Raw genomic sequence first — 54,841 nt, forward strand, 5'->3', positions numbered from 1 at the left:
CAGCAGGTCATCCAGTTGCTCCACGGTTACCAGGGCAAGGAGCCGGCCGCCGCGGGCGGTCCCCAGGAGTCGGCGCCGTCCACGTCCCTGGTGCTCGACCAGTTCGGCCGTAACCTGACCCAGGCGGCCCGCGAGGGCAAGCTCGACCCGGTCATCGGCCGTGAGAAGGAGATCGAGCGGGTCATGCAGGTCCTCTCCCGGAGGACCAAGAACAACCCGGTGCTGATCGGCGAGCCCGGCGTCGGCAAGACCGCCGTCGTCGAGGGCCTGTCGCAGAAGATCGTCAGGGGCGAGGTGCCCGAGACGCTGAAGGACAAGCAGCTCTACACGCTTGACCTCGGCGCCCTGGTCGCCGGCTCCCGCTACCGCGGTGACTTCGAGGAGCGCCTGAAGAAGGTGCTCAAGGAGATCCGCACGCGCGGCGACATCATCCTGTTCATCGACGAGCTGCACACGCTCGTCGGCGCGGGCGCCGCCGAGGGCGCGATCGACGCCGCCAGCATCCTCAAGCCGATGCTGGCCCGTGGCGAGCTGCAGACGATCGGCGCCACCACCCTCGACGAGTACCGCAAGTACCTGGAGAAGGACGCCGCGCTGGAGCGCCGCTTCCAGCCGATCCAGGTGGCCGAGCCCTCTCTCAGCCACACGATCGAGATCCTCAAGGGCCTGCGCGACCGCTACGAGGCCCACCACCGCGTGTCCATCACCGACGACGCCCTGGTGGCCGCCGCGCAGCTGGCCGACCGCTACATCAGCGACCGCTACCTGCCCGACAAGGCGATCGACCTCATCGACGAGGCCGGTTCCCGGATGCGCATCCGCCGGATGACCGCTCCGCCGGACCTGCGCGAGTACGACGAGAAGATCGCCAACGTCCGTCGCGACAAGGAGTCCGCGATCGACGCGCAGGACTTCGAGAAGGCCGCTGCGCTCCGCGACCAGGAGAAGCAGCTCCAGCTCAAGCGCGAGCGCCGGGAGAAGGAGTGGAAGGCCGGCGACATGGACGTCGTGGCCGAGGTCACCCAGGAGCTCATCGCCGAGGTCCTGGCCACCGCCACCGGCATCCCGGTCTTCAAGCTGACCGAGGAGGAGTCCCAGCGCCTGCTGCGCATGGAGGACGAGCTCCACAAGCGGATCATCGGCCAGGACGACGCCATCAAGGGTCTGTCGCGGTCCATCCGGCGTACCCGCGCCGGTCTGAAGGACCCGCGCCGTCCCGGTGGCTCGTTCATCTTCGCGGGCCCGTCCGGTGTCGGTAAGACCGAGCTGTCCAAGGCTCTGGCGGAGTTCCTCTTCGGTGACGAAGACGCTCTGATCAGCCTGGACATGTCGGAGTTCATGGAGAAGCACACCGTCTCCAGGCTGTTCGGCTCGCCTCCCGGCTACGTCGGCTACGAGGAGGGCGGCCAGCTCACCGAGAAGGTGCGGCGCAAGCCGTTCTCCGTGGTCCTGTTCGACGAGATCGAGAAGGCCCACCCCGACATCTTCAACTCGCTGCTGCAGATCCTGGAAGACGGTCGCCTGACCGACGCCCAGGGCCGCGTGGTCGACTTCAAGAACACGGTCATCATCATGACCACCAACCTCGGCACCCGTGACATCTCCAAGGGCATCGGGGTCGGGTTCGCGAAGTCCAACGACACCGAGTCCAACTACGAGCGGATGAAGGCGAAGGTCCAGGAGGAGCTCAAGCAGCACTTCCGGCCCGAGTTCCTCAACCGTGTCGACGACATCGTGGTCTTCCACCAGCTGACGCCGAACGAGATCATCAAGATCGTCGATCTGATGCTCGCCCAGGTGGACTCCAGGCTGAAGGACCGCGACATGGGGCTCGACGTCTCGCCCGAGGCCAAGCAGCTGCTGGCCGACCGCGGTTACGACCCGGTCATGGGCGCGCGGCCGCTGCGCCGTACGATCCAGCGCGAGCTGGAGGACTCCCTGTCCGAGAAGATCCTCTACGGCGAGCTCCGTCCGGGGCAGGTCGTGAAGGTGACGATCGAGGGCGAGGGCGACAACGCCACGTTCGTCTTCAAGGGCGAGTCCGTCACGGCGGTCCCGGACTCGGCGGCGGCGATCGCCGCGCCGATCCAGCACTGATCGATCCACCACCGAAAACCCCCGCCCCGGCGGGGGTTTTCGCATGTCCAGGCCCCGCGCCGTACCTCTCAGGCGCTCATTCCGCACGGCGGGGCCGGATGAACCAGACGCCGTACCCGGCTGAGGGCTTCCAGGGAGACGGGATCCGAGCCCGCACATGGCCGGCCACCGTCACGCCGCACGTATCCCGGCTTCGTGGCCCCCCTGACCGCCGCTGAGGGCCGCCGAGCCCCCGTCCCGCGCGCGGCTCGGCGGCCGTTGGGACGCCGGGACCTGCCGTCCTGGGTGGGGATGGGGGTTGTTGCGTAATTGTTGGATGGTTGGGTACGCCGCCACCGGGAGTAGTACTACACTGCGTAGAGCATCGCCAAGTCTCATCCAAGTGATCCGCAAGAGCCTGTTCCTAGAGTCAGGGCTGCTCCCTGGGGAGTAGCAAGGAATCAACTCAGGGCGGACGCGTGCGTCACCCGGAAGCAGGCATGCTCACACAGGGTTCGCGCGTCTGAGGCGGGCGACGGGAACACTCAAGCAAGCCGTGGAGGAACCGATGCGCCTGCGTCACAACGACGGAACGCTCGTTCACCTCGCCTACAACGCAGGCATCCATCCTGCCGAGGACCTGGAGAACCTGATCGCCCACCTGACCCGCTACGCGGTGCCGGTGCGCAAGAGGCTGGGCGTGGAGCGGATGGGCATCGGGCTGTGGCTGTCGCCCGGCGTCGCCGATCACCTCACGGCCGACCGCATCGAGCTCGTACGGCTGCGCCGCTCCCTGGAGGAGCGCGGCCTGGAGGTCGTCAGCCTGAACGGCACCGGCGGCCGCAACCAGGAGGTCCCCGGCCCCGACTGGGCCAAGCCCGAGCGCTACCGCTACACCATGGCGCTGGCCAAGATCCTGGCGTTCCTGCTGCCCGACGACGTACGGTTCGGCAGCATCTCGACGATCCCGATCGGCTGGCGCCGAGACTGGCCCGCCGACCTGCACGCCATCGCCACGCGCCGCCTGGAGCGGCTGGCTCGCGAGCTGCGCGGCATCTACAGCGTGACCGGCAAGACCATCAGGGTCGGGTTCGAGCCGTGGCCGGGGTGCGTCCTGGAGACGACCGAGCAGGCGCTGGAGCGGGTGGGCGGCATCGACTCCGAGCACCTGGGCGTGTGCCTGGACGCCTGTCACCTCGCCTGCGGGGCCGAGGAGCCCGGCGCGGCGCTGAAGGGCCTGGCGAAGGCCGGCGCGCCCGTCGTCAAGCTGGGCCACGTGCACAACCACACGGGCGAGACGCCGAGCACCGGCGCGGTGCTGCACGACACGCTGACGGCGATGTTGTCGGGCGCGGTCAGCGGGAGCGCGCACATCGAGGTCGAGACGCACAACCTGTTCGTGCCGGGGCGCGCGAAGGGGCCGGGCGCGCTGGTGTCGCTGCTGGCCGAGGAGCTGGCCTGGGCCCGTACGAACCTCACCAGCCTCGGCCTGCAACTGGCCGCCTGACCCCCGCCGCCCGACCCTCTCAGAGGCCGGCGAACCAGCCTGGCGTGTCCAGGCGCCACACGTTCGCCGGCGTCATCCTGCGCAGGTCCGACTCCAGGGCCCGCAGGCGGTCCTCGCCCAGCTCGGCGGCCCATCGGGCGCGCAGGTCGTCGAAGATCCGGGCTGAGCGGTCGAGCGCGTCCATGCCGTGGGGCGTGAGGCGCACGATCTTGCGCCGGGTGTCGAAGTCGTCCCTGGTGCGCTCGACGTAGCCGACGCGTTCCAGGGTCTCGATCGTCTTGCCCGCGGCCTGCTTGGAGACGCCCAGCGTACGGCCCAGTTCGACGGCGGTCGTGCCGCGAGGGCCGATCGCCTGCATGACGAACCCATGGGTCGGGCGGATGTCCGGATGGCCCTGGCGGGCCAGCTCGGCGTGCAGCTCGTCGATGAGCGTACGGAAGGCGAGCAGAAGTCGTAGAGGCAGTTCGAAGCCTGGGGTGTCGCTTGACACGATAGACAACCTGGTTAACTATATAGACAACGTAGTTACCTATCTTAAGGGGTTCGAACGTGTCTGTCATTCGTGACGCGGATTCCCGGCGCTCCGAGACGCCGGGCGGGGTCATGACCACCTTCGCCTCGCCGACGCAGGGCGGGGCCTCGCGCTCGCTCTGGCGGGTCGACGCGAAGCCGGGCGCCCAAGGGCCCCTGCACGACTTCGACAGCGAGCAGGTGTGGAGCTGGCTCTCCGGCGGGGCCACCGTCGAGCTGGGCGACGAGCGGTTCACGGTGGGCGCGGGCGACACCGTCGTCATGCCCCCCAATGTCGCGCGCAGGGTGCTGGCCGACGCGGACGCCGGTTACACGGCCGTAGTCACCGCCGCCGCCGGCGCCAGGGCCTTCGCCGGCGGCACCGACGTCGGCACCCCGCCGTGGATCGCGTGACCACCACCAGAACGGGCGCGGAGCCGTGCCCGGCCGAGAACAAGGAGTTCGTGTGATGCCTGTTGTGATGTCCGCCGACGCCCGTGAAGTCCGTACGCCCAACGGCCTGATGACCACGCTCGCCTCGCCCACCCAGGGCCGGGCCGGGCAGGCCATGTGGCGGGTGGACGCCGACCCCGGCATGGAGGGCCCGGTGCACGCCGCCGACGGCGAGCTGGTGTGGACCTGGCTGGAGGGCGGCGCGGTCGTCGAGCTGGGCGGCGAGCGGTTCGAGGTGGGGCCGGGCGACACCATGGTCCTGCCGGCCGACGTGAGCCGGCAGATGTTCGCCGACCCCGAGCGCGGGTTCGTCTCGATCGTGGTCGCGCCCGCGGGGGTCGAGGTCTACAACCCCAGCGGCGAGTCCGCGCCCGACGCCTGTGACCTGGCCCCCAAGGGCACGGACCGCACCGTGCCCCCGTGGATGGCCTAGCGGGCGCTCAGCCGTGCGGCAGGCGGTACGTGCCGTCGTCGAGCACCTCGGCCAGGCCGTCGCTCACCAGGCCGTCCAGGGCGCGTTCGCGCTGGGCCGCGTCGTCCCACACCACGTCGAGTGCCGCCTTCGGCACCGGGCCGTGGGCCTCGCGGAGCACCGCGAGCAGGCGGCCCCGGCACTGGCGGTCGGTGCCGGCGTACGTCTGGCCCTTGCGGGCGGGGCCGGTGTGGGGTGGTCTGCCCGCCAGCCGCCACGCGCACAGGTCGGCGATCGGGCAGTCGGCGCAGCGCGGCGCGCGGGCCGTGCAGACCAGCGCGCCCAGCTCCATCACGGCCACACCCCAGCGGGCCGCGCCCAGCTCGGGCAGCAGCGACTCGGCCAGCCGCCGCTCGGCCGCGGAGGTGGCCGTGGGAGGGTACTCCTCGGCGCGTACGGCCCGCGCGAACACCCGGCGCACGTTGGTGTCCAGGACGGCGTGCCGGCCGCCGTACGCGAAGCTGGCGACCGCGGCGGCGGTGTACTCCCCGATGCCCGGCAGGGCCAGCAGGGTCGCGTGGTCGTCGGGCACCTCCCCGCCGTGCTCGTCGGCGATGGCACGGGCGCAGGCGTGCAGGCGCAGCGCCCGGCGCGGATAACCGAGCCTGCCCCAATGCCGTACGGCCTCGCCCGGCGGCTCGGCGGCCAGCGACTTGGGCGTGGGCCAGCGGGCCATCCACTCCAGCCACACCGGCAGGACGCGGACGACGGGGGTCTGCTGGAGCATGATCTCGCTGACCAGCACCCCCCACGGGGTCGCGTCGTCGGCGCGCCAGGGGAGGTCTCGGGCGTTGTCCTCGTACCACTCCAGAACGGGGGCGTGCAGGAGGTTCGGCTCAACCACGCGGTCAAGCGTATTCGTAGAACGGCTCGTTCGGCGTGTCGTCACTGTTGGTAGCCGATCAATTACCATGCTGTGCCTATGGATCCGGATTCGATGGGTGGCGACGGCGGTGACGTCTACTGGCGACGTCGCATGAGCGTGCTGGTGGCCGTGCTCGTCGTGGTGGCCGTGGTGGCGTGGGCGTGCTCCAGCGGGGGCTCCGGGCCGGAACGATCGTCCAGCGCGCAGAGCTCACCGAGCGCCACGCCCGCCACCGATCCGCTGCTCGCGGGCCTGCGTACGCTCGCCATGGGGACGGCCAGCCCCTCGCCCACCCCGGCGCCCAAGGAGAGCCCGGCCGCCAAGCCCAGGCGCCCGGGGGAGCCGTGCCCGCAGGACAGCCTGGTGCTGAGCCTCCAGGGCGGCAAGGAGCCGATCTACACGGGCGCGTCGCGGCCGAGCTTCATCGTCACGCTGGTCAACACCGGGCCGGTGATGTGCACGGCCGACGTCGGGCCGCGGGCCATGGAGATCCGCATCACCTCGGGCGCCGACCGCATCTGGTCCACCGCCGACTGCGTCAGCGGGCTGGGCACCGAGGTCAGGGAGCTGCAGCGCGGGGTTCCTTACGTGCAGACCCTGGAGTGGGACCGGCGCCGGTCGAGCGCCGACTGCCGCTCGACCCCGGCCTCCGCCCTGCCCGGCACGTACGTGGCCACCGCCCGCATGGGCGCGCTCCGCAGTGGCAAGGGCGTCTTCCACCTGCGGTGACGGACGCGCCCGGCTCAGACGTAGCGTTCGAGGATCGAGGACTCCGCGAGGCGCGACAGGCCCTCGCGGACGCTGCGGGCGCGCGACTCGCCGACGCCGCCCACCTCCTGCAGGTCGTCGATGCTGGCCGCCAGCAGCTTCTGCAGGCCGCCGAAGTGGTTGACCAGGCGGTCGACCACCGTGGCGGGCAGCCGGGGCACCTTGGCCAGCAGACGGAAGCCGCGCGGGCTCACCGGGCTGTCGAGCCGCTCGGCCCCGCCGTGGCCCAGCACGTGCGCCACGGCCGAGAGGTCGAGCAGCTCGCCGCCCGACAGGTGGTCGAGGTCGTGGAGGGCCTCGACCAGGCGCTTCTGGCGGCGGCCCGCGGGGGCCGGCAGGTAGTCGCGCACGACCAGCTCACGCTCGGAGTCGACGCCCGCCACCAGCTCGTCGAGCTGCAACGACAGCAGCCGCCCGTCGGTGCCGAGCTCGACCACGTAGCCCTTGATCTCGTCGGAGATGCGCCGGACCATCTCCAGGCGCTGGGCCACCGCCGACACGTCGCGCACGGTGACGAGGTCTTCGATCTCCAGCGCCGAGAGGGTGCCGGAGACCTCGTCGAGCCGGTGCTTGTAGCGCTCAAGGGTGGCCAGGGCCTGGTTGGCCTTGGACAGGATGGCCGCCGACTCCTCCAGCACGTAGCGGATGCCGTCGAGGTAGAGGGCGATGATCCGCATGGACTTGCTGATCGCGATGATGGGCAGGCCCGTCTGCCTGGCCACGCGCTGGGCGGTGCGGTGGCGGGTGCCCGACTCGTCGGTGGGGATCGCGGGGTCGGGGACGAGGTGCACGGCCGCGCGCACGATCTTCTGGTCGTTGCTGACCACGATCGCGCCGTCCATCTTGGCCAGCTCGCGCAGGCGGGTGGCCGAGAACTCGACGTCGAGCTCGAAGCCGCCGCTGCAGACCTCTTCGACGGTCCGGTTGTGGCCGAGCACGATCAGCCCGCCGGTCTGCCCGCGCAGGATGCGCTCCAGGCCGTCGCGCAGCGGAGTGCCCGGCGCCACAGCGGCCAAAGCGTCGCGACGGCGGTCGTCAAGACTCCTGTCCACCTGACCCCCGTGTCGATTGGTCACGCCCAGCTTAGCCGTGCTATGTGACGTGCGTGAGTGCGTCCCAGACGTTCTCGGCCTGGACGACCTCGAACCCGGGGGCGAACGCGACGGGCCCCACGGGCACCAGGGCCCGCTGTCCGTTGCGTTTCCCGGCGCCCGTTTCGAGAGATCCGGCGGGCACCAGCGCCCGCTTGAACCCCAGCCTGGACGCCTCCGTCAGCCGCCTGCGCACGTCTTTGACCGGCCGCAGCTCGCCCGCCAGGCCCACCTCGCCGAGCGCCACCAGGCCGGCCGGCAGCGGCTTGTCGCCCGCGGCGCTCGCGACGGCGAGCATCACCGCCAGGTCGACGGCGGGATCGGCCAGCTTGATGCCGCCCACGGTGGCGGTGAACACGTCGCAGCCGCCGAGCCGGGCGTTGAGCCGGCGCTCCAGCACGGCGAGGATCATCTGGACCCGGTAGGTGTCGAGCCCGGAGGACGTGCGCCGCGGCTGCTGGGCCTCGGTGCGGGCCACGAGCGCCTGCACCTCGGCGGGCAGCGGGCGGGTGCCCTCGACGGTGACGGTGACGCAGGTGCCGGCGACCGGCTCGCTGCGCCGCGAGACGAACAGCCCGCTAGGGTCGGTGATGCCCTCGATGCCGCGCTCGTGCAGGTCGAAGCAGCCGATCTCGTCGGTGGGGCCGAACCTGTTCTTGATCGCGCGGACCATGCGCAGCCTGGAGTGGCGGTCGCCCTCGAAGTTGAGCACGACGTCGACCAGGTGCTCAAGGGTGCGGGGGCCGGCGATCGAGCCGTCTTTGGTGACGTGGCCGACGAGGACCGTGGCGAGGTTGCGCTCCTTGGCCATGCGCACCAGGTTGGCGGCCACCTCGCGCACCTGGGTCACGCCGCCCGGCACGCCCGTGGCCTGGGCCGAGCCGACCGTCTGGACCGAGTCGACCACCAGCAGCCCGGGCTCGACCTTGTCGACGTGGGTGATCAGCGCCGACAGCTCGGTCTCGGCGGCGAGGTAGAGATTGTCCTGGATGGCACCGATACGGTCGGCCCGCAGGCGCACCTGGGCCGCCGACTCCTCGCCCGTCACGTAGAGCACGGTGGTGCGCTCGGCGATGCGGGCCGCGGCCTCCAGCAGCAGCGTGGACTTGCCGATGCCGGGCTCGCCGGCCAGCAGCACCACCGCGCCGGGCACCAGGCCGCCGCCGAGCACCCGGTCGAGCTCGCTCACCCCGGTCGTGCGGGCCGCGGCCACCTCGGCCTTGACCTGGCCGATGGGCAGCGCGGGCCCGGTGGTCGCGCCGCCCTGGACGACGCTGACCCCGGCGCGCGCGCCCTCCTCGTCGACAGTGCCCCAGGCCTGGCACTCGCCGCACCTGCCGACCCACTTGCCCGTGCGCCAGCCGCACTCGGCACAGCGGTAACCGGGCTTCTGCGCTGTCTTGGCCATGTCGAGCAGGCTAGCGGCCCGCGCCGACAATCCTCGACTACCGCGTGAGGCCCAGTTCCTGGACCAGCAGGCGCTTGGGCCGCGCGCCGACGATCTGCCTGACCGGCTCGCCGTTCTCGAACAGCAGCAGCGTGGGCAGGCCCATCACGCCGTAGCGGGACATGATCTCGGGGTGCTCGTCGGTGTTGAGCTTGCCGATGGCCAGGCCGTGCTCGGCCTCGATCTCGTCCAGGACGGGGGCCACCATGCGGCACGGCGGGCACCACTCGGCCCAGAAGTCGACCAGCACCGGCTTGTCGCTCCTGAGCACCTGCTCCTCGAAGTTGTCGGTGGTCAACGTGATCATTGGTCTCCCCTAACGAAACAGCCTGGACACGACTGGGCGAGCTGGGCGGCGACCTCGGCGCGGCGGCCGAGCAGCACGCGGATCTCCTCGTCGATCTGCATGATCTTGCGCTGGTAGACCTCGACGGAATCCCGGCACGAACCGCCCGAGCTGTGGCCCGAGCGCAGGCAGTCGACGAACGGCCGGGTGTCCTCCAAGGTGAAGCCGACCGAGAGCAGCGACCGGATCTCGGACACCAGCTTGATGTCCTCCTCGGCGTACTCGCGGTAGCCGTTGGGGCCGCGTCTGGCCGAGAGCAGGCCGTGCTGCTCGTAGTAGCGGAGTGAGCGGGTGCTCACTCCGGTGCGTTCCGCCAGCTCCCCGATGCGCATGCCTCCACGGTAAACGTTGACACCGACGTCAATGTCAAGCCTGCGAGGGAGTGCCGTCGCCTGGAGGAGCGACCAGAGCGGGGGAAGGCGGCGGCGTATGGCGACCGAGCCGCCGAACGGAGTGAGGCCATGAACTCAGAAGTAGCGCCAGCGCAGCACGTTCGGGTAGAAGATCTCCAGGCCGGGGGTCTCGGCGATGGCCTGTTCGGCCACGTCGGGGGCGAACTCGATGCGCAGCACGGCCTCCAGGTCGGCCCGGCGCCCGAAGGACATCGTGAGGTCGAGCGTCCGCCGCTGCCAGCCCTGGCGGTCCCAGAACGCCTCCACCTCGCGCGCCGAGTACGCCGGCACCGTACGGGAGAACCAGCGGCCGAACGAGCCGCGGGTGGCGTCGAGGTCGATGACGAAGGCCGCGCCGCCGCGGCGTACGACGCGGGACAGCTCGCGCAGGCCGGGCTCGCAGCCGGGGCCGAAGAAGTAGGCCCAGCGGGCCATGGCCACGTCGACGCTCGCGTCGGGGAGCGGGAGGTCCTGGGCGGTGGCGGCGTACACCGAGACGTCGGGCAGGTTCGCGCAGCGGCGGCGGGCCAGCCCGGCCAGGTCACCGTGGGGCTCGACGCCGATCACGGCGGCCGCGTCGGCGGCCAGGACGGGCAGGTGGAAGCCGGTGCCGCAGCCGATGTCGAGCACGGTCGCGCCGGCCCAGGGGCGCAGCTCGCGCATCGCGGCGTCGGCCGCGCCCTGGGGGTCCACGGCGCGGTTCTCCAGCTCGTAGACCTGGGGGGCGTTCCAGATGTTCGGGCTCGGGATCGCGCCTCTGGCTATCCGTGGCATGGCCCCAACCGTAGTGGGGTGCGGGGGAGCGCCTTTGGGGTGGGATGGGGGGTTGGGTAGGGCTATCTGGTGGGGCTCACGCGCCAGAGGCGCTTCTCCGGCTTAGGCTGGCAACGTGGCTGATGTCATCCGCGTGCCCAATGCGAAGATCGCATTGTCCACCGCTTCGGTATATCCAGAACGCACTCCCGACGCGTTCGAACTGGCCGCGCGCCTGGGCTACGACGGTGTCGAGATCATGGTCGGCGCCGATCCGGTGAGCCAGGACATCGACGTGATCGAGCGGCTGTCGGAGCACTACCAGGTGCCCGTCCTGGCGATCCACGCGCCCTGCCTGCTCGTGACGCAGCGGGTGTGGGGCAGAGATCCCTGGGCCAAGCTGGTCCGGGCGCAGAAGGCCGCGGAGCGCCTCGGCGCCTCGACCGTCGTGGTGCACCCGCCGTTCCGCTGGCAGCGCGAGTACGCCCGCGACTTCGAGAACGGCCTGGCCCGCATGCGTGACGAGACCGACGTCGCGTTCGCGGTCGAGAACATGTTCCCGCTGCGCGCCAGGGGCAACGACGTGGTGCCGTACTCGCCCGACTGGAACCCGATCGACTACGACTTCCCGCAGGTCACCCTCGACCTGTCGCACACCGCCGTGTCCGGCTCCGACGCCATGGAGATGGCCACCAAGCTCGGCGACCGGCTCGCCCACCTCCACCTGGCCGACGGCATGGGCGTGACGAACAAGGACGAGCACCTGGTCCCCGGCAGGGGCAACCAGCCGTGCGCCCAGATGCTGGAACGCCTGGCGACCTCCGGCTACGGCGGCCTGGTCGTCCTGGAGATCAACACCCGCAAGGCGGCCAGCCGCACCGAGCGCGTCGACGACCTGGCCGAGGCGCTGGCCTTCGCCCGGCTGCACCTGGCGGCGTCCCGATGAACGTGGGGCCGACCAGGAACGTGGGGCCGACCAGAGATCTCGCCCGGGTCTTCGACAGCGTGGCCGACGCCTACGACGCGGGCCGCCCGACCTATCCCGACGAGATGTACCGCGCGCTCACCGAGGTGACCGGGGTCGAGCTCGACGGCGCCACCACGGTCGACGTGGGCGCGGGCACGGGCATTCTGACGCACGCGCTGCGGGCCCGCGGCTCCCAGGTGATCGCGGTCGATCCGGGCGCGGAGATGCTGGCCCGGCTGGTCTCGCGGATCGACGGCGAGCCGCCGGCCGTCGCCGCGGTGATCGCCGACGGCAACGCGCTGCCGCTGGCCGACGGGGTGGCCGACCTGGTGACGTACGCCCAGTCGTGGCACTGGCTCGACCCCGTCGTCTCGATCGCCGAGGCCAGGCGGGTGCTGCGGCCCGGCGGCGCGATCGTGGGCTGCTGGAACCTCCACCACGCGGCGCAGGCCGAGTGGCTGGCCGCCTACGAGGCGCGGCTGGCCGAGGCGGTGCCCACGTACTGGGGGCCGGCGGTCGAGGAGTGGTCGGTGCCGCCCATCGCCGCGGCCTTCGAGGTGGTCGAGGAGCGCTGGATCCCGTGGACGAGGCTGATCGGCATCGAGGACTTCCTGCTCGACCTGCGGTCCCACTCGTACATGGCGGCGCTTTCGCCGGAGGCGGCCGACGAGCTGGTCGCGCGGCAGCGCGGGGAGCTCAAGAAGGACTTCCCCGAGGGCGTGCTGTCGGTGCCGATGCGGGTGTACCTGGCGGTGGGCCGGTGAGCGGCGGGGCGCGGCCATGAGCAACGTACGACGGCGGCCCGGACGCAGGCCCGGGTCCGCCGACACGCGCGGCGAGATCCTGACGGCGGCGCGGCGGGTGTTCGCCGAGAAGGGCTTCGACAAGGCCACGGTCCGAGGGATCGCGCGGGAGGCCAAGGTCGACCCGGCTCTGGTGCATCACTACTTCGAGACCAAGGAGGGCATGTTCGCGGCGGCCATGCAGCTGCCGATCACCCCCGACGAGGTCATCCCGATGCTGCTGGACGGCCCGCGCGAGGAGATCGGCGAGCGGCTGGTGCGGATGATCCTCGGCGTGACCGCCGAGCCGGAGACCCGCGAGCCGATGATCGCCCTGATGCGCTCGGCGCTGACGAACGAGCAGGCGGCGGCGATGTTCCGCGAGTTCATCACGAACGCGCTGCTCTTCCAGGTGGCCGACCGCCTTGGTGTCCCGCACCTACGGATCGAGGCGGCTTTTGGCCAGATGTACGGCGTGATCATGGGCCGCTACGTGATCAAATTGGAGCCGCTGGCCAGCGCGGACCCGGAAGAGCTGGTCGAGCTGATCGCGCCGACCGTCCAGAGGTACTTCACGGCGTAGAGCATTGTTCTGTACAGGGCACTGACCATAGGGTATAGGTGTCGTCCCAGGAAGTTACTGGCCGGTAAGATTCCTGGAAACACGTGTCCGTATGCTGGCAGCCATCGTCGTCTGTGGGAGGACCCCGTGCTCTGGGTAGCGATCATCGGGCTGGTCATGACCGTCCTGGCGGTGGCCGTCGCCGGCCGCAGGGTGTTGTTCCTGTTCAAGCTGGCGACCTCCGGCCCACCGGCGCCCGAACGCGTCGAGTATGCCAAGGAACACGCCGCCGACGAGCTCAAGGCCCAGCTCGTCGAGGTCTTCGGCCAGAAGAAGCTGCTGAAGTGGACGCCTTCGGGCGTCGCCCACTTCTTCGTCATGTGGGCGTTCTTCATCCTGCTGACCGTCTACATCGAGGCGTACGGCGCGATCATCCAGGGCGCGATCACCGGTGAGCCCGACTTCCACATCCCACTCATCGGGACCTGGGGCGTGCTCGGCTTCCTCCAGGACTTCATCGCGGTCGCGTGTCTGCTGGGCCTGGTCGCCTTCGCGATCATCCGGGTCAAGAACTCGCCCAAGACGCTGGGCCGCAAGTCGCGCTTCTCCGGCTCGCACCTCGGCGGCGCGTGGCTCGTCCTGTTCATGATCTTCAACATCATCTGGACGCTGTTCCTGGCCCGCGGCGCCTCGGCGGCCAACGGCAACTTCCCCTACTCCTCCGGCGCGTTCGTCTCCCTGGCGCTCGGCGACGTGCTGCCGGCCGGCCCGCTGCTGGAGGAGATCGCGCTGCTCCTGCACATCGGCTTCATGCTGGTGTTCCTGGTCATCGTGGTGAACTCCAAGCACCTGCACATCTTCACCGCGCCGCTCAACGTGCTCTTCTCCCGGCGTCCCGACGGCCTCGGCGCCGCGTCCGAGCTGCGGGTCGACGGCAAGCTCGTCGACTTCGAGGACGAGGAGCTCGACGCCGAGCGCCTGGGCCGCGGCAAGATCGGCGACACCACCTGGAAGGGCTTCCTCGACTTCTACTCCTGCACCGAGTGCGGCCGCTGCCAGTCGCAGTGTCCGGCCTGGAACACCGACAAGCCGCTCTCGCCGAAGATGCTCATCCTCGACCAGCGCGACCACGCCTTCAAGGTGGCCCCGTACCTGATGGCGGCGAGCAACGAGCACGCCGACACCGACGTGCTCGCGCTGCTGGAGAAGCCGCTCGTCGGCGAGGACGGCGTCATCCACCCCGACGTGCTGTGGTCGTGCACCAACTGCGGCGCCTGCGTCGAGCAGTGCCCGGTGGACATCGAGCACATCGACCACATCCTCGACATGCGCCGCTACCAGGTCATGGTGGAGTCGTCGTTCCCGTCCGAGGCGGGGGTGATGGTGAAGAACCTGGAGAACAAGGGCAACCCGTGGGGCATGTCCGAGATGAAGCGGGCCGACTGGATCGAGGAGCTCGACTTCGAGGTCGAGCTGGTCGACGACAAGATGCCCGAGGACGCCGAGTACCTGTTCTGGGTGGGCTGCGCGGGCGCCCTTGAGGACCGCGCCAAGAAGACCACCAAGGCGGTCGCCGAGCTGCTGCACATCGCGGGCGTGAAGTTCGCGGTGCTCGGCCCGATGGAGGCGTGCACCGGCGACCCGGCCCGCCGCCTGGGCATGGAGTACCTGTTCAACATGCTCGCCCAGCAGAACATCGAGACGCTCAACGAGGCCGGCGTCAAGAAGATCGTCGCGACCTGCCCCCACTGCTTCAACACGCTGGCCAACGAGTACCCGCAGCTCGGCGGCACCTACGAGGTCGTGCACCACACGCAGCTGCTGTCGAAGCTGGTGGACGAGGGCCTGCTCACCCCGGTCACGCCCATCGAGGAGAAGATCACCTACCACGACCCGTGCTTCCTCGGCCGCCACAACAAGGTCTACTCCCAGCCCCGCGACATCATGTCGAAGGTGCCCGGTGTGCAGACCCAGGAGATGCACCGCCACAAGGACCGCGGCTTCTGCTGCGGCGCGGGTGGCGCGCGCATGTGGATGGAGGAGCGCATCGGCAAGCGCATCAACACCGAGCGGGTCGACGAGGCGCTGACCACGAATCCCGACACCGTCTCGACCGCGTGCCCGTTCTGCATGGTGATGCTCGGTGACGCGATCAACGAGAAGAAGAACAACGGCGAGGCCAAGGAATCGCTGGAAGTCGTGGACGTCGCGCAGCTCTTGATCAAATCTGTCAAGGGCGCTTCCTGACCACGAAAAGTCGGACTCCTCTACAGGCTCTGTAGAGGAGTTCCGCACGTCACGGGGCCACGCGCAGGAAATCTCCCATCCACATAACGGGAAAATCACGGTAACCTCAACGTCGCATGGCCTTATTCGACGGGGAGGGGGCTGGTGATGCGCGTCGTGGTCACGGATGCCGAAGTCACCCTGGCCGACGTGCTCTCCCTGCGACTCGCCATCGAGGAGCCCCTGGGTGACGGCACCGAGCTCGTCCTGCGCCATCGCGCCACGGGGGTGGAGCGCGACGTGCGCCTGGGCCGGACGGGAAGCCGCACGCGGGAGGCCACGCTGGCCGTCTCGCTCGCGCCGCTGGAGCTGACCGCCGGCCGCTGGGACGCCTACCTGCGGCACGAGGGCAGCCGCAGCAGGCTGCGCAGCGTCGATCCCGGGTTCTCCCTCGACCACCTCGACGCGTACGCGCTGTGCCGCCGCACGCTGGCCTACCGGTCGTACCGGACGCGGAACGGGTTTCTGGCCCTGAAGATAGCCGACGCCGCGCCGGCGGCCGAGGTGCGGGCGATCTGGTTCAGGGAGGGCCGGTTCGAGGTGACGGGGCTGCTGGCGTACACCGGGCTGGAGGACGACGACGCGCGCCGCGAGGCCACGCTGACCCTCGACCGCAGGACGACCAGGGAACGGGTGTCGTCCAACGCCACCGTCCAGGGCGTGCGCTTCCACGCGGCGGTGTCGCTGGTGAACGTGGTCGAGGCCGATCCCGACACGGCCGGCACGTGGGAGCCCGCGCTGGAGGTCGAGGGCGTGCCCACGCCGCTGCGGCTGGGCGCCTGGCTCGACGACGTCGACGGCAAACGCAGACGGCTGCACTATCCGTCGGCCGAGATCGACGGCGTGCCCGTACGGCCCTCGTACACCGCCGACGACGAGCTGCGCATCGAGGTGGGCGGATGAAGGTCAGCCTGGTCCTCGCCTCGGCGTACGGGATGCGCGGCGACGTGCGCGCGATGCTCAACCTCGCCACCGCCCTGTCCGAGCGGCACGAGGTCGAGGTCATCAGCGTCAGGCGGCAGAAGGAGAAGCCGTTCTTCCCCATCGGCGCCAAGGTGGCCATGCGCAGCGTGATCGACGCCCGTCCCGGGGTGCGCCACCTGCTGCCGCGTGGTCAGATGCGCACCGAGATGGCGCTGTGGCGGCTGCTGCGCGGGCTCAGGTCCGACGTGCTGATCACGACCAGGCCGGGCATCGGCGTCCAGGTGGCGCGGCATGCTCCACGTGAAACCCTCAAGATCGCCAGGGAGTGGGGGCGGCCCGCCGTCCCCGGGCCGGTGCAGCGGCTCTACCCGCGCCTCGACGCGGTCGTGACGGCCACGGACTCGGCCCAGGAGGAGTGGATCAGGCTGCTCGGCGGCGGGCCGGCCGTCCACTCCGTGCCGGACGCGCTGCCGGGTGGCCCGTGGCCGCGCTCGCGGATGGACAACCGGATCGTGGCGGCCGGGGGCAGGTGGGTGTCGGTCAAGGCGTACGACCGGCTGATCAGGGCGTTCGCGATCGTGGCGGACAAGCGTCCCGACTGGCGGCTGCGGCTCTACGGCGGCGGCCCCGAGGAGCGGCGGCTGCGGTCGCTGGTGAGCGAGCTCAACCTGCACAACCATGTCTACTTCATGGGCGTCACGCCCGACCTGGCGGGGGAGTTCGCCAAGGCGTCGATCGTGGCCAACCCCTCCCGCAGCGAAGACCTGGGCATGACCGTGCTGGAGGCCATGGGGTGCGGGGTGCCGGTGGTGGCCTTCGAGGGCGCGAGGGGGCCCAGGGAGTTCGTGGCGACCGGCTACAACGGCGTCCTGGTGCCCGAGAGCGAGAGCGAGGCGCAGCACTTCGCGGGCGCGCTGCTCGCGCTCATCGACGACGAACGCCGCCGGCGCTCGCTCGCGGCGGGCGCCCTGGACACCGCCGTACGTCATTCGGCCGGGGAAGTCGCCGAACAGTGGGAGAAGCTGCTCGCAGATCTCCGCTAGCTCATACGGGTTACGGGTACCGTAGAAGCATGCATGGGTACAGCGGAGACAAGCAGGCATATCTGACGCGCCTCCGGCGAATCGAGGGCCAGATCAGGGGCCTGCAGCGCATGGTCGACGACGATGCCTACTGCATCGACGTGCTCACCCAGGTCTCCGCGGCCACGCGGGCCCTTCAGGCCGTGGCGCTCGGGCTGCTGGAGGAGCACATCTCCCATTGCGTCGCCGACGCGATCAACACCGGCGGCCCGGAGGCCGAGGCGAAGGTGAAGGAGGCGTCGGCCGCCATCGCCCGCCTGGTCAAGTCGTAGGGCTGTCCTCCTCCATACGTAGGAGAGAGACACCCTCGATTGACTAGTTACCTGGAATCCCCGGGAACGACTGTCCCGGACCCCATGGGAGCCCGGGACAGGTAATTTTCGATGGTCTTCAGCGACTCGCCGAAGTCCGCAATCCGAGCGCGTCGTCGAGTTCGTCCAAGGTCAGCCGCCGCTCGCTGACAGCCACGGCAGTGAGCACCTCGGCGTAGAGCGCAATCTCGTCCAACGCGACACGGTCGTGGACCCGAGAGTCCAGGTCGTCGTGCCCCACCGCGTCGTCCTTCCTTCCGCAGCCCACACCCTCTACGAGGTTACGGCGAGGGCCCTTCCTGCGACATGGCCCATCGGAGTCATTCCTTTCGGCGTCACGGGGCCCCCACAGGGATCATTTCCCGAGGTCGAGATCACAATTCAGCGAATTGCCCGGTGGCTCAAGTGATAGAGGGATATAGGCGGAGTAAGAGTGAAATAACGGTAATAGTGCGTTACCGGGGACCGATGTGGTGGTCGTCGCGTTCCTGGATCAGCTCGCGGACCAGCGCGCTCTGGCCGGCGAGGCCGTGCTGCGGCACCTTGGCCCCGGTCAGCCGGCCCCACGCCAGGCACGTGGCGTACGCGGCGCCCAGCACGGCCGCCTTGCTCTCCCGGTCCGGCGGCGTCACCACCGCCGCCTGCGGCACGGGCTCCCCGCCCGTACGTACGGCGAACCCCTCCGGCTCTGTGTGCTCGGCCGCCGAGGTGCCCGTCAGCCCGGCACGCTCCAATTCCCCGTACGCCCGCCGCAGCCGGTGGTTCAGCCGCTCGGGCAACATCCGCCTGGAGTCGGACAGGTCGGCCAGGTACGCCGCCGCCGCCCCGGACGCGTCGCCCACGAAGTTCAGCGCCTCGACCAGGTCGTACACCGCGTGGGCGAAGCAGGCGTCGGGATCGGTCTCCGGCAGCAGGGCCAGGGCCAGCCGCGGCGGGCAGCGGTCCAGCCAGGCCCGGCGTACGGCGTCGTCGCCGCGCGCGGCCGTGGCGTCGTCGCGGCCGGGCCGGCGCAGCATCGGCTCCACCATCGTCAGCAGCGCCAGCGCCCGCGGCCTGAACCGGATGTCGGACAGCAGCACCTGGGCCGTGTCGGCGATCAGCGCGGCCAGCCGGAGCGCGGCCCGCGGGCGGCCGGCACGGGTGCGCTCGGACACCAGCGTGACGAGGTCGAGCAGCGGCGGCGCGGGCAGCCAGCGCACCCACTCGTCGCCGGGCAGCGAGCGTCGCAGGTACTCGCCGAAGAGCGTGATCAGGCGCTCGTTGCCGTCGAAGGCCGGCGCGTACGCGCACCACATGACCGACCCCCAGACGGCGGCGACCGTGCTCGGCACGTCGGCGGCGAAGATCTCCCCGAAGGCGGTCAGCGGGTAGTCCAGCTCCGACTTGCGCCCGGCGCCGCGGACCATCTCCGCGATCTGCCCGGTCACCACCGGTGGCACGTCGGGGCCGATGAACGCCTGGGTCGAGCCGGGCTCGGCGGCGAAGTCGGGCCCGGTGGGCACCACCTGCTCCGGCAGCGCCGCTGTGACGTGCCCCACCTTGCGCGCCCGTTCGCCCCTGGGGGGCGGCGCGGGATGCCAGCGGCCGTCGCCGGGGTCGTGCAGGTGCCAGCGCGCGTACGCGCCGTAGAGCCAGCGGTCGCCGTCGGGCGTCACCAGGACCCGGGCGGCCAGGACGTGCGCGCGGTCGGGCACGGACAGGCCCTGCCAGCGCGGGTCCACGACCATCGCGCGGATCTCCGCCTCTGCCGAGGTGAAGGCATCCCAGGGGCGCACGGCCGTCATCGTACTGGCCTGCCGGAGTCAACCCGTCGGCATTTCACGGCAGAATGTCCGCTATGAGGTCAAAGGTGGCAGGGATGTTGGCAGTGGCTGGCGTGGTGAGCGGCTGCGGGAGCGCGGCCGAGGCCCCGCCCACTCCGACCGGCCCCGGGGTGCTGACCGTCCAGAACGCGCAGGCGCCCACGCCCGGCGGCGAGGTCGGATCGGCCTCCGGCGAGTTCGCCGACGCCGCGGAGCTGGCCGTGTGGAGCAAGCTGAGCGACACCGAGAAGGACGTCGACAGGATCGCCGAGCTCGACGTGAACAAGACCGCCAAGGGCGCCCTCTACCTGGAGCCGAAGACCTCCACCTGGTACGACGGCTTCCGCGGCCCCTTCGTCTACCAGGAGCTGGCCGGGGACATCGTCATGCACGCCCGGGTCAAGGTCACCGGCAAGAAGGGCGGCAGGCCGGCGCGCAAGTTCTCGCTCGGCGGGCTCATGGCGCGCCAGCCCGGCACGTACGACAAGCCCAACTGGATGTCCGTCACCACCGGCACCGCCGACGCGGCCGGGCAGGTCGAGGCCAAGTTCACCCTGGACGGCAGCTCCAAGCCGCTGGAGGTGGCGGTCAAGAGCGGCTGGGTGGACCTCGTCCTGGCCAGGCTGGGCCGGGTCGCCGTCGCGCTCTACAAGGAGGACGGCGGCGCCTGGAAGGTGGCCAGACGCTGGCCCTCGAACCTCCCCGAGGTGCTGCAATGGGGTGTCACCGCCTACACCGACTGGGACAGCTACGGCGCGCTCAAGAAGGACGCCGCCAAGGCCAACGCCAAGCAGATCAAGGGCACCCCCGACCTCAAGCTGACCGTCGACTTCGTCCGCTTCCTCCGCCCCGAGCTGCCGGAGTACGCCGACCCGCTCAACACCGCCTCGGTGTCGGACCAGGTCCTGATCAAACTGCTGACGCCTGCCGGTGCCTGATCGCCTTGGCCATGTAGGTGTCCGGCGTGCGGGCGAAGGAGGCCCGGTCGTCGTCGGTGAGCTCGCGCACGATCCTGCCGGGCACGCCGGCGACCAGCACCCCGGACGGGATCTTCTTGCCCGGCCCGACCAGCGCTCCGGCCGCGACCAGTGTGCCGGCGCCCACGCGGGCGCCGCCGAGCACGATCGCGCCGATGCCGACCAGCGCGCCGGTCTCGACGTGGGCGCCGTGGACCATGGCCTTGTGGCCCAGGCTGACCCGGTCCTCAAGGACCGCGGGCTGGCCCGCGTCGGCGTGCAGGCAGCACAGATCCTGTACGTTGCACTCCTCGCCGATCTCGATCCGCTCGTCGTCCCCTCGGAGAACGGAGCCGTACCAGATGCTGGACGCCCGGCCCACCCGCACACTTCCGACCACGACGGCGCCGGGCGCGATGTACGCCTCCGGGTGGATGTCCGGCACTGCCCCGTCGTCCAACGCTGCTATGTACATTCGTCCAATCGTAATTCCCGCCTCAGGTGTGGCGTTCCGGTTGCGGACGTGGGCAGATGGCAGGAAAGTCGTTTCCTGACGTCTCGTCGTCAGACCCTCACAACTCGCAGTTTTCCCCCGCCTCACGCAAACCCTTAGGTAACCCCCATGACAAACCAGCACGAGAGCATTCCCGATCTGATGCAAGAGGACACCTTCGAAGTCGTGATGCGCGGCTACAACCGCCGTCAGGTGCACGACTACATGATCCGTACCCGGAACCAGATCCGGGATCTGGAAGAGCGGCTGGCGCGGGCGATCGACCAGGCGGAGCAGGGCCGGGTCGAGCTGGCGGAGGCCAGGCGGCGGATGGTCGAGGCGCCCCAGAGCTACGAGGACCTCAGCCCGAGGCTCGCGCAGATCCTCAAGCTGGGCGAGGAGGAGGCCGCGTCCAAGCGCGCGGAGGCGGAGGCCGAGGCGACCGCCGTGCGGGAGAGCGCGCGGGCGGAGGCCGAGCGGCTGGTGACGACCTCGCGCGAGACGTCCGACAAGATGCTGACCTCGGCGCAGGCGGAGGCCGAGCGGCGGGTGGCCGAGGCCACGCAGGCGGCCGAGCGCATGCTGGCCCAGGCGGGCGCGGACGCGGAGGAGCAGCTGGGGTCGGCCCGCGCCGAGGCCGAGGGCCTGCTGCGCGACGCGCACGCCGAGGCCGAGCGCATGCTCGGCGCGGCGCAGGCCGAGGCGGAGCGCGTCATGGCGACCGCCAACGCGCAGGCCGAGCAGTTGCTGTCGGGGGCGCACGCGGAGGCCGAGTCGATGCTGGCGGCGGCGCGTCAGCGCACGGCCACGCTGGACGAGCACGCCGGGCGCCGGGTGGAGTACCTGACCAACACCCACACCGAGGTCGTGCGGCGGCTGACCGAGATCGGCTCGGTGCTCGGCGACCTCATGCGCACCGAGGCGGGGGCCGGACAGCTCGTGCCGGAGTCGGCGCTCCCGCCCGCGCCGGCCGCCCAGCAGCCCGCGGCCGTCCCGGCGCGCACGCCGGAGCCCGCCATCGAGGCCGCGCCGCAGCCGGTCCCGCAGTTCTCCGTCCAGGACGACGTGCGGGTCATCGTCGAGGAGGAGAAGCCGAACGAGGGCGTCTCCGACGACACCGACGTGCACATCCTGCGGCTGGGCGAGTACCACTCGTAGAGGGTGAAGGGGCGGGGAGCGGAAGCCCCCGCCCCCGATAGGGTCGGAGACTTCCGCGTTCGTGGCCCCGTGTGGAGGCCCGGTGCCGGAGCCGCCGAGACGCTGAACCCGGCACCGGGCTGCTCGTGTGCGGACCGGGGAACGCTCCACGGCCCGCGTCAGGGAGGGGCGGGGCCGGCCCACCACCGTGGCTGCCGGCCGGTCCGTTCCTCCTGGTCCCGGAGCTGGTCACGCAGACCGTCCGGGTCGTCAGCGTCGATGGTCATCGCGCATCCGGCGTCGCGCTGCGCCGCGTCGAGCGGATGGTGCCGCGTGGCCCACCAGCGACCCGCGTCACTCCGCCAGATGGTCCATTTGGGGTACTCCCGGGCAATCTCGGCAAGATGCCGGTCAACGGACATCTGTGCACCTCTCCCGGGCCCCAGGCGAAGGTTCCATCTCCTGAACGGTTCCATCTCCTTCGAAGATGAGGGACCTCTCTAGAGAATTCAATGATCGTGGTGGACAGGTCCACCTATCGCTTGACAGATCGGGTTGAACTAGGCGTCGAAGTCGTACTGGAGTACGTATGCCGCCGAGTCCAGGACCATCTCGTTGAGCTCGACGGGCAGGCCGCCCGCCGTGTACGCGGTACGGGCGATGACGATGACGGGGGTGCCGCCGGGCAGGTCGAGCAGCCCGGTCTCGCGGGGGCCGGGCATGCGGGCGCGTACCTCCTCGGTGAAGTGGGCCGGGGGCAGGCCCAGGTCGCCGAGCCTGGCGTAGACGCCTCCCGGTCCGCTGTCGGGCAGCGTGATGGCGCTGCCCTGGACCAGCCGGGCGGGGAAGGAGGAGGTCGCCAGTTGCACGGGCCGGCCGTCCACCGAGTAGCGGCGCCGACGCACCCATACCTCGCCGCTCTCCAGGACGCCCGCCACCTCTTCCGGGGCGCGCTCCAGCACCACCTCCACCAGGTCCACGGTGAACGGACGGCCCCGGGTGTCGGCGTCCCAGATGGCACGCCCCTGGCCCCACTGCTCTCGTGACAGGCGGCGCGAGCCGTGCCTGCGGATCGGTTTGAACAGGCGCACGTAGACCCCCGAACCTCGTTTGGGCACCGCCAGCCCTTCGTTGATCAGTACGGCAAGCGCCTGCCTGGCGGTGGCTCGTGCGATTGCGTAGTCGGCCATGAGCGCGTTCTCGCCCGGTAGTCGGTCCCCGTCGCGCAGTTCGCCGGACAGGATCCGGGCGCGGAGGCCGTCGGCGATGCGGCGATAAATAGGGGGCTCGTGGGGTACCGGGGATTCAGACACGTTTCGATCACCCTCTGTCACCAACCAGGTTGTGGCGTCTCCAGAGAACTTGCCCCGTCTTGTCCACGATCGCACAGATACAGGGGTTGGTCCCGAGCTTCTTTTGAGCGCATCGTGCCCGTGTGATGAATTCGGGGACGTTTATGCAGACCGTTATCGTGGAACGGTCCCGGCCGCTATTCGGGTGGCCCACCAGCGGCGAGTAACCGACGCGGCGAGCACCGCGCCCGCGGTGTTCATGATCACGTCGTCCACGGAGGAGAACCGGCCCAGTCTCAGGGCGTACTGGAGGAACTCGACCGTGACCGAAAAGGCCGCCGCCATGGCCGCGACCCGGCCGTAGGAGGCCATCGCGGCGGTCCGTACGGGCAGCAGCGCCCCCAACGCGGCGAACACCAGCAGATTGCCCCCGACCTGCACCAACACCGTCTGCCACGGCGCCCCCACGAGATCAGCGAGATCCGTGAACGGGACCAGGCCGACCCCCGTCCCACCGCTGGACGGCGTGAGGATCATCCAGATCCACGGCGCGGTCCCGACGGCGATGCCGACGTCGGCGAGCGAGGTGCGCAGCGGCGCCGGATGCCCGGCGCGGGCGCGGTGGCGGGCGAGCGCCACGACGGCCGGCCAGGCCACCGGAAGCGCTAAAACACCAGCAATAACGATATTTCCCCACAATTCCCATGTGCGCGCCATTCGGTCATCATCTCGGGCGATCAAGGGGTACCGGAAGATGTCTGTATGGACAGGTCCTCGCGGGGGCCGGCTGAGGGGTGGCTCAGTGTCACCGGCGCCACCGAGCCATGACGGCCCCGCGCGGTTCCCGCTCCCGCCGGACTGTTGTCTCACCGTCGCCCGACGATCTATACCGGGAGTGAGGCTAGAGGAGGCTGCTGTGCTGACCCATTTCATCGGCGGGCTGCCGGTGGCGGCGGGCAATGCGTTCCCGGTCCACGACCCGGTGACGGGCGGGGTGATCAGGCAGGTGCACGAGGCCGACCCGGAGGTGGTCGACCGGGCGGTGCGCGCGGCCAGGGAGGCGGCGCGCGACTGGGCGGGGCTGCCGGTGGCCGAGCGGGCCGGATGGCTGCGCCGCCTCGCCGAGGGCATCGAGGTCCGCTTCGACGACCTGGTCACGGCCGAGATCGCCGACACCGGCAAGCCGCTCGGCCAGACCCGCACGCTCGACGTCCCGCGTGGCATCGCGAACTTCCGCGCCTTCGCCGAGATCGCCTCCCAGCGCCCCGACGACGCCTTCCACCTGGCCGGCGTGCTGAGCTACACCGTGCGCAGGCCGCTGGGCGTGGTCGCCGTGATCGTGCCGTGGAACCTGCCGTTCCTGCTCATGACGTGGAAGCTCGCGCCCGCCCTGGTCGCCGGTAACACCGTGGTGGTCAAGCCGTCGGAGCACACGCCCGGCTCGGCCGCGGTCTTCGCCGAGATCTGCGCCGACGCCGGCCTGCCCCCGGGCGTAGTCAACATCATCTTCGGACACGGCCCGGCGGGCCAGCTCCTCGTCGAGCACCCAGGCGTGGACGGCGTGACGTTCACCGGCTCGACCGCGACCGGGACGCAGATCATGAAGACGGCCGCCGACCGGGTCAAGCCGATCTCGTTCGAGCTGGGCGGCAAGAACGCCGGCCTGGTCTTCGAGGACTGCGACCTCGGCCGGGCCGTCGAGGGGACCGTGAAGTCGGTCTTCACCAACGGCGGCCAGGTGTGCCTGTGCACCGAGCGGCTCTACGTCGAGCGGACGATCTTCGAGGACTTCTGCGGCCGGCTCGCCTCGCGCGCCCAGGAGGTCGAGCCGCAGCCGATGATCTCGGCCGCACATCGGGAGAAGGTGCTGTCCTACTACGCCCTGGCCCGCTCGGAGGGAGCCAAGGTGCTCACAGGAGGAGGCGTCCCCACGTTCGGCGATCACCGCGATTCCGGATATTTCGTGGAACCGACGGTAATGACAGGGTTATCGGAGTGGTCCCGTTTCAATCGAGAGGAGATCTTCGGCCCCGTGTGCCACGTGGCTCCTTTCGACAGCGAGGCCGAGGCCGTCGACCTGGCCAACGGCAGCGAGTACGGCCTGGCCGCCACCGTCTGGACCACCAACCTCGACCGCGCCCATCGTGTGGCCCAGCGCCTGGAGGCGGGGCTGGTCTGGGTCAACACCTGGTACCTGCGCGACCTGCGCACCCCGTTCGGCGGCGTGAAGCTGTCGGGCATCGGCAGGGAGGGCGGCACGCAGTCGCTCGACTTCTACTCCGAGCCCACCACCATCACCATCAAACTGGAGCAACCCGATGCATGACGAATGGTCCCTGGCCGTCGACACCCGAGGTCAGGCCGCCGAGCGGCTCGCCGAGGCCGCGCGTACCGGCAAGCCCTGCGCACCGATCAGGGACCTCATCACCACGGTGGCCGACGCCTACGCGGTGCAGGAGATCAACACCCGTCGGGCGCTGGAGGAGGGCCGGCGGCCGGTCGGCAGGAAGATCGGTGCCACCAACCCGCTGCTGCAGCAGAAGTTCGGCATCGACCAGCCCGACCACGGCATGCTCTTCGCCGACATGGCCGAGCTCGACGGCCGGCCCGTACGGGTGGAGCGGTTCCTGCAGCCGCGCGCCGAGGCCGAGGTCGCGCTCGTGTTCGGCCGGGACCTGACCGAGGGGCCGTTCACGCTGGTGGACGTGATCAGGGCGGTGGAGTTCGCGCTGCCCGCCATCGAGATCGCCGACTCGCGCATCGCCGACTGGGACATCACGATCGCCGACACGGTCGCCGACAACGCCTCCGGCGGCGCGTACGTGCTGGGCGGCACCCCGAAGCCGCTGACGGCGCTCGACCTCGGCGCGGCGGCGATGACGATGACCCGCAACGGCGAGGAGGTCTCCTCGGGGTCCGGCGCCGCGTGCCTGGGCAACCCGCTGAACGCCGCCCTCTGGCTGGCCGGCGCGCTGGCCGCCACCGGCCGACCGCTGCGCGCCGGGGACGTCGTCCTGACCGGCGCGCTCGGCCCGGTCGTGCCGGTCGAGGCCGGGGACGTGTTCGAGGCCCGCATCGAGGGGCTCGGATCGGTGCGGGCGGTGTTCGGCACGTGAGCGGCGAGGCCATCACCGTCCCGGGCAAGGCCGTGCCCCGGGGACGGTTCCCGCACGTCAGACGCGCGGGCGACTTCCTGTACATCTCCGGCACCAGCTCCCGCAGGCCCGACGGCACCTTCGCGGGTGCGGGGGCCGACCGGTACGGCGTCACCGACCTGGACATCCGCGTCCAGACGCGGGCGGTCATCGAGAACGTCGGCGACCTGCTCAAGGCCGCCGGAGGCTCGCTGGCCGATCTCGTACAGATCACCACATACCTGGTAAACATGAACGACTTCAAGGGCTACAACGAGGTGTACGCCGAGTTCTTCGACGAGGAGGGTCCGACCAGGACCACGGTCGCGGTGCACCAGCTCCCGCACCCGCACCTGCTCATCGAGATGCAGGCCGTCGCCTACCATCCACAGGAGCGATCATGATTCCCCCCATTGACTTCACCAAGTGGATCGACGAGCACGCCCACCTGCTCAAGCCGCCGGTCGGCAACAAGGTGGTCTTCGAGGAGGCCGGCGACTTCATCGTGATGGTGGTCGGCGGGCCCAACTCCAGGACCGACTTCCACGTCGACCCGTACGAGGAGCTGTTCTACCAGCTGCGCGGCAACATGCACGTCAACGTGGTGACCGAGAACGGCCCCGAGATCGTGCACGTCCGCGAGGGCCAGATGTGGCTGCTGCCGGCGCGCATGCCGCACTCGCCGCAGCGCCCCGAGGCCGGGTCCGTCGGGCTGGTGGTGGAGCGGATCCGGCCCGAGGGCGAGCTGGAGAAGTTCCAGTGGTACTGCATGGAGTGCGGCGCCAAGGTCCACGAGGTCGAGCTCCAGGTGCGCGACATCGTCAAGGACCTGCCGCCGGTCTTCGCGGCGTTCTACGCCGACGAGAAGGCCCGTACGTGTGACCGGTGCGGCGCTCTGCACCCCGGCAAGGGCTAGAACCTGGGCTGAAGGGGGTCCCATGCGCGTCGCCGTGCTGGGACTGGTCGCGCTGATGGTCGCGGGATGCGGCGGCTCGGTGCCCCTCGCCGCCGAGGACGAGCCCGTACGGGGCGGCGCGATCATCTCGCGGCGGGGCGCGAGGCTCCTGTACGCCTTCTACGCGGGTGGGGAGGGCATGGTCAGCGTCGGGCTCTGGTCGCCCGCGCTGGAGAACCCGGACAACGCCGCCTCGGCACACAACCCGGTGCAGAACTGGTACGTCAGCGAGTACCAGAATGGTGTAAACCGGATAATTGCCACCATCCCACCCCCATAAGGAGCACAACCGGTGCTGGACCGTGACGCCTGCCTCGCCCTCGACGCCGACGATCCGCTGCGGCCGTTCAAGGACGAGTTCGTCCTGCCCGAGGGGGTCGTCTACCTCGTGGGCAACTCGCTCGGCGCGCTGCCCCGCCGCGCCGCGGAACGGGTGCGCCGCACGGTCGAGGAGGAGTGGGGCGGCCGGCTCGTCGGCGGCTGGAACGCGGCCGGCTGGTACGACCAGCCCCTGACCGCGGGCGACCGGCTCGCGCCGCTGATCGGGGCCGGCCCCGGCCAGGTCGTCGTGGGCAACACCACCACGATCGCCGCCTACCAGGCGCTGGCCGCCGCGGTACGGCTGCGCCCCGGCCGCAAGGTGATCGTCTCCGACCCCCGGAACTTCCCCACCGACCACTACATCGCCCAGGGCCTGGCCCGGCTGCTCGGCGACTACGAGGTGCGCGACTACGCGCAGGGCCGGTTCGACGACGCGGCCGTGGTGCTGCTGTCGGAGGTGGACTACCGTACGGGCGCCAGGCGGGACGTGCCCTCGGTGACCGCCCGGGTCCAGGCGGCCGGGGCGCTCATGGTCTGGGACGTGTGCCACAGCGTCGGCGCCATGGAGGTGGACGTGTCGCAGGCCGACTTCGCGGTCGGGTGCACGTACAAGTACCTCAACGCGGGACCGGGCGCGCCCGCCTTCCTCTACGTCAACCCGCGTCACCACGCCACCGCCGAGAACGTGCTGTCCGGCTGGCACGGCCACGCCGAGCCGTTCGCCTTCGAGACCGGCTACCGCCCGGCCGAGGGCATCCGGCGGTTCGCGGTCAGCACGCCGCACGTGGTGTCGTTCGCGGCGCTGGAGGCGGCGCTGGAGATGTGGGAGCGGGTGCCGATGGCACAGGTGCGGGCCAAGAGCATCGCCCTGACCTCGCTCTTCGCCGACCTGGTCGGCGACGCGCTCAAGCTGGTCTCGCCCGCCGAGCCGGAGGCGCGCGGCAGCCAGGTCTGCTTCCACCACCCCGACGGCTACCCGGTCATGCGGGCCCTCATCGACCGGGGCGTGCACGGCGACTTCCGCGCGCCGGACGTCCTGCGGTTCGGTTTCGCGCCGCTCTACATCGGCTACACGGACGTCTACGACGCGGCCGCCACGCTGCTGGAGGTGCTGGACAAGGAGCTGTGGCGGGACGAGAAGTACGCCCGGCGGCTCGCGGTCACCTGATCGGGCGAGCCCCCTCCCTCTTGAGAGCGAGCCGGAAGATCGCCGTCGTCGGCGATCCCCCGCCAGGGGGTCTCCAGCCAGGATTGTCCCATCGAAAGCCGATGTGACCTGGAGAGATCCCCCATGAAGCGCACCCGTATCGCCGCCGTCGTCCTCGCCCTGGCCGCCCTGACCGTCAGCGCCCCCGCCCTCGCCCAGACCCGGGCGAGCTCCCACAGCGCCGTCACCGCGCAGGTGCCGCCGATCAACGAGGCGGCGCTGCGGAAGAGCATCGCCGGGCTGCCCGCGCCCGACGCCACCGCCGCCGAGGTCAGGGTGAGCGGCTCGGCCGGCTCCTGGCACGGCGTCTCGGGCGTGACCGATCTGCGCGGGAAGCATCCGGCCAAGGAGGGGGCCAGATTCCGGGCGGGCAGCGTGACCAAGGTGCTGACCACGGCGGTCGTGCTCCAGCTCGTGGCCGAGGGCAGGATCTCGCTCGACCGCACGGTCCAGGACTACCTGCCGGGGCTGCTGCCCGCCGACTACCCGCCGGTCAAGCTGTCCCAGGTGCTCAACCACACCAGCGGCCTGCCGTCACCGAAGTCGGAGGGCGGCTTCGAGCGGGTCTACGCCGAACGCCTCACGACGATCACCCCGAAGGAGTACGTCCGCCAGGCCGTGCTCAACCCGATCGAGTTCACCCCCGGGACCGAGCAGCACTACCTCAACACCAACACCTTCGTCGAGGGCCTGGTGATCGAGAAGGTCACCGGCAGGTCGTACGAGCAGGAGGTCGGCGCCCGGATCCTGCGTCCGGTCGGCATGAACCAGAGCTACTTCCCCGGGACGTCCGTCAAGATCCACGGCCGGCACAACCACGGCTACCAGGTCGTCCCGAAGGGCTTCCCCGACTCCTTCGCCTACGGCAAGGCGTACGTCGTGGACGTCACCGAGATGGAGGTCACCTCGACCTGGGCCTCGGGCGACCTCATCTCCACCACCGCCGACCTGGAGAAGTTCACCAAGGCGCTGTTCGGCGGCGAGCTCGTGCCCGCCGAGCAGCTGGAGCTGATGTTCACCGTGCCGAAGGTGACCATGTTCGGCACCGACGACGAGCCGGCCCACTACACCTCGGGCCTGACCGAGCTGGTGCTGCCCGGCGGCATCGTCGCGTACGGCAAGACCGGCGCCCGCTACGGCAACTCCACCGGTATCGGCGCCACCCGCGACCTGAGCCGCGTCGTGGTCTACTCGCTCAACTCCACCGACGCCAAGGCCCAGGGCCAGAACGAACGCGGCCTCGGCGTCGCGCTGGCGGCCTTCGCCAAATAGCCGCCCGGCAGGGGCTCACGGTGGCTTTCGCCAAAGAGATCCCTTATCGACCGCCCTGGCGCGTTTCGGCAAACTGGTCCCGGTATCATCGTCAGTGCCCACAAGGCACTGACGATGTTCGCCCGCGTGACCGTGCGACCTCCGCACACCCGGCGGGTCGGGCGGGAGCGCGCCCTCAGCTCCGGGAGACCCCCGCCATGCTGCTGACCTTCGCGGTCACGACGCTCATCATGATCATGATTCCCGGCCCCGACGCCGCGCTGATCATGCGCAACTCCCTCGCACACGGCCGCGTGGCCGGCCTGCTGACCATGCTCGGCGGCCTGCTCGGCCTGTCCGTGCACGCCGCCGCCGCCGCGGTCGGCCTGTCGGCGCTGCTGGTCGCCTCGCCCACCGCCTTCACCGTGGTACGCGGCCTCGGCATCTGCTACCTGCTCTGGCTCGGGGTGCACGCGCTGCTGTCCAGCCGGAACCGGACCAAGGCCGTGGAGGCCGCCGCGCCCCCGACCGGCTCGCCGCTCGTGCACGTCCGCAGGGGGCTGCTGTCGAACCTGCTCAACCCCAAGGTGCTGCTGCTCTTCGTGACCTGGCTGCCGCAGTTCCTGCCCGGCCACGGCGACACCCTGGGAAGGGCCCTGCTGCTGTCGGGGATCATCGCCGTGCTCTACGCGCTCTGGTTCAGCCTCTACAACGTGATCATCGACCGGGTGAGCGCGCTGCTGCGCAGGCCGCGGGTGCGGGCCAGGGTCGAGCGCGTGACCGGGGTGCTGCTGGTCGCCTTCGCGCTACGGCTCGCCGTCCAGTAGCTTGACCGCCCGCTTCGGGGCGATGGTCCGGTAGCTCTCCTCCACCCAGTCGAGCAGCACGTCGGTCGCGGGCAGCGCCGACAGGAACGGCACGGTCACCCAGCCGGCCCTGCCCAGGCCGTACCCGCTGGGGGCCGCGCCCTCGACGGTCAGCGCGTGGCCGTGCGCCTCCGACAGCAGCTTCACGCCGAACGTCGGGTCCCACTTCTCCGTCTGCTCGTCCAGGCCGAGGAACAGGAAGACCTTCTTGTTGACCTTGATGACCGTCTCGCCCCACGGATGGTCCTCGTGGGTCTCGGGCAGCCCCAGCGCGAAGGTCCGCAGCTCCTCCCGTACGGTGTGCCAGTCGTCCATGCGATGGACGATATCGAAAAGTCCCGCCTGGCGGCACGGGCCGTCCGCGCGGGAGGCTGCCGACGTGACGGTCGACGAGCTGATGGACCTGCCGGCCCGGTGCGAGGCGCCCAGGCCCAATCGCCCTGCGCCGCGCCGACGACCTGGGCAAGGTGGTCGGCCTGCCCCGCCCGCCCCTCGCCGAACTGTCCACCCGGCGACCGATCATCGAGGCGGTCGCCGGAACTGCGTGAGTTTGGCCTCGATGGTGTCCCTGATCCGGTCGCGGGCCTCCATGCGGGGGACGCCCGACATGAGCAGGCGGTCGTAGTCGGTGTCGAGGTGCCGGATCGACGCGATCACCGCCAGCGTGATGGCGTTCTCGTCGAGCGCCCTGGCCGCCGCCGTCCTGCCCACCCGGCCGCTGCCGCGCTGGCCGGCGTGCTCGGCGATCTCGCGGGCCCGCTCGGCCGGGCAGCTCGGGAACAGCCGGGCGATCTCGGCCGCCATCGCCGCCTGGAAGCCGACGTCCTGCTCGGCCCTGCGCGCCTGGTCACGCTCGCGGCGGCGCATACGCGCCTCCTCGTCGGCCAGGCAGCGCTCCTCGGCCGCGGTCAGCGCGGCCTCCTCGACCAGGACGCCCTGACGCTGGTAGACCTTGCGCCGCCGGTTGTACCGGACGACCACCGCCGACAGCCCGCTCTCCTGCTTGGCCCGCCGGCTGAGCGCCGCGTTCCCCGACGGCAGGAACACCAGGTGGTCCATGTCGGCGCAGCTCAGGCAGTGGGGCCGGTCGTCCTCCATGATCAGGTACGGCCCGGTGTCACCGCAGGACGCGCACGTCCACGGCCCCTGCGAGGCCACCGCCACCAGGTCGGGCGCCTTGCTCTGCCGCTCGGTGAGCCGCCGCGCCCGAGCCTCGCTCAGGTCGGGCGAGAGCCAGTGGACGCGGAAGGCGTCCTGCCCGTGCCCCGAGGTGAAGCGCAGGTCGCGCCGGTCGCGGGTGCCGGCCACGTACGGCGTGTCCACCGGCCTGAGCCCCTTGGCCAGGGCCCATTCCCGCAGCAGCCCGGCCGTGGCGAGCAGGCGCTCCTCGTCCACCGCGGCCAGCTCGGCCAGCGTGCCGGCCCGGCCCTGCCGCCAGAGGTCCACGTGCCGGGAGTGCAGCCAGCGCAACGCCGTCACGACGTCGATGAACGTCACGTAGTGGCGGTTGGTCAACGCGATCTCGGCTGCTTCAGCGACCCTGCGGGCCAGGTTGGGCTTGCTCACGCGGTCCAGTCTCCCGCGCCCTTTGTCGTGAGATGGCGAGACCCGCAGCTTTCCTTTTGGCTATTGCGGCAAGTAACCCCTTCGGATCTGGCATCTTGGGGGAAATCGTGCGCCTGCTCTGGCCTGCCGTACTCATGCTGGCCACCTCGTGTGGCGTCGCCGAGGACGGCTCCCAGCCCGTCGTGACGGGCGCGTTCGGCAGCAAGCCCGTCGTCGCCATACCTCGGGGGAAGCCGGGGCGCACGCCGCGGATCACGGTGCTCTCCATGGGCAACGGCCGGCGTACGGTCCCGGGGGACGTCGTGCTCGCCGACGTGGACATCCGGCGATGGTCGGGAAACAAGCCGTATCTCAGCACCTACGACGGCAACCAGCCCACGACGGTCGTCTTCGACGGCAGGCAGGTCTCCGAGACCTGGCGGGCCTCGCTCATCGGCAGGCCGGCCGGCAGCCGCGTCATGCTGGTCAGCCCGGCGTCGGAGGCCATGGGCCCGAACCTGCCGCTGACCGGCGTCTCGCCGGCCGACACGCTGGTGGTGGTCTTCGACATCCTCGGCGGCTACCCGCCCGACGCGCGGCTCGTCGGACGGGCCCTGCCGGCGATCCCGTCCGACCTGCGGCCGGACTCCGCGCCCCGCGTCCTCATCGACGGTTCGGGGCGGGACGTCACAGCGGGTTCCAAGGTGGTGATCCAGTACGTGGCCGCGTCCTGGCCGTCCCGCTCGGTGGTGGACTCGTCCTACCGGCGGGGCGGCCCCAGCGCCTTCACGCTCAAGCCGGGCTCGGTGCCGCCCGCCTGGCTGGAGGCCCTGGTCGGCCGACAGGTCGGCAGCCGGCTGGCCGTGGGATCCCCCGGGGACAGGCCCATGCTGTACGTGATCGACGTCCTCGACACGATCACGCCTGCCTGAGCCGCCTCAGCCGCAGTGCTCGAACGGGCTGTCGTACGCCGAGGCGCCGGCCTTGCCGCCCCACTTGACGCACGTGTTCGCGGCGGCGGCGTAGACCGGACCGGCGTAGTAGCCGTAGTTGCCCGAGTCCGTCTTCCTGGTACTGCCCTGCACCTCCAGGTAGGCGGTCGTCGCGGTCGCCGTGCCGAGCGACTTCGCCTTCATGGTGACCACGCAGTTGTTGCCGTTGGAGTTGTTGTAGAGCAGGTAGACGGTCCCGTCGGCGCCGAGCCCGGCCGAGTCGATCACGTCGTAGCCGGAGCCGCAGGCCTCCTGCGGCGTGTACGGGTTGGTGGACCCGCCGCAGTTCTTCGAGGTCACCGTCTGGACCGGGTAGCCGAAGGTGACGCCGTTGAAGACGGCCTTCTGGATGTTCGACGGGTAGCTGGTGCCCAGGCGCACCTCGTAGTGCAGGTGGGGGCTGATGTTGTTGCCCGGCTTGCTGGTGTTGCCGACCGTGCCGATCTGCTGGCCCTGCGAGACGGACTGGCCGGCGCTGACCAGCCGGGTGTTCAGGTGGGCGTAGTAGCTGGACCAGCCGCCGCCGTGGTCGATCTTGACGAGGTTGCCGTAGCCGTTGGTCGAGCCCTGGTGCGCCGAGATCGCCACCGTTCCCGACGCGGCGGCCACCACCGGGTCGCCGAGGTCGGCGTCGGCCGTGCTGCCCCGGTTGAAGTCGATCTCCCACGACTGGTGGGCGCTGCTCGCGCTGGAGTTGCCGGTCCAGGTCTGGCCGCAGGGGAACGGCATCTGGAAGTTCGTCGCGAGGAGCTGCGCCTGCGCGGACTCCGGTTCGGGGTCGGCGAAGGCGGGGGTCGTCGTACCGAGGCCGAGTAACAATGCGAGGCCCGCGACCATTGATCGGCTGAGCTTCATGGGGTGATCCTTTCCAGTGGGATCTGTGACACCAGAGTCCGCATTGGCCGCACAAGAATCATCCAGAACCGATACAAAGAGCTGTCAGATCTCCCGTAAAGGGGCTGATGCTGTCATGACGGTCACCTTCCACGTCCTCGGGCCGCTGGAGATCCGCTCCGGCGGCCGGCCCCTACGGATCTCCGGCGGCAAACCCCGCATGCTGCTGGCCACGTTGCTGCTGGAGGCGGGGCAGGTGGTCGGCGCCGACCGGCTCGCCGAGGTGCTCTGGCCGGGACGTCCCCCGCGTTCGGCCCTGGCCAACGTCCGTACCTACGTCAGCTCGCTGAGGTCCCAGCTCGGGCCGGTCGGCCTGCGCGCGGCGGGGGCGGGCTACACGATCGACGTCGCGGACGGCACGCTCGACCTGCGCCTGTTCGAGGAGCTGACCGGCCGTGGCGAGTACGGCGACGCCCTCGCGCTGTGGCGCGGCGCGCCGCTGAGCGACCTGCCGGGCAGCCCGGTCTGGGACCGCCGGATCGAGCACCTCCACCGGCTGCGGCTGCGCGCCGCCGAGTCGCTGATCGAGCGGCGCATCAAGGCCGGCGACCACGACGGCGCGGCCGACGAGCTGCGCGGCCTGCTGGCCGAGCATCCCTACCGGGAGGACCTGTGGGGCCGGCTGCTGCTCGCCCTGCACCGCGGGGGCCGCAAGGCCGAGGCGCTGCGCACGTACGCGGCGGTGCGCGACCAGCTCGTGGACGAGCTCGGCGTCGAGCCGGGAGCGGAGCTGCGCGGCGCGTACGAGCTGATCCTGGCCGACGAGGGACGGGCGGCGCCGGCCGTGCCCCGGCAGCTCCCGCCCGATCTGCCGGACTTCATCGGCAGGGCCGCCGCCATGGCCGCGCTGGGCGGGACGTTCTCGGTCGCGGTGATCTCCGGGCCGCCCGGCGTGGGGAAGTCGGCCCTGGCCGTGCACGCCGCCCACCGCCTGCGCGCGGCCTTCCCCGCCGGGCAGCTCTACCTGGAGCTGGGCGGCAGGGCGCCGGGCGAGCTGCTGGCCGAGGCCCTGCGCGCGCTCGGCGTGACCGGCGCGCCGCCGACGCCCGGCGAGCGGTCGGCGCTGTTCCGGTCGCTGCTGGCCGAGCGCCCGATGCTGGTCCTGCTGGACGACGCCCGCGACGCCGCCCAGGTACGCCCGCTGCTCCCCGGCAACGAGAGCGTCGTGATCGTGACCAGCAGGCGGCGGATCACCGAGCTGCCCGGCGCGCTGCGCGTCCAGCTCGGCGAGTTGTCGCCGGAGGAGTCGCTGGCGCTGCTCGGCGGCGTCGCCGGGGCCGGACGGGTGGCCCGCGAACCGGCCGACGCCCTGGCCGTCGTGACGCTCTGCGGCGGATCGCCGCTGGCGGTCAGGAGCGCCGGAGCCCGGCTGGCCGGCCGGCCCGGCTGGTCGCTGTCGGTGCTGCGCGAGCGGCTGGAGGAGGACTGGCTGGCCGAGCTGAAGGAGGTCCGGGCCTGCTTCGACGCCACGTACCGCAGGCTGCCGGCGGAGGCCGCCCGTACCCTGAGCGCGCTCGGCGTCCTCGGGCCCGCCGCCGGGGCGCAGCCGGGCTGGGTGGTGGACGCCGCGCTCGGCCGGCACGGCGCGCACGACGTCACCGACCTGCTCGTGGACGTCCACCTCCTGGACCCGGTCGGCACCGACGACGTGGGCCAGCCGCGCTACCGCGTGCCCGACCTCGTCGGCAGGCACGCGCGCGAACGCGGCCCCGACCGCGCCGCGCTGGCCCGGGTGCTGGCGGCCTGGACGGCCACCACCGAGCACGCCATGGCCCGCCTGCCCACCACCGTCTTCAGCCTCACCGCGGCCAGGGCGGCCAGGTGGCGGCTGCCCGCCCGTACCCTCGACCGGCTCACCTCCGACCCGATCAGCTGGTTCGAGTCGGAGCACGAGGCGCTGGCCGGAGCCGTGGGCCTGGCGGCCGAACTGGGCCTGGCCGAGTCGGCCTGGGGGCTGGCCGCCGCCATGGTGCCCTACCTCGACCTGCACTGCCACCTCGGCACCTGGCGCCGTACGCACACCGCCGCCCTGGCCGCCGCCCGCGCCGCCGGCGACCGGTACGGCGAGGCCGCCATGCTCAGGGGCCTGGCCCAGGTCAGCCTGTACCAGGACCGGTACGAGGAGTCCGCCGAGGGCTTCACCCTCTCCCGCCAGATATTTCACGAAATAGGGGACGTCAGGGCCGAGGCGACCTCCGTCTGCGGGCTCGGCGCCGTGAGCCAGTTCCGCGGCCGGCACCTCCAGTCGCTCGGGCACCTGCGCCGGGCGCTGGCCATGTTCGTGGCCTCGGAGGACCGGCACGGCGAGGCGTTCGCCCGCCAGGCCATCGGCCGGGCCTGCCTGAACTCGGGCGACCTCGTCCAGGCGGCGGAGTCGCTCGGCGAGGCCATGCGGCTGGCCCAGGAGCTCGGGGACGCCCACCGGGAGGGATGCGTGTGCCTCCAGATGGGCCACCTGCACCAGGCGATGTCGTTCCACCGGCACGCCCTGGAGATCTTCGAGTCGCTCGGCGACCGCCACTGCGGGGCGTACGCGCTGCAGAGCCTCGCGGGGCTCCAGGCGGCGCGCGGCGACCTGACCCGCGCCTCGACCGGCCTCGAACGTTCGCTGGAGGTCTTCCAGGAGCTCGGCGACCGCAGCGGCGAGGCGTCAGCCACCCAGCTCCTCGGCGAGCTGCACCGCTCGGCCGGACGCACCGGCCTGGCCCTCGACTACCTCAGGCACGCCAGCGCCCTGCGCCGCAGCCTGCCGGTCTGACCGGGGCGCTACGGGCCGGAGACCAGCCGGCGGACCAGCCGCCGCAGCCGCGACTGCTGCAACGGCACGCCCTGGAGCGCGTCGAGCGCCTCCGCAGCGCTCGGCCGCTTGGCCGGTGACGGGTCGAGCATCCGGCGCACCACGTCGGGCACGTCGGGACCGTGGGCGTCGGCGCTGGTCGGGAGCTGCCCGGTGAGCAACTGATAGGCGATGGCCCCCGCCGCGTAGACGTCGGACGCGGTGGTCATCCGGTCGGGACGCTCCTGGCACTCGGGCGCCACGTAATGGGCGTCGAGCACGTTGCCCAGCTCGTGGGCGACCGTGTAGTTGCGCGGCCCCGGCTTGGCGTAGTCGAACCCGGTCAGCACCGCGTGCCCGTCGTCGGTGACCAGCACGCACCCGGGCGTGAGCGCCCGGTGGACGACGCCGTTGGCGTGCGCGTGCGCGAGCCCGCGCAGCAGGTCCTGGATCACGCCCAGCCTGGCCCCCTTGCCCAGCGACAGATGCAGCGCCTCGCCGTGGACGTCGTCGAGCACCAGCACGAACCGGCTCTCGTCGTCGATGGCGAAGAAGTCGCGCGAGCGCACGACGCACGGGTGGGGCGGGATCCGGGCGAGCGACTGGTAGGCGTTGGCGATGCGCTGCCGCTCGGCGGCCCGCGCCTCGTGGTCGGCCAGCGGGTCGGCCTGGTAGACCCGCAGCAGCACGGTCTCGCTGCCCGGCAGGGTGACGTTGAACGCGCGGTATTCGGTGACCTTGGCGTCGCCGCCGAGCTGCTCCTCGACCTCCCAGTTGCCGAACCTGGGCGGCGCGGTGCTGCGGCGCACGGTGTGGTTGAGCGCGTCGAGGACCGCCGTCAGGTAGGGGCGCGCGTCGGGGCTGCATCCCCGCCTGATCCGCGAGACGTCGCCCAGCGTGGCGACCAGACCGGACAGGCCGGTGACGTTGGGGGCGTCGCGGCCGGCCTGGTCGACCAGTTCGGCGTCGGGCGAGGTGAGCACGACCAGGCTGTCGACGTAGACGCGTTCGAGCTGGGTGGCCCTGGACACCAGCAGGCCCTTCAGCGCCTTGGCCGTGCCTCGCAGCTTGGTCACCGGCGAGCCGAACGCCTCCCTGCGCGGCGGGTACCAGCGGGTGCCCGACACCTCGATGCGGCCACGCGTGCCCTTGACGTCGACGACCACGAGCGAGTGGCCGGTCAGCACGAGCAGGTCGACCTCGAACACGTCGTCGCCGCGGGGGACCTCGACGTTGTGCAGCAGCAGCCAGTCGGCGGGGGCGTGGTCGCGCAAGTAGGAGATCACGCGCCGTTCGGCGTCGTTGACCGGCCGTCCTCCGCCGACGATCTGTGCCATGGCGCCTATACTCCCACGGTTCTCGATTGACAACATGTTGTCGAAATGACAGTGTGTTGTCATGAGGGGAATCATTCACCACGCCGTCTACGACACCTTCGCCGACTGGGAGACCGGGCACGCGACCGCCCATCTGCGCAGCGAACGCTTCCAGCGCGAGCCGGGGGCGTACGAGATCGTCAACGTCGGCCCGACCGCCGAGCCCGTCGTCAGCATGGGCGGCCTGCGCGTCACGCCCGGCCTCGCGCTCGACCGGCTCACGCCCGAGGGCAGCTCCCTGCTCATCCTGCCGGGGGCCGACCTGTGGGACGCGGGTGACGAGCTGGCGCCGTTCGCCCGCAAGGCCCGCGAGTTCCTGGAGGCGGGCGTGCCGGTGGCGGCCATCTGCGGCGCCACGGCCGGCCTCGCCCGCGAGGGCCTGCTCGACGACCGCGCCCACACCAGCGCTGCGGCGCCGTACCTGGGGGCTCAGCAGGGGTACGCCGGCGCCGGGCGCTACCAGGAGGCGGACGCCGTGCTCGACGGCGACCTCGTCACCGCCGGGCCCACCGAGCCCGCCGCCTTCGCCAGGGAGATCTTCCGTCGGCTCGACGTCTACCGTCCCGACGTCCTCGACGCCTGGTACCGCCTGTTCGGCAAGAGCGACGCCTCGGCGTTCGAGGTGCTGATGGCCGCATGACCCCTGACAACGCCCCCACCCCCGACCGCAACACCTCCCCGGCCGCCACGGCCACCAACGCGCGCACTGACGGCGAGCGCGCTGGTGACAGTGGAGGCGCCGACAACGGGAGGGCTGGTGGCGGCAGGGGCGCTGACGACGGGCGCGCTGGTGACGGGGGAACCGGCGATGGCGGGAGTGGTGACGGGGAAAGCGCGGCGGCCGAGCTGCTGTCCGGTCTGGCTCTGGCGTCGTTCCGGCTCAACGGCCAGTTCCTGCACGTGGCGGAGGAGCTGGCCAAGCCGGCGGGGATGACGGCGGCCTGGTGGCAGGTGCTGGGCGCCGTCCTGGGGGAGCCGCTGCCGGTGGCGGGGATCGCGCGGGTGATGGGCATGACCCGGCAGGGGGTCCAGCGCATCGCCGACCTGCTGGTGGAAAGGGGGCTCGCCGAATACCGGCCCAACCCCGCTCACCGCCGCGCCAAGCTCCTCCAGCCGACGGAGGCGGGCCGTGAGGCGATCGCCAGGATCGTCCCGGGCCACCGCGCCTTCGCCGCCCGCCTGGTGGAAACGCTCGGCCTCGACGCCACCCGCGACTCCCTGACCGCCCTCCACCGCCTAACCACCGCCCTGAACCACCTAACCGACGCCTAACCACCCCCTTCGACCACATCACCGACGTCTGACCTCTGCGACGCGTGCCCACCCCCTCGACGCCTGACCGGCGGGGAGGGGGACGAGCGGTCGCGCCCGGTCCCGCATGGGCCCGGTCCCGTTTCGCGCCCGCCTCCCGGCAACCCGGCCCGATCATCGCCCCGGAATAGCGGAACACCCTCCAATGGCTGGTCGGAGCAACGTCACAGAGTCGACCACATGGATAACCACGACGGTCTTGCGGATATACGTCCGCATCGCACTCATCCGAGCTCCGGATTCGCCGAACTCAGGACCCGCTGTCACCCTTTTGTTCATCCCGGACGTACACCCATGGATGGCGCCCCAGGTACGCCGTTCGCCGTAGGTCGTTCCTCAAGTTTCGGGTGATCGTTGCCTAAACGGCAGTGCACGAACGCCCCAACCTAGCCGCCGGAAGGCCAAAAGAATCCCGTTCGCCGGGCAGCGGGACCGGGATATATGCAGTCCCCGGTCGATGAGCGCGAAAACCGAGTCCCAAGAAATCGAGGCGTCCCCTTGACCTTCGTTAGGGCTTTTCAGGTTGCGATTTTCGCTGCCTGCCGCGATGGTTATTTGCGGCACCTCACAGCCCTGCACAAACGACCATGGCGCACAAATTCAGCGCCGATCCATGGAGGAAAGCAAACATGATCCGTCGCATTCTGGCCGGTGCAGCTATCGCGGTCACCGCTCTCGGCTTCTCCGCCTCCGCCGCGTCCGCGGACGTCGGCCCCAACCCGTACAACAACGGGCAGAGCATCCTGAGCCAGCTGAGCATCCTCGACGACCTGACGGCGCTGAACGATGTCGCCAACGACTCCATCAAGTACATCGACATCCTCACCCTGCTGCACCTGAACGACATCGAGGCCAACGTCCTCAACAACCAGGACGACTACGGCGACAACAACTGAGCCTCCTCACGTGGCGTAGGCAGGAAGACGATCGGCGTCTCGCGGACAATGCCGCCGAGCCGCCCGGCCAAGGTCGGCTTCCTGGTGCCTTGAGGTGGACCGAAGGTACGGGCCGTGGCATTTCGCGAGGCCACGGCACGGGCTTGGTGCGCACCGAGCTCTGAACGCCTCGCGGTCCAGGTCGATCACTGCAGGACGACCTGGGCCGCGGGGCTCATTCGTACGCGCACCCGGCCGGCGGACTCGGTCCAGGCGTCGGGACGGCCCGGGCTCGGGCGTACGACGCCCAGGAAATGCGGCCGCTCCAGCGCGTCGAGCCGTACGGACTCGCCGCTGAAGGGCGCGTGCACGATCTGAGTGCCGTCCACCGCGAGCGCCACGTGCTCGGGACCCGGGGTGTCGGCGTCACTGTCGTAGAACACCAGGTCCCCGGGCTGGATCTCCTCCCGCGCTATCCGGATCCCGGACCGCCACTGCTCGTACGTCGTCGTCCCGATGGCCACGCCGGCCCGCGCCCACGCGTACTCGGACAGGCCCGAGCAGTCGAACCCCCAGGTCTTGGCCCCTTTTCCGGTCCCGAAGCCGGGACCGCCCGGCCCGCCGCCGCCCCACGAGTACGGGACGCCGATCATCTCTATCGCCGCCCTCAGCGCGATCGAGCCCGCCGCCGACCGGACGGCCGGCGCCTGTGCCCGGCACCCGTACGGATGACATCCGGCGGCGCCCTGCGCGGGAGACGAATGGAAAACGCACACAATGATGTGCGTAAATGCTATTGCCAGCAGCCGCAGTAGTCCGTTCAATGGCATATTAGGCACCCCCGCGTGACAGGCCGTGCCGCCGCTTCGGCACGACATTTCAAGCGACTTCTCCCGATTACCTTCTCCGGGAGTATGGGGATAAAACAACCCGCCCTACCAGACGAGTCACGATATTTCCGGGCATTTCGGGACGACTTTCTCCCGATCGACGGCCAAAGGAATAAGTGCGGGTACTTGACTTTGGCTTAGCATATTCGCCTTGCGGGCCACCGTGATCCCACGAGATCGTTATTCGCGAAAATCCTGCCACTCGGGAGGCGGGTAATTAATGATGACGCGCACCGCTGCGCCGATTCCGATGAAAGGGAAGTAAAAATGATGCGTCGCATTATCACCGGTGCAGCCATCGCCGGCGCGCTGTTCGGGTTCACGGCCACGAGCGCCTCGGCCGACGTCGGCCCCAACGCCTACAACGGCGGCAAGGCCATCCTGAGCCAGCTGTCCATCCTGGACGACCTCACGCTGGCCAACGACGTCCTCAACGACTCCGTCAAGTACATCGACGTCCTCACCGCCCTGCACCTCCAGGACATCGAGCTCAACGTCCTGGACGCCCAGAGCCACTACGGCGACAACAACTGAGGAAACCGCTGATCGGCGGCGGTCCGTCCGTGTGCCCGTCAGGCTGACCTGAAGGCGTTCCGACAGCCACGACCCCTCGTGGAGGCACCTTGCGGAACGCCGCCGGATCGGCCGCGACGGGACGCGCGCGAGCCCCCCGCGAAGTCGGTCCGAGACCGGCCCAGCCCTGCGTGCTGGGCCGGTCTCGGTCGTCTTCGGCGGCCGTCGTAGCCCTTCATAATTGGGCTGCAATTCGGTCATATTCTCCTGAACATCACATAGTGAAACAAACTTCGTGTAACCTGGTTTCGGGTTAATCGTCAGCGCGGCGAAAGACGCCGCGACCTCCTCAGGGCGGCCAGGACGGCCGGGAGGAACCTTGACGGTCATCCCACCGGCAACCCCCTGTCCATAGCTGTTGGGGGGTGCGCACGTCGTGAACGGTCTCGAAGAGCGGCTGCTCTATCAGGACGGGCAGCTCACCATCACGCTGCGGGTCGCTCCCGGCGCTCCGGCCGTCGCCCTGGCGGGGGAGATCGACGTAACCAACAGCCCCGCGCTCGCCAGCACGCTGTCCGACTCGCGCGGGGGCAGCACGTACATCGTGGTCGACACCGGCGAGCTGACCTTCGTCGACCTGTCCGGGCTGCGGGTGCTGGCGCTGCCCGCGCTGCCCCCGGACGAGCGGTGGATCCGCCTGCGCAACGTCACGCCGCACCTGCGGCGGCTGCTGCGCATGATGGGCTGGTTCTACGCCCCGCGCCCGTACGACGTGCCGCTGTAGAAGCCGCTGTGGACGTCGCTGTGGACGAGGGTCGCCGCCGACGTGCCCAGCCCGTGGGGACCGGACAGCCGGAAGGCCGGCGGCAGGTGGTGCCGGCGCAGGGACGGCTCGTCGTACCGGAAACAGCCGCGATGCCAGTTGAGTATGCCGCTCAGCCAGTGGCGGCAGTCGGCCAGGTACGCGTCGAGCCCCCTCCTCGCCGCGCAGTCGAGCCCGAGGTCGTCGCACAGGACCGGCAGCTCGTGCGCGGCGATGTGCTGGAACTGCTTCATCCGCGAGGTCAGCAGGTCGTTGACGATTCCCAGCGCGGCCGGGTAATCGCAGTCGAAGAAGTTCTGGACCACCAGGACGCAGTTGTGCACCTCGCCCTCGAACTCGATCTCCTTCTGGTACGAGAAGATGTCGTTGATCAGCATCCCGCTGTCCATGACCGCGTTCTCCAGCGCCCGCATCGGGCCGCTCTCGTACAGCGCCTCGGGCAGCGCGTCCGCGTGCCGCAGCCGGCACAGGCTCATCGTCAGCTCCGAGCCGAAGGTGAGCCGGCGCATCTCCAGGTAGTCCACCGGGTCGGGGACGTGCCCGGCCGCCTCGTTGCCCAGCTCCCAGAGCCAGCCCTCGCACATCGTCACGACCGACCGGCGGAGTTGCGCGCGGGCCGCGGCCGGCATCGGCCCCGCCGTACGGACCCACAGGTCGGCCAGGCCGCGTTCGAGCGCGCTCACGGGCGGCGGCACGGGCGTGCCGTCCAGCGGCATGAACGCCGAGAGCCTGGACACCGTGACCTTGGCCGCCGCCAGGTTGCCCGACCGCCCGAAGACGACGGGGAAGTAGTCGTCGCCGTAGGTGCCCCAGCACAACCAGTGAGAGGCCAGGTCCAGTTCCTCGGGGGTGGCGTCGGGATGCAGGCCCGCGGCGCACAGCGGCAGGTCGTAGTCGGCCAGCTTGCCGGCGTCCCAGACCGCCGAGCCCGCGACGCCCGGCTGGGCCTCCAGCAGACCCATGGACGCGCACCAGGCCGCCGCGTGGTGTCGAGCATGGTCGAGGTGGGGGGAGAGGCGGAGCTCGAAGGGCATGTACAGCTCGGGGATCCGCGAGGGGCCGACCCGCTGCCGCCTGACGTGGGCGAAGTTGCGCAGCCGCTTGGCACCCGTGCCGGCGATCAGCGACTTCAGGCCGAGCGGCCGGGCCGTCCTGGCGCCTTCGTTCATGTAGCGGCTCGACCGCAGGTGCCACTCGTGCCCGCCGGACTGCCAGTCCTGCAGCCCCTTGACGTAGGCCAGCACGCCCGCCGCCGACAGCGGGTCGACGGCGTGCTCGACGAAGAGCGGGCCGAGCTCGCCCAGCGCGGTGTGCTCGAACTGCTGCAGGCGCGAGGTGAGCAGGTCGTTGACGGCGTCGGCGGCCTCCTGCGTCGTGCACCCGAGGAACGTCTCCAGCACCAGCACGCCGTTGCTCAGCTCGCCCTCGTCCCGGACCTCCCGCTCGTAGGAGAACAGGTCGTTACGCAGGTGCACGGCGTCGGAGAAGCTGTCCTTCAGCACCCGCAGCGGCCTGGTGCCGGCCAGCCGGGCGGGGATCTCGGCCCGCACCGCGTGCTCGACGAGCCCCGCCGACCAGGGCGCGCCGCCCACCTTGCGGCGCATCTCGATGTACTCGACCGGGTTGGCGATCCGGCCCTCGTTGATGTTGGACAACTCCCAGATCGACTCGTTGAGCAGGTGGCGGGTGCTCTCGGCGAACCGCCGCCGCCAGTCGGCCGACATGCCCGGCACCGTACGCCGCCACAGGTCGGCCAGCCCCGCCTCGACCGGGTTGGCCGGCTCCGGCATGGACAGGTCGTCGCCCATCGGCATGAACCCGGGGAGCCGGTCGAGGTGCCGCTTGCCGCCCCGGATGTCGCCGGTGCGCTTGAAGACCTCAAGGAAGTGGTCGTCGAAGAAGAACACCCAGACGTACCAGTCGGTGATCAGGCACAGCTCGGCGGCGTCGCAGTCGGGATGGGTGTAGGCGCACATCAGAGAGTAGTCGTGGCCGTCGAGATCGGCCTCCTCCCAGACGCCCGAGCCCTCCAGCATGCCCATGTCGCGCGCCCACTGCTTGGCGTGCGTACGGGCCTCCTCCAGGTGCGGGTTGAGCCGCGCCGGATACGGCATGTAGAACTCTGGCAGCTCGAACGGCTTGGCCATCAGCTCGCGACCTCCACGTCCTCCAGCACCCCGAGCGCGTCGGGCACCAGGACCGCGCACGAGTAGTAGGCGCTGACCAGGTACGACATGACCGCCTTCCGGTCGATGCCGGTGAGCTTCACACTGAGCCCCGGCTCCCGCTCGTCGGGGACGCCGGTCTGGAAGAGGCCCACGACTCCCTGGTCCTTCTCGCCGGTGCGCATGCACAGGATGGAGGTGGTGCCCGCCGGGCTGATCGGGATCTTGTCGCAGGGCAGGATGGGCACCCCCCGCCACGACTGCACGGGCACGCCCTCGATCTCGACGGTGTCGGGATAGACGCCCCTCGCGCTGCACTGCCGGCCGAAGGCCGCCACGGCCCGCGGGTGGGCGAGGAAGAACCGGGACTTCTTCCTCCGGCTGACCAGGTCGTCCAGGTCGTCGGGGGTGGGCGGCCCGGTCAGCGTGCGGATGCGCTGGCTCGGGTCGACGTTGTGCAGCAGGCCGAAGTCGCGGTTGTTGACCAGCTCGCGCTCCTGCGACTCGCGCACCGCCTGGACGGTGAGCCTGAGCTGCTGCTCGGTCTGGTCCATCGGGTCGCCGAACAGGTCCGCGACCCGGGTGTGCACGCGCAGCACGGTCTGCGACACTCCCAGCTCGTACTCGCGCGGCCCCGGGTCGTAGTCCACGAACGTGCCCGGCAGGACGTGCTCGCCCCGGTGGCCGGCCGCCAGCTCGATGGCCGCCTCACCGTGCTTGGTCTGGGGGGCGGCCCGCCGGGCACGGTGGCGTTCGAGCCGTTCGCGCAGGGCGGGTGTGCTCTCGGCCAGCGCGTGCAGCTCCCCCCATGGCAGGGCCAGCACCGTGCACCTGGTGCCGGCCTCCAGCGTGTCGTGCCGTACGGCCCGGTCGCCCGGCGGCTCGGTCCCGGTGTGGTCGCCCTCGCCGAGGGTGCCGAGCACGAGGCGGTTGCCGTAGTCGCCCGGCTGGAACCTGGTGACCCGGCCGTCGGCGATCAGGATGATCTCGTCAGCCGGCCGTCCGGCCCGGGCGATCGTGTCGCCGCGGGCGTACTCCCGCTGCTCGAACAGCCCCGCCAGGGTGTCGAGCAGGCGGTCGTCGTCGAGCCCGTGGAGCGGCGGCAGCTCGGTCAGGCTCGGCGGCACCACCCGCACCCGGGCGCCGGTGCGCGAGAAGCTCACCCGGCCACCGCCGACCATGTAGGAGAGCCGCCGGTTCACCCGGTAGGTGCCGGCGGTGTCCACCCACGGGAGCATCCGCAGCAGCCAGCGGGAGGAGATCTCCTGCATCTGCGGGGGCGTCTTGGTCGTCGTGGCGAGCTTCCGCGCCGCGGCGGTATCCAGGCTCAGCCGCTGATCCGACTCCGTCAACACAAACACCACCAATTCTTGGACCGGACGGACGAAGGGGCTGCTAGCCGTTCCTGCCGAGCTCGACGTCCTCCAGGACGCCGAGCGCGTCGGGCACCAGGACGGCGGCCGAGTAGTAGGCGCTGACCAGGTAGGAGATGATCGCCTTCTCGTTGATGTTCATGAAGCGCACCGAGAGGCTCGGCTGGTACTCGTCGGGGATGCCGGTCTGGTGCAGGCCGACGACCCCCTGGTTCTCCTGGCCCGTACGCATGAGCAGGAACGACGTGGTGCGCTTGCCGGTGACCGGGATCTTGCTGCACGGGAAGATCGGCACGCCCCGCCAGGCCGGGATGCGGTGGCCGTTGACCTCGCTGGCCTGCGGGTAGAGGCCGCGCTTGCTGCACTCCCTGCCGAACGCGGCGATGGCCTGCGGGTGCGCGAGGAAGAAGGCCGGCTCCTTCCACACCACGGCCAGCAGGTCGTCGAGGTCGTCGGGCGTGGGAGGGCCGGAGCGGGTGCGGATGCGCTGGCTGAAGTCGGCGTTGTGCAGCAGGCCGAACTCCCGGTTGTTGATCAGCTCGTGCTCCTGGCGCTCGCGCAGGGCCTCGATCGTGAGGCGGAGCTGCTGGTCGAGCTGGCTCATCGGCTGGTTGTACAGGTCGGAGACCCGGCTGTGCACCCGCAGGACCGTCTGGGCGACGCTCAGCTCGTACTCGCGGGGGGACTGCTCATAGTCCACGAACGTGCCGGGCAGCGCGACCTCGCCGGAGTGGCCGGAGGACATGTCGATCGCGGCCTCGCCGTAGGCGTTCTGGGCGTGGTCGCCGGAGGCGCGCCAGTTCTGGATGTGCTCGCGCAGCGCGGGCGACTGCTCGGCGAGCTGCTCGAAGGTCTGCCTGGACAGGGTGAGCACGGTGGTGTGCGTCTTGGCCGTGGCGGTGAAGTCGTACGTGCCGCCGCCGACCAGCGCCTGCTCGCCGAGGTGGTCGCCGTCGGCCAGGACGCCGAGGTTCTGCTCGTCGCCGTAGGTGCCCTGCCCGACCTTGCCGACCCGGCCGTGGGCGATCAGCACGAGCTGGTCGGCCGGGTCGTCCTCCCTGACGATGGCCTCGCCCGGCTCGATCTCACGCTGCTGGAAGCGGTCGGCCAGCGCTTCGAGCACGTCCATGTCGTCGAAGCCGCGCAGCATGGGCAGCTCGGTCAGCTCGGCGGGGATGACCCGCACGTCGGAGCCGGTCGTGGAGAACGTGATACGCCCGTCGCCGAGCGTGTACGTCAGGCGCCTGTTGACCCGGAACACGCCACCGGAGCATTGCACCCACGGCAGCAGCCGCAGGAGCCACCTGGAGGTGATCTCCTGCATCTGCGGTGGCGTCTTGGTCGTGGTCGCGAGCTGTTTGGCGGCCTCGGTACTGAGGCTGAGCTGTCCGTTGCCGTTCACGGGCGCGCTGGAGTCGGTCGTTTCTGTCATGGTGCACCGCCAATCTCGGTGTGGGGTCTAGCCGGGGTTGCGGGAGGAACGGAGTTCCAGGGGAAGGGAGAAGGTGAGCGTCTCCTCGGTCACGGTCACGGTCTCGACGTCGGCGAAGCCATGACCGGCGAGCCAGTCGAGCAGGTCGTCGACCAGCACCTCCGGCACGGACGCGCCGGAGCTGACCCCGACCGTCCGCACGCCGACGAGCCATCGGGGATCGGCGTCGGCGGCGCGGTCGACCAGGTGGGCGGCGGGGGCGCCGGCGTGCAGCGCGACCTCGACCAGCCGCTGGGAGTTGGAGGAGTTGGCCGAGCCGACGACGACGACCAGGTCGCACCCGGGGGCGATCCGGGTGATCGCCTCCTGGCGGTTCTGGCTGGCGTAGCAGATGTCGTCGCTAGGCGGGTCGGCCAGGTGGGGGAACCGTTCGCGCAGCTCGGCGACGGCGCCCATGGTCTCGTCGACCGAGAGGGTGGTCTGCGACAGCCAGCTCATGCGCGCCGCACCGCTCGCGGTGACCTCGTGGGGCCTGGCCGGATCGACGACGTGGATGCGGCCGGGCGCCTCGCCGACCGTGCCCTCGACCTCCTCGTGGTCGGCGTGGCCGACGAGCACGATCTCGTAGCCGGCGTCGGCCAGCCGTACCGCCTCCTTGTGCACCTTGGTGACCAGGGGGCAGGTGGCGTCGATCGTGCGCAGGCCGCGGCGCCCGGCCTCCTGCCGGACCGCGGGGGAGACGCCGTGGGCGGAGAAGATCACCAGCGCGTCGTCCGGCACCTCGTCGAGCTCGTCGACGAAGACCGCGCCGCGCCTGCTGAGATCGGCCACCACGAACGTGTTGTGCACGATCTGCTTGCGCACGTAGACCGGTGGCCCGAAGCGCCGGAGCGCCTCCTCCACGGAGATGATCGCCCGTTCGACGCCCGCGCAGTAACCGCGCGGGGCCGCGAGCAGTACGCGTCCCATCGGAGAGCCCCCTACTTGGTACGGTGCGCGAGCTGGTCGGCCAGGACGGACAGCGCGCTGCCGGCCTCGGGCCCGATCGGCGCCCGTGCCAGGGCGGCCGTGGCCTCGCCCACGCGTTCGTCGATCATCGACTCGACCTGGTCGAGCGCGCCCGTGTCGATGAGGATGGTGCGCAGCCCGGCGGCCTGCTCCTCGGTGAGGGCCGGGTTGCCGTGCCAGGCGCGCAGGTAGCCGAGCTGCGCGGGCGAGGCGTGCGCCACGGCGTGCGCGATCATCACCGTGTGCTTGCCCTCGCGCAGGTCGTCGAGCGCGGACTTGCCGGTCTCGGCCGCGGAGCCGAACGTGCCCAGCACGTCGTCGCGGAGCTGGAACGCCTCGCCGAGCGGCACGCCGAACCGGGAGAAGGCGTCGAGCAGCTCGGGTGGGGCGCCGGCCAGGGCGCCGCCGATCTGCAACGGCCGCTCGACGGTGTACTTGGCCGTCTTGTAGCGGATCACCGTGAGCGCCTCCGTCACGCTCGCGCCGGCGCGGAGCTGGGCGAGGATGTCGAGGTACTGGCCGCTGATGACCTCGGTGCGCATGGCGTCGAAGAGGTGGTGTGCGGCGCGCAGGCGTACGGGCTCGACGCCGCACGACGACAGCAGGGTGTCGGACCAGGCCAGGCTGAGCGTGCCGAGCAGGATGCCGCCCGCGTGCCCGAACGCCTGCGCCGACGGGCCGTCGTGGAGGTCGGCGAGGTTCCTGTGGATGGTCGCCCGGCCCCGGCGCAGCTCGCTGCCGTCCATGATGTCGTCGTGGATGAGCAGCCCGGCGTGGCACAGCTCCAGGGCCGCCGCGGCGCTGACGATCTCGTCGCAGTCGGCGCCGCCCGCGCCCCGCCAGCCCCAGTAGCACAGCAGGGGGCGGATGCGTTTGCCGCCGCCGAGGATGAACTCGGTCAGCAGACGGTAGGCCGTCTGCACGTCGGGATCGGAGACGGGCGCACGCCACGTCTCAAGGAAGTCGGCGAGGCGTCGCTCGATCCGCGATCCGAGGTAATGCTGCGTGAAGCTCACCGGCATCCGCTCGGCTCCTTCTGGGTCGGGACGCGCACTACCAATAGTTACTACTTGAACACAGAGCGTGTAAAGTGTCTTGGGCCTTTCAACTATTCTTTTGGCTCACCTGCAACACCGTCAGGGGATGTCATGACGACCCTGTTGCCGTACGTTTCCACTCCCCAAGACCTGCGGGCCCTGCCCGCCGAGCTGCTGCCCGGCCTGGCCCGTGAGATCCGCGAGTTCCTGGTCGACAAGGTGAGCGCCCGTGGCGGGCACCTGGGCTCCAACCTCGGCGTCGTCGAGCTCACGATCACCCTGCACCGCGAGTTCGTCGCGCACGGGAGCCGGGCCGGGTTGCTCGCCGAGGCCGGGCTCACCGGCCAGGGCATCGCGCACACCGTCGGAAGGGAGTTGGGCAGGTGGCCGCTGTAGATCTCGGACTGCCGGTGCGACATCGGGCGCGCAGGGCGTCCAGGCAGGTCATGGTGGGGTCCGTGCCGGTGGGGGGCGACGCGCCCGTCTCGGTGCAGTCGATGACGACGACGGTGACGGCCGACGTCGACGCCACGTTGCAGCAGATCGCCGAGCTGACGGCGGCGGGCTGCCAGATCGTCCGCGTCGCCGTGCCGACCCAGGACGACGCCGACGCGCTGCCGGCCCTGGCGCGGAAGTCGCAGATCCCGGTCGTCGCCGACATCCACTTCCAGCCGCGTTACGTCTTCGCCGCCATCGAGGCGGGGTGCGCGGCCGTCCGGGTCAATCCCGGCAACATCAAGAAATTTGATGACAAGGTGGGCGAGATCGCGCGGGCCGCGTCCGACGTGGGGGTGTCCATCCGCATCGGGGTCAACGCCGGCTCGCTCGACCCCCGGCTGTTGGCCAAGCACGGCAGGGCCACGCCGGCCGCGAAGGTCGGGATCGGGATCCTGGAGTCGCTGGGGTTGCGGCGGCGGAGGCTGGAGATCGTCTCCTGCCCGTCCTGCGGGCGGGCCCAGGTCGACGTGTACGGGCTGGCCGAACGGGTGACCGCGGCCCTCGACGGGTTCCCCCACCCGCTGCGGGTGGCGGTGATGGGCTGCGTGGTCAACGGGCCCGGCGAGGCCAGGGAGGCGGACCTCGGCGTGGCCTCGGGCAACGGCAAGGGGCAGATCTTCGTCAGGGGCGAGGTGGTCAGGACCGTCCCCGAGTCGCGGATCGTGGAGACGCTGGTCGAGGAGGCTCTGCGGCTGGCCGAAGACGCGTCCTGAGGCACAGGGCGCATTGGCCGGGCGATGTCCCTGACGGAGGAGTGGGACATCGCCCGGCCGCGCGGTCCAGGTCGTGAGGGGGTATCTCCGCCTGGACGTCTAGGGGGTCAGGCGCGCTGCCAGAGAGCCGGCACGTTCGGCGGCTCCCAGCCCGGCTGAGCGGTGTGACCCTGGAGGCAGCGGTACGTCGAGCCGCCGTACGTCACCGTCGCGCCGGCCGTGTACGTCGTGCCCGCGGCCCACGTGCCGCCCGGGACGGTGGTCGTGACGGTCGGCGTGCTGGTCGGGCCGGGGCCGCCGCCCTGGGTGGCGAGGGTCAGGCCGTAGGTGGACAGGATCTCGTTGACCGGCTGGAAGTACGTCGTGCCGCCCGAGCTGCAGTTGCCCGAGCCGCCCGAGGTCACGCCCTGGGCCTGGTCGCCGGAGATGAACGAGCCGCCGGAGTCGCCGGGCTCGGCGCAGACGTTGGTCCGCGTCACGCCGGAGACGGTGCCCTCCTGGTAGGTGACGCTGGCGTTGAGCTGCTGGACCGAGCCGCAGTGGTAGCCGGTGGTCGATCCGGCGCGGCAGACGGCCGAGCCCACCTGGGCCACGGTCGAGCCGCGTACGGGCAGGATGCCGGCGCTGTAGCCGTACACCACGCCGGTCGGGGTCCACTGGGAGTTGACCTCGACCCAGGAGTAGTCGTTGCCCGGGAAGGACGAGCCGCGGAACGTGCCCATGGCGACCCGGTTGGAGCCGGACGTGCTGGACCCGGCGGTGCCGCAGTGGCCGGCGCTGACGAAGCCGCCCTGCGAGCCGGCCTTGGTCACCGAGAAGCCGACGGAGCAGCGCGTCCCGGAGCCGATGTAGTAGGCGTCGCCGCCGCGCACGTCGTAGAAGAGCGTGGGCTTCTCGGCCGAGCGGACGACCTGGACGGCGGAGGTGCCCGCGCCGCTGGCCTTCACCCAGGCGGCGGCCTTGGCGGGGTTGGAGCTGAGGACGACGACGGTGTTGTCGACGACGTCCACGTACCAGACGGGGGCGCTCTTCGGGGCCTTGGCCGACGCGGCGTCGAGGGCGGCCTTGGCCTGGTCGAGGCTGCTCAGCGAGCGGGCGACCACGCGGGCCTGCACGCCGGCCTCGGCGATGGCGGCCACCTGCGAGCGGTCGGTGGTGGCGGTGACCGGGGTGGAGGTGGGGCCGGTCACCCAGGAGCCGGCGTAGGAGACGCCTAACCTGGCGCGCAGCGCGGGTTCGAGAGCGGCCGCCGCCGCCTCGTTGACCAGGCGGGTCTCGGCCTGCGGGCCGGTGATGCCGAGGTCCCGGCTCACGGCGTCGACCAGGCCCTGCGGGGGATCGGCGACGGCCTGGGCGTTGGCCTGGGCGATGGAGTAGGGGGTGTCGTCCTGGGCGGTGGCGCCCTTGGCCGCGAAGGCCAGGGCCGGGACGCTGATCATGGTGACGGCGATCGCGATGCCCGCCGTCACGGTCTTCCTGGGGAGCATGTGCATGTCTCCTCGCGTACAGGGGGGTGTCTGCACGGTACGTGTCCGAATACGAGGAGTGGTCGTCCCAAAAGACCCCTATCACGGTGTTATGGGGAGAATCGTTTGGAGCTCTATGTGGGGGTATGCGGCATTTGTGCCGTCCGAATCCCATCTGGAGGCGTCATGAAGGCCGTCACCTGGCACGGCAAGCGCGACGTATGGGTCGAGGAGGTCCCCGACCCGGCCATCAAGGAGCCCAACGACGCGGTGATCCGGGTGACCAGCTCGGGCATCTGCGGCTCGGACCTCCACCTGTACGAGGTGCTCGGCCCGTTCATGGCCGAGGGCGACATCCTGGGCCACGAGCCCATGGGCGTCGTCGAGGCCGTCGGAGCCGCCGTCACCGACATCAGGCCCGGCGACCGCGTCGTCATCCCGTTCAACATCTCCTGCGGCCACTGCCACATGTGCGGCCTGGAGCTGTACGCGCAGTGCGAGACCACGCAGGTCAAGGAGCAGGGCATGGGAGCCGCGCTGTTCGGCTACACCAGGCTGTACGGCCAGGTGCCCGGCGGCCAGGCCGAGTACCTGCGCGTGCCCGAGGCCCAGTTCGGCCCGATCAAGGTGCCCGAGGGCCCGCCGGACGAGCGCTTCCTGTTCCTGTCCGACGTGCTGCCGACCGCCTGGCAGGCCGTCGACTTCGCGCACATCCCGGACGGCGGCAGCGTCGCCGTCTTCGGCCTCGGGCCCATCGGCCAGATGTGCGCCCGCATCGCCCGCCACCTCGGCCACCGCGTGATCGGCGTGGACGGCGTCACCGAACGCCTGGAGATGGCCCGCCGCCACGGCATCGAGGTCGTGGACGGGAGCGAGACCTCCGACGTGCCCGGCGCGATCCGCGAGCTCACCTCGGGACGCGGCACCGACTCGGTGATCGACGCCGTCGGCATGGAGGCCCACGGCTCACCGGCCGCCAAGATCGCACAGACGCTCACCGGGCTGCTGCCCGACGCGGTGGCCGCGCCGCTGATGTCCCACGCGGGCGTCGACCGGCTCGCCGCGCTCAACCAGGCCATCGACTCGGTCCGCCGCGGCGGCGTCATCTCCGTCATCGGCGTCTACGGCGGCATGACCGACCCGATGCCGATGCTGCGCATGTTCGACAAGGGCGTCACGCTGCGCATGGGCCAGGCCCACGTGCGGCGGTGGATCAACCGGATCATGCCGCTGGTCACCGACGACTCCGACCCGCTCGGCGTCATGGACCTCACCACCCACCGCATGCGGCTGGAGGAGGCGCCCCAGGCGTACGAGATGTTCCAGAAGAAGGCGAACGGCGCGATAAAGATCCTGCTACAGCCCTGACCAGGGGTTTCGCCGTCCGGAGCGCGGGCAGCGGTGCGGGCATGAGAGTCGTGGTGGTCGGGGCTACCGGCAATGTCGGCACGAGCGTCGTACGCGCGCTCGCCGCGGATGACAGCGTGACGTCGATCGTGGGCGTGGCCCGCCGCCTGCCGGGATGGCGCATCGACCGCACCGAGTGGCGGCAGGCCGACGTCGCCACCGGCGACCTCTCGCGCATCTTCGAGGGCGCCGACGCCGTCGTGCACCTCGCGTGGCTGTTCCAGCCCACCAGGGACCCGGCCGTGACCTGGCGGGCGAACGTGCTGGGCAGCATGCGGGTGTTCCGCGCGGTGGCCGAGGCCGGGGTGCCCGCGCTGGTCCACGCGTCCTCGGTCGGCGCGTACTCGCCGGGCCCCAAGGACCGGCCGGTGGACGAGAGCTGGCCCACGCACGGCTGGCCGGGCGCCGCGTACGGCAGGGAGAAGGCATACGTCGAGCGGGTGCTCGACGTCTTCGAGCACGACCACCCGGCGATCCGCGTCGTGCGGATGCGGCCGGGGTTCATCTTCCAGCGGGCGGCGGCCACCGAGCAGCGCCGCCTGTTCGCCGGGCCGTTCCTGCCGCGCCGGCTGTTCCAGCCGGGCCGCATCCCGTTCGTGCCCGACGTGCCCGGACTGCGGCTCCAGGTGCTGCACGCCGACGACGCCGCCGAGGCGTACCGGCTGGCCGTGACCAGGACGGTGTCGGGGGCCTTCAACCTGGCCGCCGAGCCCGTGCTCGACCCCGCCGACCTGGCCAA

Annotated in this window: 56 protein-coding genes and 1 pseudogene (2 of these 57 cut by a window edge); 33 read left to right on the top strand and 24 right to left on the bottom strand. The window is 70.9% G+C overall.

The window, feature by feature from the left end:
* Nucleotides 1-2,097, top strand: the 3' portion of a protein-coding gene (locus ACIHAD_RS36270) for an ATP-dependent Clp protease ATP-binding subunit (protein ID WP_397359237.1). Its footprint begins 405 nt before the window's first position; only the last 2,097 of its 2,502 coding nucleotides appear in the window; its start codon lies beyond the left edge, outside the window; its stop codon occupies nt 2,095-2,097.
* A 547-nt stretch (nt 2,098-2,644) separates the two neighbouring features.
* The gene (locus ACIHAD_RS36275; protein WP_397359238.1) at nt 2,645-3,583 is read left to right on the top strand and encodes a sugar phosphate isomerase/epimerase family protein; all 939 of its coding nucleotides are present in this window, start codon (nt 2,645-2,647) and stop codon (nt 3,581-3,583) included.
* A gap of 19 nt (nt 3,584-3,602) precedes the next feature.
* Here the strand turns inward: ACIHAD_RS36275 and ACIHAD_RS36280 are convergent, their stop codons facing one another.
* Nucleotides 3,603-4,073: a MarR family winged helix-turn-helix transcriptional regulator gene (locus tag ACIHAD_RS36280; RefSeq protein ID WP_397359239.1), complete on the bottom strand. Its 471-nt coding sequence runs from the start codon at nt 4,071-4,073 to the stop codon at nt 3,603-3,605.
* Between the two features lie 59 nt (nt 4,074-4,132).
* Here ACIHAD_RS36280 and ACIHAD_RS36285 point away from each other — a divergent pair, with 59 nt between their 5' ends.
* A complete protein-coding gene (locus ACIHAD_RS36285) occupies nt 4,133-4,507 on the top strand; it encodes a cupin domain-containing protein (RefSeq protein ID WP_397359240.1) in 375 nt (124 codons plus the stop codon).
* 55 nt (nt 4,508-4,562) lie between these two features.
* Entirely contained in the window at nt 4,563-4,979 is a 417-nt protein-coding gene (locus ACIHAD_RS36290; protein ID WP_397359241.1) for a cupin domain-containing protein, read from the top strand.
* 7 nt (nt 4,980-4,986) lie between these two features.
* Here the strand turns inward: ACIHAD_RS36290 and ACIHAD_RS36295 are convergent, their stop codons facing one another.
* On the bottom strand, nt 4,987-5,862 hold the full coding sequence (locus tag ACIHAD_RS36295) for an A/G-specific adenine glycosylase (RefSeq protein WP_397359242.1): 876 nt from the start codon (nt 5,860-5,862) through the stop codon (nt 4,987-4,989).
* 78 nt (nt 5,863-5,940) lie between these two features.
* Here ACIHAD_RS36295 and ACIHAD_RS36300 point away from each other — a divergent pair, with 78 nt between their 5' ends.
* On the top strand, nt 5,941-6,612 hold the full coding sequence (locus ACIHAD_RS36300; RefSeq protein ID WP_397359243.1) for a hypothetical protein: 672 nt from the start codon (nt 5,941-5,943) through the stop codon (nt 6,610-6,612).
* Between the two features lie 14 nt (nt 6,613-6,626).
* Here the strand turns inward: ACIHAD_RS36300 and disA are convergent, their stop codons facing one another.
* The 5 genes from disA to ACIHAD_RS36325 form a co-directional block, all read right to left on the bottom strand.
* A complete protein-coding gene (gene disA / locus ACIHAD_RS36305) occupies nt 6,627-7,703 on the bottom strand; it encodes a DNA integrity scanning diadenylate cyclase DisA (protein ID WP_397359244.1) in 1,077 nt (358 codons plus the stop codon).
* A gap of 40 nt (nt 7,704-7,743) precedes the next feature.
* Nucleotides 7,744-9,150, bottom strand: a complete 1,407-nt coding sequence (gene radA / locus ACIHAD_RS36310) for a DNA repair protein RadA (protein WP_397359245.1) — start codon at nt 9,148-9,150, stop codon at nt 7,744-7,746.
* Nucleotides 9,151-9,187: 37 nt separating this feature from the next.
* Nucleotides 9,188-9,496: a thioredoxin gene (gene trxA, locus ACIHAD_RS36315; protein ID WP_397359246.1), complete on the bottom strand. Its 309-nt coding sequence runs from the start codon at nt 9,494-9,496 to the stop codon at nt 9,188-9,190.
* Nucleotides 9,493-9,867, bottom strand: coding sequence for a MerR family transcriptional regulator (locus ACIHAD_RS36320; protein WP_397359247.1), 375 nt, complete (start codon nt 9,865-9,867; stop codon nt 9,493-9,495). The genes trxA and ACIHAD_RS36320 overlap by 4 nt, the downstream gene beginning before the upstream one ends.
* Nucleotides 9,868-10,002: 135 nt before the next feature.
* A complete protein-coding gene (locus tag ACIHAD_RS36325) occupies nt 10,003-10,701 on the bottom strand; it encodes a class I SAM-dependent methyltransferase (RefSeq protein ID WP_397359248.1) in 699 nt (232 codons plus the stop codon).
* Nucleotides 10,702-10,816: 115 nt separating this feature from the next.
* Between ACIHAD_RS36325 and ACIHAD_RS36330 the strand changes: the two genes are divergently transcribed.
* The 7 genes from ACIHAD_RS36330 to ACIHAD_RS36360 all read left to right on the top strand — a co-directional run bounded on the left by ACIHAD_RS36330 (nt 10,817) and on the right by ACIHAD_RS36360 (nt 17,555).
* On the top strand, nt 10,817-11,626 hold the full coding sequence (locus tag ACIHAD_RS36330) for a sugar phosphate isomerase/epimerase family protein (protein WP_397359249.1): 810 nt from the start codon (nt 10,817-10,819) through the stop codon (nt 11,624-11,626).
* Nucleotides 11,623-12,411: a class I SAM-dependent methyltransferase gene (locus tag ACIHAD_RS36335; protein WP_397359250.1), complete on the top strand. Its 789-nt coding sequence runs from the start codon at nt 11,623-11,625 to the stop codon at nt 12,409-12,411. Before ACIHAD_RS36330 ends, ACIHAD_RS36335 begins: the two co-directional genes overlap by 4 nt.
* Nucleotides 12,412-12,427: 16 nt before the next feature.
* Nucleotides 12,428-13,012 (top strand): TetR family transcriptional regulator, encoded by a 585-nt coding sequence (locus ACIHAD_RS36340; protein WP_397359251.1) that lies wholly within the window; start codon nt 12,428-12,430, stop codon nt 13,010-13,012.
* 126 nt (nt 13,013-13,138) lie between these two features.
* Nucleotides 13,139-15,238 carry a (Fe-S)-binding protein gene (locus ACIHAD_RS36345; protein WP_397359252.1) on the top strand — a complete coding sequence of 700 codons (2,100 nt, stop codon included), beginning with the start codon at nt 13,139-13,141 and terminating at the stop codon, nt 15,236-15,238.
* A gap of 147 nt (nt 15,239-15,385) precedes the next feature.
* Nucleotides 15,386-16,180 carry a hypothetical protein gene (locus ACIHAD_RS36350; RefSeq protein ID WP_397359365.1) on the top strand — a complete coding sequence of 265 codons (795 nt, stop codon included), beginning with the start codon at nt 15,386-15,388 and terminating at the stop codon, nt 16,178-16,180.
* The gene (locus tag ACIHAD_RS36355) at nt 16,177-17,244 is read left to right on the top strand and encodes a glycosyltransferase (RefSeq protein ID WP_397359253.1); all 1,068 of its coding nucleotides are present in this window, start codon (nt 16,177-16,179) and stop codon (nt 17,242-17,244) included. Before ACIHAD_RS36350 ends, ACIHAD_RS36355 begins: the two co-directional genes overlap by 4 nt.
* A 29-nt stretch (nt 17,245-17,273) precedes the next feature.
* Nucleotides 17,274-17,555, top strand: a complete 282-nt coding sequence (locus ACIHAD_RS36360; protein WP_352327377.1) for a metal-sensitive transcriptional regulator — start codon at nt 17,274-17,276, stop codon at nt 17,553-17,555.
* A gap of 118 nt (nt 17,556-17,673) precedes the next feature.
* Here ACIHAD_RS36360 and ACIHAD_RS36365 read toward each other — a convergent pair whose 3' ends face one another.
* Together ACIHAD_RS36365 and ACIHAD_RS36370 are read right to left on the bottom strand one after the other, a co-directional pair.
* Nucleotides 17,674-17,835, bottom strand: a complete 162-nt coding sequence (locus tag ACIHAD_RS36365) for a hypothetical protein (RefSeq protein WP_020540796.1) — start codon at nt 17,833-17,835, stop codon at nt 17,674-17,676.
* Between the two features lie 214 nt (nt 17,836-18,049).
* Entirely contained in the window at nt 18,050-19,378 is a 1,329-nt protein-coding gene (locus tag ACIHAD_RS36370; protein WP_397359254.1) for a hypothetical protein, read from the bottom strand.
* A 74-nt stretch (nt 19,379-19,452) separates the two neighbouring features.
* Here ACIHAD_RS36370 and ACIHAD_RS36375 point away from each other — a divergent pair, with 74 nt between their 5' ends.
* Nucleotides 19,453-20,334, top strand: a complete 882-nt coding sequence (locus ACIHAD_RS36375; RefSeq protein ID WP_397359255.1) for a hypothetical protein — start codon at nt 19,453-19,455, stop codon at nt 20,332-20,334.
* Here ACIHAD_RS36375 and ACIHAD_RS36380 read toward each other — a convergent pair.
* Nucleotides 20,306-20,827 (bottom strand): gamma carbonic anhydrase family protein, encoded by a 522-nt coding sequence (locus tag ACIHAD_RS36380; RefSeq protein ID WP_397359256.1) that lies wholly within the window; start codon nt 20,825-20,827, stop codon nt 20,306-20,308. The two genes, ACIHAD_RS36375 and ACIHAD_RS36380, sit on opposite strands and share 29 nt — an antisense overlap.
* Before the next feature lie 147 nt (nt 20,828-20,974).
* Between ACIHAD_RS36380 and ACIHAD_RS36385 the strand changes: the two genes are divergently transcribed.
* Nucleotides 20,975-22,003 (top strand): hypothetical protein, encoded by a 1,029-nt coding sequence (locus ACIHAD_RS36385; protein WP_397359257.1) that lies wholly within the window; start codon nt 20,975-20,977, stop codon nt 22,001-22,003.
* A gap of 158 nt (nt 22,004-22,161) precedes the next feature.
* Here ACIHAD_RS36385 and ACIHAD_RS36390 read toward each other — a convergent pair whose 3' ends face one another.
* The 3 genes from ACIHAD_RS36390 to ACIHAD_RS36400 all read right to left on the bottom strand — a co-directional run bounded on the left by ACIHAD_RS36390 (nt 22,162) and on the right by ACIHAD_RS36400 (nt 23,931).
* Entirely contained in the window at nt 22,162-22,404 is a 243-nt protein-coding gene (locus tag ACIHAD_RS36390) for a hypothetical protein (RefSeq protein WP_397359258.1), read from the bottom strand.
* Nucleotides 22,405-22,542: 138 nt separating this feature from the next.
* Nucleotides 22,543-23,295, bottom strand: a complete 753-nt coding sequence (locus ACIHAD_RS36395; protein ID WP_397359259.1) for a GntR family transcriptional regulator — start codon at nt 23,293-23,295, stop codon at nt 22,543-22,545.
* A 153-nt stretch (nt 23,296-23,448) separates the two neighbouring features.
* The gene (locus ACIHAD_RS36400) at nt 23,449-23,931 is read right to left on the bottom strand and encodes a VanZ family protein (protein ID WP_397359260.1); all 483 of its coding nucleotides are present in this window, start codon (nt 23,929-23,931) and stop codon (nt 23,449-23,451) included.
* 259 nt (nt 23,932-24,190) lie between these two features.
* Here ACIHAD_RS36400 and ACIHAD_RS36405 point away from each other — a divergent pair, with 259 nt between their 5' ends.
* From ACIHAD_RS36405 to ACIHAD_RS36440, 8 genes are all read left to right on the top strand, one after another.
* Nucleotides 24,191-25,600: an aldehyde dehydrogenase family protein gene (locus tag ACIHAD_RS36405; protein WP_397359261.1), complete on the top strand. Its 1,410-nt coding sequence runs from the start codon at nt 24,191-24,193 to the stop codon at nt 25,598-25,600.
* On the top strand, nt 25,593-26,390 hold the full coding sequence (locus tag ACIHAD_RS36410) for a 2-keto-4-pentenoate hydratase (protein WP_397359262.1): 798 nt from the start codon (nt 25,593-25,595) through the stop codon (nt 26,388-26,390). The genes ACIHAD_RS36405 and ACIHAD_RS36410 overlap by 8 nt, the downstream gene beginning before the upstream one ends.
* Nucleotides 26,387-26,812, top strand: a complete 426-nt coding sequence (locus ACIHAD_RS36415) for a RidA family protein (protein ID WP_397359263.1) — start codon at nt 26,387-26,389, stop codon at nt 26,810-26,812. Before ACIHAD_RS36410 ends, ACIHAD_RS36415 begins: the two co-directional genes overlap by 4 nt.
* A complete protein-coding gene (locus ACIHAD_RS36420) occupies nt 26,809-27,324 on the top strand; it encodes a 3-hydroxyanthranilate 3,4-dioxygenase (RefSeq protein WP_397359264.1) in 516 nt (171 codons plus the stop codon). Before ACIHAD_RS36415 ends, ACIHAD_RS36420 begins: the two co-directional genes overlap by 4 nt.
* Nucleotides 27,325-27,346: 22 nt before the next feature.
* The gene (locus tag ACIHAD_RS36425; protein ID WP_397359265.1) at nt 27,347-27,643 is read left to right on the top strand and encodes a hypothetical protein; all 297 of its coding nucleotides are present in this window, start codon (nt 27,347-27,349) and stop codon (nt 27,641-27,643) included.
* A gap of 12 nt (nt 27,644-27,655) precedes the next feature.
* Nucleotides 27,656-28,852 carry a kynureninase gene (kynU, locus tag ACIHAD_RS36430; protein WP_397359266.1) on the top strand — a complete coding sequence of 399 codons (1,197 nt, stop codon included), beginning with the start codon at nt 27,656-27,658 and terminating at the stop codon, nt 28,850-28,852.
* A 123-nt stretch (nt 28,853-28,975) separates the two neighbouring features.
* Nucleotides 28,976-30,163 (top strand): serine hydrolase domain-containing protein, encoded by a 1,188-nt coding sequence (locus tag ACIHAD_RS36435; RefSeq protein WP_397359267.1) that lies wholly within the window; start codon nt 28,976-28,978, stop codon nt 30,161-30,163.
* Nucleotides 30,164-30,360: 197 nt separating this feature from the next.
* On the top strand, nt 30,361-30,969 hold the full coding sequence (locus tag ACIHAD_RS36440) for a LysE family translocator (RefSeq protein ID WP_397359268.1): 609 nt from the start codon (nt 30,361-30,363) through the stop codon (nt 30,967-30,969).
* Here ACIHAD_RS36440 and ACIHAD_RS36445 read toward each other — a convergent pair.
* On the bottom strand, nt 30,949-31,323 hold the full coding sequence (locus ACIHAD_RS36445) for an MmcQ/YjbR family DNA-binding protein (protein ID WP_397359269.1): 375 nt from the start codon (nt 31,321-31,323) through the stop codon (nt 30,949-30,951). The two genes, ACIHAD_RS36440 and ACIHAD_RS36445, sit on opposite strands and share 21 nt — an antisense overlap.
* A gap of 204 nt (nt 31,324-31,527) precedes the next feature.
* Nucleotides 31,528-32,574: a DUF2293 domain-containing protein gene (locus ACIHAD_RS36450; protein ID WP_397359270.1), complete on the bottom strand. Its 1,047-nt coding sequence runs from the start codon at nt 32,572-32,574 to the stop codon at nt 31,528-31,530.
* A gap of 107 nt (nt 32,575-32,681) precedes the next feature.
* On the opposite strand from ACIHAD_RS36450, the gene ACIHAD_RS36455 reads away from it, so the two are divergent.
* Nucleotides 32,682-33,485 (top strand): FKBP-type peptidyl-prolyl cis-trans isomerase, encoded by an 804-nt coding sequence (locus ACIHAD_RS36455; protein ID WP_397359271.1) that lies wholly within the window; start codon nt 32,682-32,684, stop codon nt 33,483-33,485.
* Nucleotides 33,486-33,491: 6 nt separating this feature from the next.
* On the opposite strand, the gene ACIHAD_RS36460 is transcribed toward ACIHAD_RS36455, so the two are convergent.
* Nucleotides 33,492-34,400, bottom strand: coding sequence for a M23 family metallopeptidase (locus tag ACIHAD_RS36460; RefSeq protein WP_397359272.1), 909 nt, complete (start codon nt 34,398-34,400; stop codon nt 33,492-33,494).
* A gap of 115 nt (nt 34,401-34,515) precedes the next feature.
* Between ACIHAD_RS36460 and ACIHAD_RS36465 the strand changes: the two genes are divergently transcribed.
* Nucleotides 34,516-37,197, top strand: a complete 2,682-nt coding sequence (locus ACIHAD_RS36465; RefSeq protein WP_397359273.1) for a BTAD domain-containing putative transcriptional regulator — start codon at nt 34,516-34,518, stop codon at nt 37,195-37,197.
* Between the two features lie 8 nt (nt 37,198-37,205).
* Here the strand turns inward: ACIHAD_RS36465 and ACIHAD_RS36470 are convergent, their stop codons facing one another.
* Nucleotides 37,206-38,552, bottom strand: a complete 1,347-nt coding sequence (locus tag ACIHAD_RS36470) for an NERD domain-containing protein kinase family protein (RefSeq protein WP_397359274.1) — start codon at nt 38,550-38,552, stop codon at nt 37,206-37,208.
* A 61-nt stretch (nt 38,553-38,613) separates the two neighbouring features.
* Here ACIHAD_RS36470 and ACIHAD_RS36475 point away from each other — a divergent pair, with 61 nt between their 5' ends.
* The 3 genes from ACIHAD_RS36475 (at nt 38,614) to ACIHAD_RS36485 (ending at nt 40,798) form a co-directional block, all read left to right on the top strand.
* A complete protein-coding gene (locus ACIHAD_RS36475; RefSeq protein ID WP_397359275.1) occupies nt 38,614-39,231 on the top strand; it encodes a DJ-1/PfpI family protein in 618 nt (205 codons plus the stop codon).
* Entirely contained in the window at nt 39,228-39,863 is a 636-nt protein-coding gene (locus ACIHAD_RS36480; protein WP_397359276.1) for a MarR family winged helix-turn-helix transcriptional regulator, read from the top strand. Before ACIHAD_RS36475 ends, ACIHAD_RS36480 begins: the two co-directional genes overlap by 4 nt.
* Nucleotides 39,864-40,531: 668 nt before the next feature.
* Nucleotides 40,532-40,798 carry a hypothetical protein gene (locus ACIHAD_RS36485; protein ID WP_397359277.1) on the top strand — a complete coding sequence of 89 codons (267 nt, stop codon included), beginning with the start codon at nt 40,532-40,534 and terminating at the stop codon, nt 40,796-40,798.
* A gap of 185 nt (nt 40,799-40,983) precedes the next feature.
* Here the strand turns inward: ACIHAD_RS36485 and ACIHAD_RS36490 are convergent, their stop codons facing one another.
* Nucleotides 40,984-41,430 (bottom strand): C40 family peptidase, encoded by a 447-nt coding sequence (locus ACIHAD_RS36490; protein ID WP_397359278.1) that lies wholly within the window; start codon nt 41,428-41,430, stop codon nt 40,984-40,986.
* Between the two features lie 504 nt (nt 41,431-41,934).
* Between ACIHAD_RS36490 and ACIHAD_RS36495 the strand changes: the two genes are divergently transcribed.
* Both ACIHAD_RS36495 and ACIHAD_RS36500 read left to right on the top strand, forming a co-directional pair.
* Nucleotides 41,935-42,201 carry a hypothetical protein gene (locus ACIHAD_RS36495; protein ID WP_397359279.1) on the top strand — a complete coding sequence of 89 codons (267 nt, stop codon included), beginning with the start codon at nt 41,935-41,937 and terminating at the stop codon, nt 42,199-42,201.
* 415 nt (nt 42,202-42,616) lie between these two features.
* On the top strand, nt 42,617-42,964 hold the full coding sequence (locus ACIHAD_RS36500) for an STAS domain-containing protein (protein WP_397359280.1): 348 nt from the start codon (nt 42,617-42,619) through the stop codon (nt 42,962-42,964).
* On the opposite strand, the gene ACIHAD_RS36505 is transcribed toward ACIHAD_RS36500, so the two are convergent.
* From ACIHAD_RS36505 to ACIHAD_RS36525, 5 genes are read right to left on the bottom strand one after another with little or no spacing between them, the layout of a single operon-like run.
* A complete protein-coding gene (locus ACIHAD_RS36505) occupies nt 42,931-45,150 on the bottom strand; it encodes a germacradienol/geosmin synthase (protein WP_397359281.1) in 2,220 nt (739 codons plus the stop codon). The genes ACIHAD_RS36500 and ACIHAD_RS36505 overlap by 34 nt on opposite strands.
* The gene (locus ACIHAD_RS36510; protein WP_397359282.1) at nt 45,150-46,520 is read right to left on the bottom strand and encodes a family 2B encapsulin nanocompartment shell protein; all 1,371 of its coding nucleotides are present in this window, start codon (nt 46,518-46,520) and stop codon (nt 45,150-45,152) included. Before ACIHAD_RS36510 ends, ACIHAD_RS36505 begins: the two co-directional genes overlap by 1 nt.
* A 43-nt stretch (nt 46,521-46,563) precedes the next feature.
* A complete protein-coding gene (locus ACIHAD_RS36515) occupies nt 46,564-47,973 on the bottom strand; it encodes a family 2B encapsulin nanocompartment shell protein (RefSeq protein WP_397359283.1) in 1,410 nt (469 codons plus the stop codon).
* Between the two features lie 27 nt (nt 47,974-48,000).
* The gene (locus ACIHAD_RS36520) at nt 48,001-48,942 is read right to left on the bottom strand and encodes a 4-hydroxy-3-methylbut-2-enyl diphosphate reductase (RefSeq protein WP_397359284.1); all 942 of its coding nucleotides are present in this window, start codon (nt 48,940-48,942) and stop codon (nt 48,001-48,003) included.
* An 11-nt stretch (nt 48,943-48,953) separates the two neighbouring features.
* Nucleotides 48,954-49,997: a polyprenyl synthetase family protein gene (locus ACIHAD_RS36525; protein ID WP_397359285.1), complete on the bottom strand. Its 1,044-nt coding sequence runs from the start codon at nt 49,995-49,997 to the stop codon at nt 48,954-48,956.
* A gap of 132 nt (nt 49,998-50,129) precedes the next feature.
* On the opposite strand from ACIHAD_RS36525, the pseudogene ACIHAD_RS36530 reads away from it, so the two are divergent.
* Nucleotides 50,130-50,312, top strand: a pseudogene (locus ACIHAD_RS36530) (1-deoxy-D-xylulose-5-phosphate synthase N-terminal domain-containing protein); the annotation flags it as partial.
* A 152-nt stretch (nt 50,313-50,464) separates the two neighbouring features.
* On the top strand, nt 50,465-51,229 hold the full coding sequence (locus ACIHAD_RS36535) for a flavodoxin-dependent (E)-4-hydroxy-3-methylbut-2-enyl-diphosphate synthase (protein ID WP_397359366.1): 765 nt from the start codon (nt 50,465-50,467) through the stop codon (nt 51,227-51,229).
* A gap of 107 nt (nt 51,230-51,336) precedes the next feature.
* Here the strand turns inward: ACIHAD_RS36535 and ACIHAD_RS36540 are convergent, their stop codons facing one another.
* The gene (locus ACIHAD_RS36540) at nt 51,337-52,716 is read right to left on the bottom strand and encodes a carbohydrate-binding protein (RefSeq protein WP_397359286.1); all 1,380 of its coding nucleotides are present in this window, start codon (nt 52,714-52,716) and stop codon (nt 51,337-51,339) included.
* A gap of 165 nt (nt 52,717-52,881) precedes the next feature.
* Between ACIHAD_RS36540 and ACIHAD_RS36545 the strand changes: the two genes are divergently transcribed.
* Nucleotides 52,882-54,063, top strand: coding sequence for a zinc-dependent alcohol dehydrogenase (locus tag ACIHAD_RS36545; protein ID WP_397359287.1), 1,182 nt, complete (start codon nt 52,882-52,884; stop codon nt 54,061-54,063).
* Between the two features lie 41 nt (nt 54,064-54,104).
* Nucleotides 54,105-54,841, top strand: the 5' portion of a protein-coding gene (locus ACIHAD_RS36550) for an NAD-dependent epimerase/dehydratase family protein (RefSeq protein WP_397359288.1). 313 nt of this gene lie beyond the right edge of the window; the window shows 737 of its 1,050 coding nt (coding positions 1-737); it begins with the start codon at nt 54,105-54,107; its stop codon lies off the right edge, out of view.

Source organism: Nonomuraea sp. NPDC052265, assembly GCF_044547985.1.
GTDB lineage: Bacteria > Actinomycetota > Actinomycetes > Streptosporangiales > Streptosporangiaceae > Nonomuraea.

Bases quoted from the DNA above. Each gene is read 5' to 3' on its own strand.
- ACIHAD_RS36340 (WP_397359251.1), top strand. From the start codon at position 12,428: ATGAGCAACGTACGACGGCGGCCCGGACGCAGGCCCGGGTCCGCCGAC.
- ACIHAD_RS36485 (WP_397359277.1), top strand. From the start codon at position 40,532: ATGATCCGTCGCATTCTGGCCGGTGCAGCTATCGCGGTCACCGCTCTC.
- ACIHAD_RS36425 (WP_397359265.1), top strand. From the start codon at position 27,347: ATGCGCGTCGCCGTGCTGGGACTGGTCGCGCTGATGGTCGCGGGATGC.
- ACIHAD_RS36515 (WP_397359283.1), bottom strand. From the start codon at position 47,973: ATGACAGAAACGACCGACTCCAGCGCGCCCGTGAACGGCAACGGACAG.
- ACIHAD_RS36440 (WP_397359268.1), top strand. From the start codon at position 30,361: ATGCTGCTGACCTTCGCGGTCACGACGCTCATCATGATCATGATTCCC.
- ACIHAD_RS36320 (WP_397359247.1), bottom strand. From the start codon at position 9,867: ATGCGCATCGGGGAGCTGGCGGAACGCACCGGAGTGAGCACCCGCTCA.
- ACIHAD_RS36325 (WP_397359248.1), bottom strand. From the start codon at position 10,701: ATGCCACGGATAGCCAGAGGCGCGATCCCGAGCCCGAACATCTGGAAC.
- ACIHAD_RS36370 (WP_397359254.1), bottom strand. From the start codon at position 19,378: ATGACGGCCGTGCGCCCCTGGGATGCCTTCACCTCGGCAGAGGCGGAG.
- ACIHAD_RS36355 (WP_397359253.1), top strand. From the start codon at position 16,177: ATGAAGGTCAGCCTGGTCCTCGCCTCGGCGTACGGGATGCGCGGCGAC.
- trxA (WP_397359246.1), bottom strand. From the start codon at position 9,496: ATGATCACGTTGACCACCGACAACTTCGAGGAGCAGGTGCTCAGGAGC.
- ACIHAD_RS36275 (WP_397359238.1), top strand. From the start codon at position 2,645: ATGCGCCTGCGTCACAACGACGGAACGCTCGTTCACCTCGCCTACAAC.
- ACIHAD_RS36380 (WP_397359256.1), bottom strand. From the start codon at position 20,827: ATGTACATAGCAGCGTTGGACGACGGGGCAGTGCCGGACATCCACCCG.
- ACIHAD_RS36495 (WP_397359279.1), top strand. From the start codon at position 41,935: ATGATGCGTCGCATTATCACCGGTGCAGCCATCGCCGGCGCGCTGTTC.
- radA (WP_397359245.1), bottom strand. From the start codon at position 9,150: ATGGCCAAGACAGCGCAGAAGCCCGGTTACCGCTGTGCCGAGTGCGGC.
- ACIHAD_RS36535 (WP_397359366.1), top strand. From the start codon at position 50,465: ATGGTGGGGTCCGTGCCGGTGGGGGGCGACGCGCCCGTCTCGGTGCAG.
- ACIHAD_RS36375 (WP_397359255.1), top strand. From the start codon at position 19,453: ATGTTGGCAGTGGCTGGCGTGGTGAGCGGCTGCGGGAGCGCGGCCGAG.
- ACIHAD_RS36520 (WP_397359284.1), bottom strand. From the start codon at position 48,942: ATGGGACGCGTACTGCTCGCGGCCCCGCGCGGTTACTGCGCGGGCGTC.
- ACIHAD_RS36490 (WP_397359278.1), bottom strand. From the start codon at position 41,430: ATGATCGGCGTCCCGTACTCGTGGGGCGGCGGCGGGCCGGGCGGTCCC.
- ACIHAD_RS36290 (WP_397359241.1), top strand. From the start codon at position 4,563: ATGCCTGTTGTGATGTCCGCCGACGCCCGTGAAGTCCGTACGCCCAAC.
- ACIHAD_RS36360 (WP_352327377.1), top strand. From the start codon at position 17,274: ATGCATGGGTACAGCGGAGACAAGCAGGCATATCTGACGCGCCTCCGG.
- ACIHAD_RS36540 (WP_397359286.1), bottom strand. From the start codon at position 52,716: ATGCTCCCCAGGAAGACCGTGACGGCGGGCATCGCGATCGCCGTCACC.
- ACIHAD_RS36350 (WP_397359365.1), top strand. From the start codon at position 15,386: ATGCGCGTCGTGGTCACGGATGCCGAAGTCACCCTGGCCGACGTGCTC.
- ACIHAD_RS36390 (WP_397359258.1), bottom strand. From the start codon at position 22,404: ATGTCCGTTGACCGGCATCTTGCCGAGATTGCCCGGGAGTACCCCAAA.
- ACIHAD_RS36470 (WP_397359274.1), bottom strand. From the start codon at position 38,552: ATGGCACAGATCGTCGGCGGAGGACGGCCGGTCAACGACGCCGAACGG.
- ACIHAD_RS36385 (WP_397359257.1), top strand. From the start codon at position 20,975: ATGACAAACCAGCACGAGAGCATTCCCGATCTGATGCAAGAGGACACC.
- ACIHAD_RS36545 (WP_397359287.1), top strand. From the start codon at position 52,882: ATGAAGGCCGTCACCTGGCACGGCAAGCGCGACGTATGGGTCGAGGAG.
- ACIHAD_RS36480 (WP_397359276.1), top strand. From the start codon at position 39,228: ATGACCCCTGACAACGCCCCCACCCCCGACCGCAACACCTCCCCGGCC.
- ACIHAD_RS36410 (WP_397359262.1), top strand. From the start codon at position 25,593: ATGCATGACGAATGGTCCCTGGCCGTCGACACCCGAGGTCAGGCCGCC.
- ACIHAD_RS36435 (WP_397359267.1), top strand. From the start codon at position 28,976: ATGAAGCGCACCCGTATCGCCGCCGTCGTCCTCGCCCTGGCCGCCCTG.
- ACIHAD_RS36420 (WP_397359264.1), top strand. From the start codon at position 26,809: ATGATTCCCCCCATTGACTTCACCAAGTGGATCGACGAGCACGCCCAC.
- ACIHAD_RS36475 (WP_397359275.1), top strand. From the start codon at position 38,614: ATGAGGGGAATCATTCACCACGCCGTCTACGACACCTTCGCCGACTGG.
- ACIHAD_RS36505 (WP_397359281.1), bottom strand. From the start codon at position 45,150: ATGGCCAAGCCGTTCGAGCTGCCAGAGTTCTACATGCCGTATCCGGCG.
- ACIHAD_RS36300 (WP_397359243.1), top strand. From the start codon at position 5,941: ATGGATCCGGATTCGATGGGTGGCGACGGCGGTGACGTCTACTGGCGA.
- ACIHAD_RS36335 (WP_397359250.1), top strand. From the start codon at position 11,623: ATGAACGTGGGGCCGACCAGGAACGTGGGGCCGACCAGAGATCTCGCC.
- ACIHAD_RS36460 (WP_397359272.1), bottom strand. From the start codon at position 34,400: ATGAAGCTCAGCCGATCAATGGTCGCGGGCCTCGCATTGTTACTCGGC.
- ACIHAD_RS36445 (WP_397359269.1), bottom strand. From the start codon at position 31,323: ATGGACGACTGGCACACCGTACGGGAGGAGCTGCGGACCTTCGCGCTG.
- ACIHAD_RS36465 (WP_397359273.1), top strand. From the start codon at position 34,516: ATGACGGTCACCTTCCACGTCCTCGGGCCGCTGGAGATCCGCTCCGGC.